The organism is Haloprofundus salinisoli (assembly GCF_020097815.1).
GTDB classification, from domain to species: Archaea; Halobacteriota; Halobacteria; order Halobacteriales; family Haloferacaceae; genus Haloprofundus; species Haloprofundus salinisoli.
This window is the reverse complement of the sequence record NZ_CP083663.1, coordinates 215,975-269,127: the sequence shown is the minus strand read 5'-3', so window position 1 is coordinate 269,127 and position 53,153 is coordinate 215,975. Positions and strand designations below refer to the sequence as shown.

Annotated in this window: 62 protein-coding genes, 1 tRNA gene and 1 pseudogene (2 of these 64 running past the window's edge); 33 read left to right on the top strand and 31 right to left on the bottom strand. The window is 65.4% G+C overall.

Features of this window, described 5'->3' with window-relative positions:
• The 3 genes from LAQ73_RS01465 to LAQ73_RS01455 all read left to right on the top strand — a co-directional run.
• Positions 1 to 442, top strand: the end of a protein-coding gene (locus tag LAQ73_RS01465) for a heme o synthase (protein WP_425601114.1). Its footprint begins 959 nt before the window's first position; 442 of the gene's 1,401 nt are visible here — the last part of the coding sequence; its start codon lies beyond the left edge, outside the window; the stop codon is at positions 440 to 442.
• Positions 443 to 454: 12 nt separating this feature from the next.
• The gene (locus LAQ73_RS01460) at positions 455 to 1,111 is read left to right on the top strand and encodes a DUF7546 family protein (RefSeq protein WP_224269490.1); all 657 of its coding nucleotides are present in this window, start codon (positions 455 to 457) and stop codon (positions 1,109 to 1,111) included.
• 70 nt (positions 1,112 to 1,181) lie between these two features.
• On the top strand, positions 1,182 to 1,424 hold the full coding sequence (locus LAQ73_RS01455; protein WP_224269489.1) for a SelT/SelW/SelH family protein: 243 nt from the start codon (positions 1,182 to 1,184) through the stop codon (positions 1,422 to 1,424).
• Between the two features lie 4 nt (positions 1,425 to 1,428).
• On the opposite strand, the gene LAQ73_RS01450 is transcribed toward LAQ73_RS01455, so the two are convergent.
• The 3 genes from LAQ73_RS01450 to LAQ73_RS01440 all read right to left on the bottom strand — a co-directional run bounded on the left by LAQ73_RS01450 (position 1,429) and on the right by LAQ73_RS01440 (position 3,812).
• Positions 1,429 to 1,650, bottom strand: a complete 222-nt coding sequence (locus tag LAQ73_RS01450) for a hypothetical protein (RefSeq protein ID WP_224269488.1) — start codon at positions 1,648 to 1,650, stop codon at positions 1,429 to 1,431.
• A 98-nt stretch (positions 1,651 to 1,748) separates the two neighbouring features.
• Positions 1,749 to 2,765, bottom strand: coding sequence for an aldo/keto reductase (locus LAQ73_RS01445; RefSeq protein WP_224269487.1), 1,017 nt, complete (start codon positions 2,763 to 2,765; stop codon positions 1,749 to 1,751).
• A 57-nt stretch (positions 2,766 to 2,822) separates the two neighbouring features.
• Positions 2,823 to 3,812 (bottom strand): aldo/keto reductase, encoded by a 990-nt coding sequence (locus tag LAQ73_RS01440; protein WP_224269486.1) that lies wholly within the window; start codon positions 3,810 to 3,812, stop codon positions 2,823 to 2,825.
• A gap of 116 nt (positions 3,813 to 3,928) precedes the next feature.
• Between LAQ73_RS01440 and LAQ73_RS01435 the strand changes: the two genes are divergently transcribed.
• The 4 genes from LAQ73_RS01435 (at position 3,929) to LAQ73_RS01420 (ending at position 7,352) form a co-directional block, all read left to right on the top strand.
• On the top strand, positions 3,929 to 4,993 hold the full coding sequence (locus tag LAQ73_RS01435; protein WP_224269485.1) for a Gfo/Idh/MocA family protein: 1,065 nt from the start codon (positions 3,929 to 3,931) through the stop codon (positions 4,991 to 4,993).
• Positions 4,994 to 5,085: 92 nt separating this feature from the next.
• Positions 5,086 to 6,096 carry an ABC transporter ATP-binding protein gene (locus tag LAQ73_RS01430; RefSeq protein ID WP_224269484.1) on the top strand — a complete coding sequence of 337 codons (1,011 nt, stop codon included), beginning with the start codon at positions 5,086 to 5,088 and terminating at the stop codon, positions 6,094 to 6,096.
• On the top strand, positions 6,093 to 6,863 hold the full coding sequence (locus LAQ73_RS01425; RefSeq protein ID WP_224269483.1) for an ABC transporter permease: 771 nt from the start codon (positions 6,093 to 6,095) through the stop codon (positions 6,861 to 6,863). Before LAQ73_RS01430 ends, LAQ73_RS01425 begins: the two co-directional genes overlap by 4 nt.
• A gap of 84 nt (positions 6,864 to 6,947) precedes the next feature.
• Positions 6,948 to 7,352, top strand: coding sequence for a hypothetical protein (locus LAQ73_RS01420; RefSeq protein WP_224269482.1), 405 nt, complete (start codon positions 6,948 to 6,950; stop codon positions 7,350 to 7,352).
• 234 nt (positions 7,353 to 7,586) lie between these two features.
• On the opposite strand, the gene LAQ73_RS01415 is transcribed toward LAQ73_RS01420, so the two are convergent.
• From LAQ73_RS01415 to LAQ73_RS01400, 4 genes are all read right to left on the bottom strand, one after another.
• Complete coding sequence (locus LAQ73_RS01415) at positions 7,587 to 8,621, bottom strand: S1C family serine protease (RefSeq protein ID WP_224269481.1); 1,035 nt, start codon at positions 8,619 to 8,621, stop codon at positions 7,587 to 7,589.
• Between the two features lie 144 nt (positions 8,622 to 8,765).
• Positions 8,766 to 10,250, bottom strand: a complete 1,485-nt coding sequence (cysS, locus tag LAQ73_RS01410; RefSeq protein ID WP_224269480.1) for a cysteine--tRNA ligase — start codon at positions 10,248 to 10,250, stop codon at positions 8,766 to 8,768.
• A 164-nt stretch (positions 10,251 to 10,414) separates the two neighbouring features.
• Entirely contained in the window at positions 10,415 to 10,732 is a 318-nt protein-coding gene (gvpO, locus tag LAQ73_RS01405; protein ID WP_224269479.1) for a gas vesicle protein GvpO, read from the bottom strand.
• A gap of 229 nt (positions 10,733 to 10,961) precedes the next feature.
• Entirely contained in the window at positions 10,962 to 11,477 is a 516-nt protein-coding gene (locus LAQ73_RS01400; protein ID WP_224269478.1) for a DUF7523 family protein, read from the bottom strand.
• Between the two features lie 139 nt (positions 11,478 to 11,616).
• Here LAQ73_RS01400 and LAQ73_RS01395 point away from each other — a divergent pair, with 139 nt between their 5' ends.
• The 3 genes from LAQ73_RS01395 to LAQ73_RS01385 all read left to right on the top strand — a co-directional run bounded on the left by LAQ73_RS01395 (position 11,617) and on the right by LAQ73_RS01385 (position 13,996).
• A complete protein-coding gene (locus LAQ73_RS01395) occupies positions 11,617 to 11,856 on the top strand; it encodes a hypothetical protein (protein ID WP_224269477.1) in 240 nt (79 codons plus the stop codon).
• A gap of 140 nt (positions 11,857 to 11,996) precedes the next feature.
• Positions 11,997 to 12,872, top strand: a complete 876-nt coding sequence (locus LAQ73_RS01390) for a CbiX/SirB N-terminal domain-containing protein (protein ID WP_224269476.1) — start codon at positions 11,997 to 11,999, stop codon at positions 12,870 to 12,872.
• Entirely contained in the window at positions 12,872 to 13,996 is a 1,125-nt protein-coding gene (locus tag LAQ73_RS01385; RefSeq protein ID WP_224269475.1) for a DR2241 family protein, read from the top strand. The genes LAQ73_RS01390 and LAQ73_RS01385 overlap by 1 nt, the downstream gene beginning before the upstream one ends.
• 118 nt (positions 13,997 to 14,114) lie before the next feature.
• Here the strand turns inward: LAQ73_RS01385 and LAQ73_RS01380 are convergent, their stop codons facing one another.
• The 4 genes from LAQ73_RS01380 to LAQ73_RS01365 form a co-directional block, all read right to left on the bottom strand.
• Positions 14,115 to 14,693, bottom strand: coding sequence for a DUF7524 family protein (locus LAQ73_RS01380; RefSeq protein ID WP_224269474.1), 579 nt, complete (start codon positions 14,691 to 14,693; stop codon positions 14,115 to 14,117).
• A gap of 83 nt (positions 14,694 to 14,776) precedes the next feature.
• A complete protein-coding gene (locus LAQ73_RS01375) occupies positions 14,777 to 14,962 on the bottom strand; it encodes a methytransferase partner Trm112 (protein WP_224269473.1) in 186 nt (61 codons plus the stop codon).
• 83 nt (positions 14,963 to 15,045) lie between these two features.
• On the bottom strand, positions 15,046 to 15,885 hold the full coding sequence (locus LAQ73_RS01370; RefSeq protein WP_224269472.1) for a phosphatase PAP2 family protein: 840 nt from the start codon (positions 15,883 to 15,885) through the stop codon (positions 15,046 to 15,048).
• A gap of 184 nt (positions 15,886 to 16,069) precedes the next feature.
• Positions 16,070 to 17,404: an adenylosuccinate synthase gene (locus LAQ73_RS01365; protein WP_224269471.1), complete on the bottom strand. Its 1,335-nt coding sequence runs from the start codon at positions 17,402 to 17,404 to the stop codon at positions 16,070 to 16,072.
• A 237-nt stretch (positions 17,405 to 17,641) separates the two neighbouring features.
• Between LAQ73_RS01365 and LAQ73_RS01360 the strand changes: the two genes are divergently transcribed.
• Positions 17,642 to 17,947 carry a hypothetical protein gene (locus LAQ73_RS01360; protein ID WP_117591543.1) on the top strand — a complete coding sequence of 102 codons (306 nt, stop codon included), beginning with the start codon at positions 17,642 to 17,644 and terminating at the stop codon, positions 17,945 to 17,947.
• Between the two features lie 7 nt (positions 17,948 to 17,954).
• Here LAQ73_RS01360 and LAQ73_RS01355 read toward each other — a convergent pair whose 3' ends face one another.
• On the bottom strand, positions 17,955 to 20,165 hold the full coding sequence (locus LAQ73_RS01355) for a DUF7527 domain-containing protein (protein ID WP_224269470.1): 2,211 nt from the start codon (positions 20,163 to 20,165) through the stop codon (positions 17,955 to 17,957).
• 160 nt (positions 20,166 to 20,325) lie between these two features.
• Here LAQ73_RS01355 and LAQ73_RS01350 point away from each other — a divergent pair, with 160 nt between their 5' ends.
• Positions 20,326 to 21,243, top strand: a complete 918-nt coding sequence (locus tag LAQ73_RS01350) for a class I SAM-dependent methyltransferase (RefSeq protein ID WP_224269469.1) — start codon at positions 20,326 to 20,328, stop codon at positions 21,241 to 21,243.
• Positions 21,244 to 21,261: 18 nt separating this feature from the next.
• Here LAQ73_RS01350 and LAQ73_RS01345 read toward each other — a convergent pair whose 3' ends face one another.
• The 3 genes from LAQ73_RS01345 to LAQ73_RS01335 form a co-directional block, all read right to left on the bottom strand.
• Positions 21,262 to 22,080, bottom strand: a complete 819-nt coding sequence (locus tag LAQ73_RS01345) for a CDP-alcohol phosphatidyltransferase family protein (RefSeq protein ID WP_224269468.1) — start codon at positions 22,078 to 22,080, stop codon at positions 21,262 to 21,264.
• Between the two features lie 69 nt (positions 22,081 to 22,149).
• Positions 22,150 to 22,494, bottom strand: a complete 345-nt coding sequence (locus tag LAQ73_RS01340) for a hypothetical protein (protein WP_224269467.1) — start codon at positions 22,492 to 22,494, stop codon at positions 22,150 to 22,152.
• A gap of 137 nt (positions 22,495 to 22,631) precedes the next feature.
• The gene (locus LAQ73_RS01335; protein ID WP_224269466.1) at positions 22,632 to 23,084 is read right to left on the bottom strand and encodes a DUF488 family protein, N3 subclade; all 453 of its coding nucleotides are present in this window, start codon (positions 23,082 to 23,084) and stop codon (positions 22,632 to 22,634) included.
• A gap of 107 nt (positions 23,085 to 23,191) precedes the next feature.
• Here LAQ73_RS01335 and LAQ73_RS01330 point away from each other — a divergent pair, with 107 nt between their 5' ends.
• Positions 23,192 to 23,791, top strand: a complete 600-nt coding sequence (locus LAQ73_RS01330) for a DUF998 domain-containing protein (RefSeq protein WP_224269465.1) — start codon at positions 23,192 to 23,194, stop codon at positions 23,789 to 23,791.
• Positions 23,792 to 23,804: 13 nt separating this feature from the next.
• On the opposite strand, the gene LAQ73_RS01325 is transcribed toward LAQ73_RS01330, so the two are convergent.
• The gene (locus LAQ73_RS01325) at positions 23,805 to 25,433 is read right to left on the bottom strand and encodes a potassium channel family protein (RefSeq protein ID WP_224269464.1); all 1,629 of its coding nucleotides are present in this window, start codon (positions 25,431 to 25,433) and stop codon (positions 23,805 to 23,807) included.
• A 143-nt stretch (positions 25,434 to 25,576) separates the two neighbouring features.
• Entirely contained in the window at positions 25,577 to 26,434 is an 858-nt protein-coding gene (locus LAQ73_RS01320; RefSeq protein WP_224269463.1) for a cytochrome c oxidase subunit 3, read from the bottom strand.
• A 136-nt stretch (positions 26,435 to 26,570) separates the two neighbouring features.
• Between LAQ73_RS01320 and LAQ73_RS01315 the strand changes: the two genes are divergently transcribed.
• The 4 genes from LAQ73_RS01315 (at position 26,571) to LAQ73_RS01300 (ending at position 29,576) form a co-directional block, all read left to right on the top strand.
• Positions 26,571 to 28,025 (top strand): hypothetical protein, encoded by a 1,455-nt coding sequence (locus tag LAQ73_RS01315; RefSeq protein ID WP_224269462.1) that lies wholly within the window; start codon positions 26,571 to 26,573, stop codon positions 28,023 to 28,025.
• Entirely contained in the window at positions 28,022 to 28,456 is a 435-nt protein-coding gene (locus LAQ73_RS01310; protein WP_224269461.1) for a hypothetical protein, read from the top strand. The genes LAQ73_RS01315 and LAQ73_RS01310 overlap by 4 nt, the downstream gene beginning before the upstream one ends.
• A 456-nt stretch (positions 28,457 to 28,912) precedes the next feature.
• Positions 28,913 to 29,113, top strand: a complete 201-nt coding sequence (locus tag LAQ73_RS01305) for a DUF1918 domain-containing protein (protein ID WP_224269460.1) — start codon at positions 28,913 to 28,915, stop codon at positions 29,111 to 29,113.
• A gap of 31 nt (positions 29,114 to 29,144) precedes the next feature.
• Positions 29,145 to 29,576, top strand: a complete 432-nt coding sequence (locus LAQ73_RS01300) for an RNA-binding protein (protein WP_224269459.1) — start codon at positions 29,145 to 29,147, stop codon at positions 29,574 to 29,576.
• Between the two features lie 191 nt (positions 29,577 to 29,767).
• Here LAQ73_RS01300 and LAQ73_RS01295 read toward each other — a convergent pair whose 3' ends face one another.
• The gene (locus tag LAQ73_RS01295) at positions 29,768 to 30,193 is read right to left on the bottom strand and encodes an EamA family transporter (RefSeq protein ID WP_224269458.1); all 426 of its coding nucleotides are present in this window, start codon (positions 30,191 to 30,193) and stop codon (positions 29,768 to 29,770) included.
• An 85-nt stretch (positions 30,194 to 30,278) separates the two neighbouring features.
• Between LAQ73_RS01295 and LAQ73_RS01290 the strand changes: the two genes are divergently transcribed.
• Entirely contained in the window at positions 30,279 to 30,473 is a 195-nt protein-coding gene (locus LAQ73_RS01290; RefSeq protein ID WP_224269457.1) for a DUF7501 family protein, read from the top strand.
• Between the two features lie 55 nt (positions 30,474 to 30,528).
• Here LAQ73_RS01290 and LAQ73_RS01285 read toward each other — a convergent pair whose 3' ends face one another.
• Complete coding sequence (locus tag LAQ73_RS01285) at positions 30,529 to 31,356, bottom strand: phosphosulfolactate synthase (protein ID WP_224269456.1); 828 nt, start codon at positions 31,354 to 31,356, stop codon at positions 30,529 to 30,531.
• A 149-nt stretch (positions 31,357 to 31,505) separates the two neighbouring features.
• Positions 31,506 to 32,852 carry an MmgE/PrpD family protein gene (locus LAQ73_RS01280; protein WP_224269455.1) on the bottom strand — a complete coding sequence of 449 codons (1,347 nt, stop codon included), beginning with the start codon at positions 32,850 to 32,852 and terminating at the stop codon, positions 31,506 to 31,508.
• Positions 32,853 to 33,040: 188 nt separating this feature from the next.
• On the opposite strand from LAQ73_RS01280, the gene LAQ73_RS01275 reads away from it, so the two are divergent.
• Complete coding sequence (locus LAQ73_RS01275; RefSeq protein WP_224269454.1) at positions 33,041 to 33,433, top strand: DUF2267 domain-containing protein; 393 nt, start codon at positions 33,041 to 33,043, stop codon at positions 33,431 to 33,433.
• Between the two features lie 12 nt (positions 33,434 to 33,445).
• Here LAQ73_RS01275 and LAQ73_RS01270 read toward each other — a convergent pair whose 3' ends face one another.
• On the bottom strand, positions 33,446 to 35,779 hold the full coding sequence (locus LAQ73_RS01270; protein ID WP_224269453.1) for a cation:proton antiporter domain-containing protein: 2,334 nt from the start codon (positions 35,777 to 35,779) through the stop codon (positions 33,446 to 33,448).
• A gap of 226 nt (positions 35,780 to 36,005) precedes the next feature.
• Here LAQ73_RS01270 and LAQ73_RS01265 point away from each other — a divergent pair, with 226 nt between their 5' ends.
• Entirely contained in the window at positions 36,006 to 36,500 is a 495-nt protein-coding gene (locus LAQ73_RS01265) for an Lrp/AsnC family transcriptional regulator (RefSeq protein ID WP_224269452.1), read from the top strand.
• Positions 36,497 to 37,636: a pyridoxal phosphate-dependent aminotransferase gene (locus LAQ73_RS01260; RefSeq protein WP_224269451.1), complete on the top strand. Its 1,140-nt coding sequence runs from the start codon at positions 36,497 to 36,499 to the stop codon at positions 37,634 to 37,636. Before LAQ73_RS01265 ends, LAQ73_RS01260 begins: the two co-directional genes overlap by 4 nt.
• Positions 37,637 to 37,717: 81 nt before the next feature.
• Here the strand turns inward: LAQ73_RS01260 and LAQ73_RS01255 are convergent, their stop codons facing one another.
• Complete coding sequence (locus LAQ73_RS01255; RefSeq protein WP_224269450.1) at positions 37,718 to 37,912, bottom strand: hypothetical protein; 195 nt, start codon at positions 37,910 to 37,912, stop codon at positions 37,718 to 37,720.
• A 684-nt stretch (positions 37,913 to 38,596) separates the two neighbouring features.
• Between LAQ73_RS01255 and LAQ73_RS01250 the strand changes: the two genes are divergently transcribed.
• Together LAQ73_RS01250 and LAQ73_RS01245 are read left to right on the top strand one after the other, a co-directional pair.
• Complete coding sequence (locus tag LAQ73_RS01250; RefSeq protein WP_224269449.1) at positions 38,597 to 39,442, top strand: ParA family protein; 846 nt, start codon at positions 38,597 to 38,599, stop codon at positions 39,440 to 39,442.
• Entirely contained in the window at positions 39,439 to 39,837 is a 399-nt protein-coding gene (locus tag LAQ73_RS01245; protein ID WP_224269448.1) for a DUF7970 domain-containing protein, read from the top strand. Before LAQ73_RS01250 ends, LAQ73_RS01245 begins: the two co-directional genes overlap by 4 nt.
• A 50-nt stretch (positions 39,838 to 39,887) precedes the next feature.
• On the opposite strand, the gene LAQ73_RS01240 is transcribed toward LAQ73_RS01245, so the two are convergent.
• From LAQ73_RS01240 to guaB, 3 genes are all read right to left on the bottom strand, one after another.
• Positions 39,888 to 40,487: a response regulator transcription factor gene (locus LAQ73_RS01240; protein ID WP_224269447.1), complete on the bottom strand. Its 600-nt coding sequence runs from the start codon at positions 40,485 to 40,487 to the stop codon at positions 39,888 to 39,890.
• A gap of 121 nt (positions 40,488 to 40,608) precedes the next feature.
• Positions 40,609 to 41,682, bottom strand: a complete 1,074-nt coding sequence (locus tag LAQ73_RS01235) for a TrmB family transcriptional regulator (RefSeq protein WP_224269446.1) — start codon at positions 41,680 to 41,682, stop codon at positions 40,609 to 40,611.
• 114 nt (positions 41,683 to 41,796) lie between these two features.
• Positions 41,797 to 43,290: an IMP dehydrogenase gene (gene guaB, locus LAQ73_RS01230; protein WP_224269445.1), complete on the bottom strand. Its 1,494-nt coding sequence runs from the start codon at positions 43,288 to 43,290 to the stop codon at positions 41,797 to 41,799.
• A gap of 309 nt (positions 43,291 to 43,599) precedes the next feature.
• Between guaB and LAQ73_RS17840 the strand changes: the two genes are divergently transcribed.
• Complete coding sequence (locus LAQ73_RS17840) at positions 43,600 to 43,782, top strand: DUF8099 family protein (RefSeq protein ID WP_486606352.1); 183 nt, start codon at positions 43,600 to 43,602, stop codon at positions 43,780 to 43,782.
• Between the two features lie 6 nt (positions 43,783 to 43,788).
• Complete coding sequence (locus LAQ73_RS01225; RefSeq protein ID WP_224269444.1) at positions 43,789 to 44,781, top strand: DUF5794 domain-containing protein; 993 nt, start codon at positions 43,789 to 43,791, stop codon at positions 44,779 to 44,781.
• On the opposite strand, the gene LAQ73_RS01220 is transcribed toward LAQ73_RS01225, so the two are convergent.
• Positions 44,761 to 45,051, bottom strand: coding sequence for a hypothetical protein (locus LAQ73_RS01220; RefSeq protein WP_224269443.1), 291 nt, complete (start codon positions 45,049 to 45,051; stop codon positions 44,761 to 44,763). The two genes, LAQ73_RS01225 and LAQ73_RS01220, sit on opposite strands and share 21 nt — an antisense overlap.
• Positions 45,052 to 45,165: 114 nt before the next feature.
• Between LAQ73_RS01220 and LAQ73_RS01215 the strand changes: the two genes are divergently transcribed.
• The 6 genes from LAQ73_RS01215 to LAQ73_RS01190 all read left to right on the top strand — a co-directional run bounded on the left by LAQ73_RS01215 (position 45,166) and on the right by LAQ73_RS01190 (position 48,957).
• A complete protein-coding gene (locus LAQ73_RS01215; protein WP_224269442.1) occupies positions 45,166 to 45,387 on the top strand; it encodes a DUF5795 family protein in 222 nt (73 codons plus the stop codon).
• A gap of 45 nt (positions 45,388 to 45,432) precedes the next feature.
• Positions 45,433 to 45,607, top strand: a tRNA-Trp gene (locus LAQ73_RS01210).
• 88 nt (positions 45,608 to 45,695) lie between these two features.
• A complete protein-coding gene (locus LAQ73_RS17720) occupies positions 45,696 to 45,920 on the top strand; it encodes a DUF7563 family protein (protein WP_345778390.1) in 225 nt (74 codons plus the stop codon).
• Positions 45,921 to 46,057: 137 nt separating this feature from the next.
• Positions 46,058 to 47,308: an inorganic phosphate transporter gene (locus tag LAQ73_RS01200; RefSeq protein WP_224269440.1), complete on the top strand. Its 1,251-nt coding sequence runs from the start codon at positions 46,058 to 46,060 to the stop codon at positions 47,306 to 47,308.
• A 457-nt stretch (positions 47,309 to 47,765) separates the two neighbouring features.
• Positions 47,766 to 48,260 (top strand): hypothetical protein, encoded by a 495-nt coding sequence (locus LAQ73_RS01195; protein WP_224269439.1) that lies wholly within the window; start codon positions 47,766 to 47,768, stop codon positions 48,258 to 48,260.
• A 316-nt stretch (positions 48,261 to 48,576) separates the two neighbouring features.
• Entirely contained in the window at positions 48,577 to 48,957 is a 381-nt protein-coding gene (locus LAQ73_RS01190) for a hypothetical protein (RefSeq protein ID WP_224269438.1), read from the top strand.
• Positions 48,958 to 49,096: 139 nt separating this feature from the next.
• On the opposite strand, the pseudogene LAQ73_RS01185 reads toward LAQ73_RS01190, so the two are convergent.
• Positions 49,097 to 49,309 (bottom strand): annotated as a pseudogene (locus LAQ73_RS01185) (ATP-binding cassette domain-containing protein); the annotation flags it as partial.
• Positions 49,310 to 49,415: 106 nt separating this feature from the next.
• On the opposite strand from LAQ73_RS01185, the gene LAQ73_RS01180 reads away from it, so the two are divergent.
• Positions 49,416 to 49,670 (top strand): hypothetical protein, encoded by a 255-nt coding sequence (locus tag LAQ73_RS01180; protein WP_224269437.1) that lies wholly within the window; start codon positions 49,416 to 49,418, stop codon positions 49,668 to 49,670.
• Positions 49,671 to 49,701: 31 nt separating this feature from the next.
• On the opposite strand, the gene LAQ73_RS01175 is transcribed toward LAQ73_RS01180, so the two are convergent.
• The gene (locus LAQ73_RS01175; protein ID WP_224269436.1) at positions 49,702 to 50,097 is read right to left on the bottom strand and encodes a hypothetical protein; all 396 of its coding nucleotides are present in this window, start codon (positions 50,095 to 50,097) and stop codon (positions 49,702 to 49,704) included.
• Positions 50,098 to 51,007: 910 nt separating this feature from the next.
• On the opposite strand from LAQ73_RS01175, the gene LAQ73_RS01170 reads away from it, so the two are divergent.
• On the top strand, positions 51,008 to 51,217 hold the full coding sequence (locus LAQ73_RS01170) for a hypothetical protein (RefSeq protein WP_224269435.1): 210 nt from the start codon (positions 51,008 to 51,010) through the stop codon (positions 51,215 to 51,217).
• A 163-nt stretch (positions 51,218 to 51,380) separates the two neighbouring features.
• On the opposite strand, the gene LAQ73_RS01165 is transcribed toward LAQ73_RS01170, so the two are convergent.
• The 3 genes in view from LAQ73_RS01165 to LAQ73_RS01155 are tightly spaced (at most 7 nt apart) and all read right to left on the bottom strand, a layout consistent with a single transcriptional unit that may run on beyond the window.
• Complete coding sequence (locus tag LAQ73_RS01165; protein ID WP_224269434.1) at positions 51,381 to 52,478, bottom strand: glycosyltransferase family 4 protein; 1,098 nt, start codon at positions 52,476 to 52,478, stop codon at positions 51,381 to 51,383.
• Entirely contained in the window at positions 52,479 to 52,856 is a 378-nt protein-coding gene (locus tag LAQ73_RS01160; protein WP_224269433.1) for a 6-pyruvoyl trahydropterin synthase family protein, read from the bottom strand. It lies immediately after the preceding gene.
• Positions 52,857 to 52,863: 7 nt separating this feature from the next.
• Positions 52,864 to 53,153, bottom strand: partial view of a zinc-dependent alcohol dehydrogenase gene (locus tag LAQ73_RS01155; protein ID WP_224269432.1) — the end only. 757 nt of this gene lie beyond the right edge of the window; only the last 290 of its 1,047 coding nucleotides appear in the window; its start codon lies off the right edge, out of view; it ends in the stop codon at positions 52,864 to 52,866.

Genomic DNA, 53,153 nt, shown 5'->3' with positions numbered 1-53,153 from the left:
CGGCGCGGCGGGAGCGCTCCCGGCGCTCATCGGGTGGGTCGCCGTCACCGGCGAGATCGGCCTCGGCGGACTCGTCCTCGCCGGCGTCATCTTCCTGTGGACACCAGCACACTTCTACAACCTCGCGCTGGCATACAAGGACGACTACGAGCGCGGCGGCTTCCCGATGATGCCCGTCGTTCGCGGCGAGACCGTCACTCGAAAACACATCCTCTGGTACCTCGGCGCGACGCTCGTCGCCGCCGCGGCGCTCGCGGCGGCGGACACGCTCGGGTGGCTCTACGTCCTCACCGGCGTCGTCTTCGGCGGCGCGTTCCTCTGGATGGTCGTCCGCCTCCACTACGAACAGTCGGAGTCGGCGGCGTTCCGAGCGTTCCACGCCTCGAACGCCTACCTCGGCGCGCTGCTCCTGGCCGTCGTCGTCGACGCGATGGCTGTCTGACCCGACTGACTCATGAGTACTCTCGCTCGTTCACTCCCCCGACCCTCGCACGACACGCTCCTCTACGCCGGCATCCTGTTCAACGTCGAACTCGCCGCGCTCCTCGCGTACGGGCTGTTGACGCCCGGCACGTTGACCCCCGCTCGGTACACGATATACGGGTTGCTCTGGATAAACGCGGGCGTCCTCGCGGTGACGAAGACGTCCGTCGCGCCCGCACCGACTCGGACGAAGCGCCGTGCGGCCGTCGTCGCCGTCGCCTACTTCGCGGCGCTGGTCGTCGCCGGCGGTCTCGTGACGCTCGCAGCGCCGCACGGCGGCGCGGGCTTCCGAATCGGCTGGCTCCCGCCGGGGTGGGGACCGGCGCTCATCTACGGCGGCGAGACGCTCAACGTAGTTCTGATGCCCGGCCGCGTCGTCGGCTACGTCGCGCTGGCGTACCTCGTCTACGCGACGGTCGTCGACGCCGCGGGCGCGGCCGTCTCGGGCATCTTGGGCCTGCTCTCCTGCGTCTCCTGCTCGTGGCCGATTCTCGCTTCGCTGGCGACGGCGGTTTTGGGTAGCGGGTCGGCGCTGGCCGCGTCGGCGACGGCGCTGTCGTACGACCTCTCGACGGTCGTGTTTCTCGCCACCGTCGCGTTGCTGTACTGGCGACCGTTCGGCCGCTGAGCGGACCGAATCAGCGACCGACGCCCGCGCTCGAGTGAGATTTAACCCGCCGGCTCCCTAACGGTCGTTCATGACCGATGTCGAAATCGAGTACTGCGTCCCGTGCGGCTACCTCGACCGAGCAGAACAGATACAGCACCAGTTACTGGAGGCGTTCGGACAGGAACTCGACTCGGTGGCGCTCGTCACCGGCGACCACGGCGTGCTCCGCGTCACCGCCGACGAGGAGGTCGTCTTCGACAAGGACGAGGGCGACGAGTACGACGTCGACGCCATCGCCGAAGGCGTTCGAGCGCACCTCGGCGAGGCCTGAGCCGCTATCTGGGGCGCTGGCTCCCTTCGTCTGCTCGAACTACGCTCGCAGTCGCGCCGGAACGAACGGGAAGTCGCCGTCTCCGTCCTCGTCGTCGGCCAACTCGTCGTCTACTCGGCGGACACGCCGCCTCCGGCAGGTCGTCGGAGCAGGCGGCCGCGTAGCCGTCGGCGATGGCGTCGTAGGCGCGACGAATCGCACCGCGTTCGGTCGTCGGGTCGCTCACGTCTACCGTCGTCGACGACGGGGACGGAAAGTCACTCGGCGTCGCAGCGGACGCTGCTCGTCCGCACTGTCGCCTCCGTGTCCGCGGGCGCCGTCGGCTCAGTGCCCCCAGATACCGCCGCTCTCGTCGTAGCGCGCGTTCAGAATTCGGTCGTGTTGCTCGTCGGTGAGGCTCACCTCGACAGCCCCCATGTTCTCTTCTAACTGCTCTTCGGTCCGAGCGCCGACGATTGGGACGCAGGTGAACTGCTCTATCTGCATTAGCCACCGGAGCGCGACCTGCGCGGGCGAGGCGTCGACTTCGCCGGCGACCGACTCGATGGCGTCGAGCACCTTCCACCCGCGCTCGGAGACGTAGTAGTTGCCGAAGCGCTCGTCGATGTTCGCGCGCGACCCGTCGGGCCCTTTCACGGCCTGCGGGTCGTCCTCGTCGGCGCGTTCGTACTTCCCGGTGAGAAAGCCGCCCGCCAGCGGCGAGTACGGACAGACCGCGAGGCCTTGGTCGGCGCACACGTCGAGGTACTCTTTCACGTCCTCGTAGTAGCCCGCGTGAAACAGCGGCTGGGTGACGTCGAAACGCGCGTAGTCGTGGGCGTCGGACTTCCACAGCGCCTTGGTCAGCTGCCACGCCGCCATCGTCGACGCGCCGAGGTAGTTCACTTTCCCCTCTTCGACGAGCCCGTTGAGGGCTTGCATCGTCTCTTCGATGGGGGTGTTCTCGTCCCAGCGGTGGATGTAGTAGAGGTCGAGATAGTCGGTTCCCAACCGGTCCAACGTGCCTTCTATCTGGTTGCGGATGTGCGTCCGCGACAGGCCTCTCCCATTCGGGTTGTCCTCGTCGAAGGGGAAGTACACCTTCGAGGCGAGCACGTAGTCCTCGCGGTCGCGCTCGGCGAGCCAGTCGCCGATCCACTCCTCGCTCGTCCCGTTGGGGTCGCCGTAGACGTTCGCCGTATCGATGAAGTTCCCGCCGCGCTCGGCGAACGCGTCGAGAAGGTCGTGGGCCTCGTCGCGCTCCGTTTCGTTCGTCCCGTCGGTCTTGCGTCCGAAGCGCCACGTGCCGTAACAGAGCGCGGAGACGCGCGTCCCCGTCGACCCGAGTTGTCGGTACTCCATACGGGGTGTTCGGCGGCGAAAACGAAAAATGTGGAGTCGCCGGCGATGCGGGGGAAGTTACGACTCGCCGCCGGTCCGGGCGTCGGCGATGCGGTCGTACTGGTCGTCGGAGAGGTCCACCTCGACGGCACCGAGGTTCTCTTCCATCTGGTCGACGGTGCGCGCGCCGACGATGGGGATGCAGGTGAACTCGCGCTGGTCGACGAGCCACCGGAGCGCGACCTGCGCGGGCGTCGCGTCCACCTCGTCGGCGACCGACTCGATGGCGTCGAGCACCTCCCACCCGCGCCCGGAGACGTAGGCGTCCTGGAAGTAGTCGACGAGGTTCGCGCGCGACCCGTCGGGGCCGACGGCGTTTCCGTCGTCGTCGCGCTCGTACTTGCCGGTGAGAAAGCCGCCCGCCAGCGGCGAGTACGGACAGACCGCGATGTCCTGGTCGGCGCAGACGTCGAGGTAGTCGTCGACTTCGGTCTGCGCCGCGTGGAACATCGGTTGCGTCACGTCGAAGCGCGCGTAACCGTTGACATCGGATTTCCACAGCGCTTTCGTCAACTGCCACGCCGCCATCGTCGACGCGCCGAGGTAGTTCACCTTGCCCTCCTCGACGAGACCGTTGAGCGTCTGCATCGTCTCCTCGATGGGGGTGTTCTCGTCCCAGCGGTGGATGTAGTAGAGGTCGAGATAGTCGGTTCCCAACCGGTCCAACGTGCCTTCTATCTGGTTGCGGATGTGCGTCCGCGACAAGCCCCGGCCGTTGGGATTCTCGCTGTCGAAGGGGAAGTACACCTTCGAGGCGAGCACGTAGTCCTCGCGGTCGCGTTCGGCGAGCCAGTCGCCGATCCACTCCTCGCTCGTCCCGTTGGGGTCGCCGTAGACGTTCGCCGTATCGATGAAGTTCCCGCCGCCGGCCTCGTAGGCGTCGAGAAGGTCGTGGGCCTCGTCGCGGTCGGTCTCGTACTCGCCGCTGCTCTTCATGCCGAATCGCCACGTGCCGTAACAGAGAGACGAGACGCGCGTTCCCGTCGACCCGAGCTGTCGGTACTCCATACCGACCGCTCGGACGCATCGGGCAAAAGGCTGTGAGTACCGGAAACGTATCGACTGAGGTGACACACCCGTGCCGACTCCGACGGATTGATACTTGTTCCCACGATTCGACGCTCGTGAACGTCGTAGGAATCGGCCTCGGTGACCTCGGCCGCCTCGAACTTCGAACGCTCGCCGCCCTCGACGGGGTCAACCTCGTCGCCGGGGCGGACGTCTCCCCGGACGCCCGCGAGGCGTTCGCCGAGGAACACGACGTCCCGACGTACGAGTCGTACGAGGAGCTGCTCGACGCCGAGGACGCCGACGCCGCCTGTATCGTCACCCCGCACACGCTGCACTACGAACAGGCCCGCGCCTGTCTCGACCGAGGCGTCCACGTCCACCTCGAAAAGCCGATGGTGACTGACCTCGGCCACGCCCGCGACCTCCGGAAGCGAGCCGACGAGGCCGACCTCACGCTCGCGGTCGGCTACCAGCGCCACGTCGACTGGCGGTTCCGGAAGATTCGCCGCCTCATCGACGAGGGCGCGATCGGCGAGCTGCACATGGCCGTCTGCTTCCTCGAACAGGTGTGGATTTCGGTCGCCGAGGGGCAGTGGCGCGGCAACCCGGCGCTGTCGGGCGGCGGTCAACTGTACGACTCCGGGTCGCACCTGCTCGACGCGCTGCTATGGACGACCCGAACCGACCCCGTCTCCGTCGCCGCCGCCGTCGACGACCGCGGCCACGACGTGGACGTCAACAGCGCGCTGGCGGTGACGCTCGACCGCGACGGCGACCGCGTCTCCGCGAGCGTCGGCGTCTCCGGCGCGGGTCGCAGCGCCCCCGCTCCCGGCGAGGGCCTGCACCTCTGGGGCACCGAGGGCCGAATCAGCCTCGCCGACGACACGCTCACCGTCGAGTCCGGCGGCGAGGTCGAAGCCGAGGACGCCCGCGAACCGGGGTTCGAGGAGCTCACCGAGACGAAACTCCAGAACTTCGTCGACGCCGTCCGCGGCGACGCCGAACTCGCCATTCCGGCGACGGACGCCATCCGCGTGACGGCGCTCACCGAAGCGGCGTACGAGGCCGCCGAAACCGAGCGAACCGTCGCCATCGACGCGTTCGGCGAGGGGGAGGCCGCATCCCTCGACGCCGCGACCGAGGCGGCAGATGCCGTCGAACCCGAAGGTGACGACTGACTGACCGCGTGCTCGTCAAACTCTGTTCGACAGTCGAACCAGCGGCGTGACCGAAGGGGAATCCTTACGGCCGGAACGCGCCGAGTTCGAGTATGGACGAGGTACTGGTCGCCGACGACGTGCGAAAACAGTACGGTGAGACCGTCGCGCTCGCCGGCGTCTCGCTGTCTGTCGGCGCTGGAGAGGTGTTCGGGCTCATCGGCCCGAACGGCGCGGGAAAGACGACGCTCGTCCGCGCGCTCACCGGGACGACCCGCGCGGACGGGACGGTTCACGTCTTCGGCGGCGACCCCGCCGGCGCGGACAAACAGCGCGTGAGCCTGCTCCCGCAGTCCTTTTCGCCGCCGGCGCGACTCACCGCCCGCGAACTCGTCGCCTACTACGGCGGACTGTACGACGACTCGCGGGACCCTGACGCCGTGCTGGCGGACGTCGGCCTGACCGACGCCGCCGACACGTGGTACGAGAACCTCTCGGGCGGACAGCAGCGCCGCGTCTGCGTCGGCGTCTCGCTCGTCAACGACCCCGACCTGCTCTTTCTGGACGAGCCAACGACCGGCATCGACCCCGCGGGTCGCCGGTCGCTCTGGGCGCTTCTGGACGACCTCGCGGCGGGGGGGACGACCGTCTTTCTGACGAGTCACTCGATGGCAGAGGTCGAACGGCTCTCCGACCGCGTCGGCCTGCTCGCCGACGGAACGCTCGTCGCCGTCGGCTCGCCCGACTCGCTCGTCGACGAGTACGGCGGCGAGAACCGACTCGTCGTCCGACCCGAGACGTCGCCGTCCGTGGCGGCAGAGGCGCTCTCGAAGGCGAACTCGAAGTTCGACCTCGCCGCCGACGGCGACGAACTCGTCTTCCGGGACGTCGACCCCGCGGCCATCGGCCCGGCCGTCGACGCGCTCGAATCCGCCGGCGTCCGCTACGACGCGCTGACGTGGAAACAGCCGAACCTCGAAGACGTGTACCTGCGGCTCACCGGCGACGAGTTCGGCGCGCTCGACCGACCGACCGTCACGGGGGACTCCGCCGACACCGGAGAGACCGAAGACGCCGAGACCGTCGACGCCGGCGCTCCCGCCGGCTCGGGGGGCGACCGATGACGGCGACCGGACGGGTCCGCGCGGAGTTCGGCGCGGCGTGGAACTCCTTTCTCCGCCGGCGGACGGCGGTGTTCTTCACGTTCTTCTTCCCGATTATCCTCGTGCTCATCTTCGGCGCGCTGGTGCAGACCCAACCGACCGGCGGCGGCCTGTTCGCTGAACCGCAGGCGTACTACGTGCCGGGCTATCTGGCGACCGTCGTGCTGTTCACGCCGCTGTCGCGCGTCGGCAGCGAAATCGCCCGCCACCGCGAGGGGAGCCGCTTCGAGAAGTTGGCGACGACGCCGCTTTCGCGCACCGAGTGGCTGTTCGCGCAGACGCTCGTCAACGTCGTCATCATCGGCCTCGCGGCGCTGCTCATCCTCGCGCTGATGGTCGTCGTGACCGGCGCGGAGATTCCGCTCTCAGCTGATCTCCTGCTCCTGATTCCGTTCGTCGTCCTCGGCGTCGTCGTGTTCTGCGGCCTCGGTGCCGTACTCGGCAGCGTCGCCGACTCGCAGGACGGCGTCATCGCCGCGAGTAACACCATCGCACTTCCGCTGTTGTTCCTCTCGGAGACGTTCGTCACGCCCGAGTTGCTGCCGGACTGGTTCGGGCCGATAGTGAATCTCTCGCCGTTGACGTACTTCTCGCGCGGCGTGCGGGCGCTGACGTACGAGAGTGCCGGGTTGAGTGACTCCGTCGTCGCCGTCAACCTCGCTATCGTCGCCGCACTCGCCGTCGCCTTCTTCGCTGCCGGGGCGTACGCCATCCCGCGGACGGAGTAGCGGCGTTCGGGCGGGTAATCTCGCCTTGTATCACACCGACTACGCAGCCGGAACGTACTTGTTCCGTTCACCGAGCAGACATCCATGAACGGTTCTACTCACCGGCTCAAAAACCTCCATTGGTCCTCTACAGTAGCTCTCGTTCTCGCTGCTGTGCTTCTCGCGTATTCGCTCTACGTGGCTCTCACTGCGTATCCGTTCACACCCGAACCAAGGTACGAAGGTGGGATGGGATTACGCCTACTCCTCATCTTTCCGCCGGCTCTCGTAGCAGGACTCGTCGTCGCCGTGACCATCCGCCGCGAGTTTCTTCCTTCGACACTCAGATGGCGACTGCTCTACCCGCTCGGTGCGATTGTCGGACTCGTTCCAGTCGTCGCGTATCTCGGTATCTCGCCGAACTGGAGCGGTTCCGTCGGAAACTGGATTCAGATGGCGGGGCTCCTCGGTGGTTTCGTAGCGTTCGTCGGGGAAGTCGCCAGCTGGTGAGCTACACCCCGACTTGACTGACTCCGAGAATCGCGCCGCACGAGGAACACTCCCAGACCGTTCCGTCGGCGAACCGTAGGTCAGTGTCGCTTTCGACGAGCTCTCGCTGGTCGGTCTCGCAGTGGGGACAGTGGCCCATGACCCTCGGATTCGACGTCGAACTGTAGTCTTTTCGACCGTCGTAGACCGCCGTAGACCGCCGTAGACCGTCGTAAACCGCCGTATGTCGCCCGCTCAGTCGATGGGGATGCGCTCGCCGCGGCCGTTGCGCCGCCGCGGGCGTCTATCGCTCGGCGTCGGCCGCTCGCCGAGAATCACCTCTAACGTCTCCTCCTCGCCGTCGCGTAGGACATCGATTTCGACCGGTTCGCTCGGGCGCGTCTCCGTGATGAGGTAGTGCATCAACTGCTCGTGCGAGTTGACCGTGCGGCCGTTGATGCCGACGATGACGTCGCCGCCGACCGGTACGTCCCGTCCGCGGACGGTCCGCGAGTAACGCGACCCGCGGAGCGCGTCGCCCCCGGTTGGCCCCGCGGCCACGTCGACGACGAGGACGCCGCGCGGTTCGTCGAGTCGGTTCGCCCGCGCGACCGTGGGCGTCACGTCGAGCGTCCGCGCTCTGAGGTAGGAGTGGCGGTACTCGCCGTCCGCCACGAGTCCCGGCACGACGCGCGAGACGATGGCCGGCGAGACGGCGAAGCCGATGTTGTCGCCCTGCTTCGCGCGGTTGACGCCGACGACCTCGTAGGAGAGCGCCGACGAGTCGCCGTTCTCGCGGCCGTTCAGCGCGACGAGCGGTCCGCCGCTGTTTCCGGGGTTGATGGGCGCGTCGGTCTGGACGACGTCCGGGATGGCGAAGCCGCCGGAGGTGGGCATCGACCGACTCGACCCGGAGACGATGCCGACGCTGATAGAGCCGTCGAGCCCCATCGGGTTGCCGAGCGCCGCGACGGGGCGACCGGGCTTCGGATTCTCGGTGGCGACAGAGAGCGGTACCGCGCTCTCCGGCAGGCCGCCGACGCGGACGACGGCGAGGTCGGTGTAGGCGTCGACGCCGACCACCTCGCCCTCTCGCCACTGACCGCCGCTGAACCGGAGTTCGACGCCGTCGCCGCCGCGGACGACGTGTTCGTTCGTCACGACGTGGGTTCGGTCGTAGACGAATCCGGACCCCGCGCCGCCCATCGGGCCGCGTTCGGCGGCGTAGATGGAGACGACGGAGGGGATGACCTCCTCGTACAACCGTTCGTAATCGATATCTGACTTCATGGAGTGGTGCGCCGACGTCGACCAGCGACGCCCGCGCTTACCGAAGGTTAGGCGTTCCAGCGGATATGAACACGTCGGATGTTACCACGACGCAAGGAAGAAGAGGCTGTCGGTTCGCAAGACGGCGAATCGGGTCGCGGCGACTCAGTACCGGAACGTCGGCCCGTCGTCGCCGTCCTGCACCTCGACGCCGATGGCCTTCAGTCGGTCGCGGAGGTCGTCGGCGCGCTCGTAGTTGCCCGCCTCGCGCTCGGACTCCCGGAGGTCGAGAACGAGTTCGATTAGGTCGTCGGCGAGGCTCACGTCGCCGCCCGCTTCGTCGCCGAAGGTGAGGCCGAACACGTCGCCGCCGAGCTCTTCGAACGTTTCGACGGCCTCGCGGAGACCCCGGTAATCGTACTCGTCGTAGTTCTCGACGTGGCGATTGACGCCCGCTGCGAGTTCCAAGAGGGCGGCCATCGCCTCGCGGACGTTGAAGTCATCGTTCATTGCCCGTGCGAACTCCTCGCGCGTCTCGGCAACCGTCGTTCGCAGACTGTCGTCATCGACTTTCGTCCGCGCGTCGGTCGAGTCGAGGCGGTCGCTGGCTGTCTCGTAGGCGCGTTCGAGGCGTTCCCACCGTTCGCCGGCTTCGGCCATCGCGTCCTCGCTGAACGTCTGCTTCGAGCCGTAGCCCGTCGAGAGGTAGAACGTCCGGACGACGTCGACGCCGAACTCGTCGAGCGCTCCGGAGACGGTGAAGAAGTTGCCGAGGCTCGAACTCATCTTCTCGCCCTTGGTCTCCAGCAAGCCCGTGTGGAGCCAGTAGCGGACGAACTTCTCCCCTGTCGCGGCCTCGCTCTGGGCGATCTCGTTCTCGTGGTGCGGGAACACGAGGTCGTGGCCGCCGACGTGGATGTCCAAGGTCTCGCCGAGGTGCGTCATCGACATCGCCGAGCACTCGATGTGCCAGCCGGGTCGCCCTTCGCCCCACGGCGAGTCCCACGTCTCGCCGTGGTCGGTCGACTCGTCGACGGGCCGGTCGTCCTTGCGGTGTTCGGCGATGGCGGCGTCGCTGACGCCGTCGGCCTTCCAGAGCGCGAAGTCGGCGGAGTGGCGCTTCTCGCTTCGCTCCTCGGCCTCGCCCTGCGCCTCCATCTCCTCGATATCCTGGTTCGAGAGCTTCCCGTAGTCGGGGAACTCGGTCACGTCGAAGTACACCGAGCCGTTGGACTCGTAGGCGTAGCCCCTCTCGACGAGCGTCCCGATGAGGTCGACGATTTCGGGGACGTGCTCCGATACTCGGGGATAGACCTCCGCGCGCAGGAGGTTCAGCCCGCGCATGTCCTCGATGACCGAGGCCATGAACTGCTCGGCGACTTCCTCCTCCGTGTCGCCGAGGCCTTCCTCGCCGGCACGGGCGGCTATCTTCTCGTTCACGTCGGTGAAGTTCTCGACGTGACGGACGCCGTAGCCCTCGTGGGCCAGCCAGCGGTGCATCACGTCCGAGTGGGTCCACACCCGGGCGTGGCCGAGGTGGGCGTCGTCCGAAACCGTCAGCCCGCAGACGTACAGCAGCACGTCGTCGGGATCGCCCGGCTCGAACTCCTCGCGTTCGCCCGTCAGGGTGTTGGTCACGGACAGCGTCATGGTGCGGGGATTGTCCGGGATGGGATTTAGGCCTTTCAGAACTGTGCGAGGGGGTGGCGGGGGTGTCGTTCGGCTCCTTCTCCGCGTCACCGACAGTGACCCCTCTCAGCGGAGTACCAGACACACATCGTCTGTGGGGACGACTGCGCCCGGCGAAGCTCGGTTCAGTGGGTGAACGAAATTCGGTCTCCACGCCGATACCGCCGTAGTCGCTCGAACGACATCGCGTTCCCTCGGTCGTCGAAGTCGATTCTGTACACGCCCAAGATGTCTTGGGTATCCGGAATCGACCTCCGTTCGACCACGTCGACGAGCGTGCGCCACTGTCTCGCTTCGTCGTCGTATTCGACCGCGTGAACGCTGTCGAGCGGACGTTCGATGAGATCTTCGGTCTGACTGGCCGCTCGCTGCCGAATATCGTTGAGGTCGACCTGTCCGCCCTGTTCCGTCGTGTTGTCCGTCTCTGCTTTCGTCGTGCTCATGCTCTCACATCGCGCGCCAGCTAGAATCGCACTGTATCTCAATAACCTTTGGGTCGGTTGACAGTTCTGCGCACATTGAAGACCGAGAACTCGCCGTCCGGTTCCCTCGCTGCGCTCCCTATGAGGAGTACTGCTAACGGACCCGACAACCCCGAGAGAGCACGTCCGCGACGAACCGCCGCGTGTTTCGACGGGTACGCGCGAGCTAATCGACTGGGAGAACCGCCGCTTACTCGCCGCCCGCGATCGAAACCGCCTCCAGCGCCGCCTCGACGATCCGAACCGCGTTCACTCCGTCCCGACGCTCGACCACCACGAGCAACGATTCGCCCACTGTCGCCGCCGCGTCGACCGGAATTTCGGCCGTCTGCAACCGACCGAGCACCGTCGTCAGCGCGTCAGCGTCGACCTCGCCGGTCGCCAGAATCGCCGTCTGCGACCCGGCGTCGGCGACGACCGACTGCCCGCCGAGCCTCGCCAGCGCGTCCTCGTCCGTCGTCTCCGCGTCCGCCGCGTCGACGACGCCGACGCCGCTTTTCATCGTCACCCGAGCGTTTCGCTCTCCGAGTTCTAGCGGCGGCAACTCCTCGGCGTAGCGTCGGAGCGCGGTGGCAATCGCTTCTGTGTCGCCGTCGAGGTCCAGCGACGACGCGGCGGCGGCGTAGTTGACGACGCCCGCCCGGAGCGCGGTCAGTAGAAACGGTCGCTCGCGGGCGGCCTCGCGCGTCTCTGCGGCCAGTGACATGACCGCGACTCACAGGGAGTTACCAAAAATCCTGAGGGTCGCTGTCGCGCCGTCGACTGAAGCGAATTTCAGTAACATCGGCTACAGAAACATCATTCAGATTACCCTTATGCCGGTAGGAGGCCACTCTCTACCTGTGATGAGAACACAACCGGAACCGCTCCCGACGACAGCCGAATCGGTGGTGCAGACGTTCGTCTTCCTCCTCGTCGCGTTCGCCGCGATGGTCGTCGCTTCCTACCCGATGGCGACGCTCCTCCTGCTGGCGGGCGTCGGCGTGGCGACGCTGGCGACGATTGGCGTGCTCGCCGCGCGCCGGTCGCTGGGTCGGCGCAGCCACATCTGCATCCCCCGAACCGGCGTCTGCATCGACGCCTGAACCGCGCTGGAAACAACTCCGACTCCCCGCTGACGACGGTCCTCCGAACCCCGGAGAAATAGCGAGTAAACCCCCGAACGGAATCAGCTTCGGCCACCGAACCCGAAGTCCCTAAGAGCGTCGCGCCCTCAGCGTCGGACATGCAAGCGCTGGTCATCGTGGCCCACGGGTCCCACCTGAACCCGGATTCGAGCGCCCCGACCTACGACCACGCGGACACCATCCGCGACGTCGGCGCGTTCGACGAGGTGAAGACCGGGTTCTGGAAGGAGGAACCGTCGCTCAGAGAGGTCCTTCGCACCGTCGAGTCCGACGAGGTGTTCGTCGTTCCGATGTTCATCAGCGAGGGGTACTTCACCGAGCAGGTCATTCCTCGTGAACTCCGTCTCGACGGCTGGGACGTCTCCGAGTGGGACTCCGACGGCCTGAGCGCCAGTCACGCGACGCTCGCCGCGACGGACACGGACCAGCGGGTCCGCTACTGCGGCCCCGTCGGCACCCACGAGTCGATGACCGACGTGCTCGTCCGCCGCGCGGAGTCGGTGACCGGCGACCCGACTGTCGGGAAGGGGTTCGGTCTCGCCGTCGTCGGCCACGGCACCGAGCGCAACGAAAACAGCGCGAAAGCCATCGAGTACCACGCCGACCGCATCCGCGAGATGGACCGTTTCGACGAGGTGCAGGCGCTGTACATGGACGAAGCGCCGGAGGTCGACGACGTGACCGACCACTTCGAGAGCGAGGACGTGGTCGTCGTCCCGCTGTTCATCGCCGACGGCTTCCACACCCAGGAGGACATCCCCGAAGACGTGGGACTGACCGACGACTACCGCGAGGGTTACCCGGTCCCCGCCGACGTCGACGGCCACCGCATCTGGTACGCCGGCGCGGTCGGCACCGAGGCGCTGATGGCCGACGTGGTGCTCGAACGCGCCTCCGAGGCGGGCGCGGACGTGGGCGACGCCGTCGAAATAGTGCGGGAGCGAACGCGGGGGACGCCCGCGGCGGGTGACTGATGCACGCCGGGCAGCTCGACGCGCTCGTCGAGGCCGCAGGTGTCGACGGAGGCGTCGAGTTCGACGGGCTGCACGCGACCGGTCAGGACGACGGCTACGAGTTCCGCACCCCGCACACCGAGCGCACCGGCCTCTCCGAAGCCGAGTTCCGCGAGGTGGCCGAGTCGAACCCGTGGTACGTCTCGAACTGGTTCTACTGGACTCGCGAGGCCGGCCTCGGTAACCGAGAGGAGGTGGAGACCGACTCCGCTCACCGCGACGGGGGCAGCGCCCGCCGCGCGTTCCTCCGATGGGCCGAGCGCGCCGACGACCACGGCGTCCCCGAGCGTTACGAGGCGCTCGCCGACGGCATCAGCCGCGAGTGGGGCCAACTCTGCGTCACCGCGACCGTCGCCGACCACGGCGAGCGCCGCTACCACCTCCGTCACGTCGCCGACGCCGTCGCTGACCTCTCGTCGCTCGACGTGTACGCAGACCCGCTGGAGGCCCGAAGCATCGTCACCTACGACGAGAAGGGCCGCTACCGCCCGCTGAAGACCGCGCCGACGCTCCGCGACGGGTGGGCGTTCACCGACCTCGATGGCCGGGCGCTCGTCGAGACGGTCGACGTCGTCTACCCGGCGACGATTCCGAACTGGTACCGCGAGCGAGAGGGTCGCCTCGACGTGACCCACTGGGACGAGACGGCAGAGCGCCAGACGGGCATCTACGACGTCGTCGACGAGCTCGACGAGGAGGCCGTCGAGTGGATCGCGGAGTCCTGCTGCGTCGACTCGCAGTGTCTCAAGCGCCGGATGTGGGACGCCGACGAGGAGACCCCGCTGGACGCCCAGCGGGGTGACGGCGTCTTCCCCTGCCGCGAACCGTGCTCGCTCGTCGTCGCCGCCGCCCGCAAGTGGACGACGCTCGAACGCGAGGAGTCGAAAACGTACGAGTTCGAACTCACTCCGAGCGAGAAAGCGCAGGTCGAAGAGATTATCGACGCCGTCGCCGACGGCCGAACCGACGAGATCCGGGAGGCCGACGTGAACGAGGGTGCGAACCGCTACCGAGCGCGGTTCCTGCGGGCGAAGCGCTTCGACGAGCACGGCAATCTGTCGGGGACGTCGACGAAGGGTGAGTAACTCGGCGGCTTTTGGTCCAGATTTTTGAGGGAGGGAGCGTAGCGACCGACTGAAGAAAAGGTGGGAGTGTGACCTGTCGGGGACGCCGACGGAGACTGACGGCGAGTGAAAAACGGATTCAGCGGAGGTGACTCGCCGCGAAACTGAGCGACACGCCGAGAGCGACGCCGACGGCGACGAAGACGGCCGGACTGTCGAGAACCATCCCGACGCCGAGCGCGATGGTCAGTGCGACGACGCCGACGCCGACCAACGGGACGACGCCCACGTCGCCGACGCTGTCGCGGACGTCGTCGAGCGGTCCGGGCTTCGAGGCCTGCTCTGCGCCCGACGGGCGACTGAGTCGCTCGTCGACGGCGACTTCCGGCTCGTCCTGCGGCGGTTCGACCGTCACGCTGACCGTCGTCTTCTCCGCACCGTAGCCCGCCGAGATCTCGACGGTGTCGGTCACGCTTCGGTCGAGCGACTCGTCGACGGCGATGCGAATCGGGAGGTTCGATCCGCGTTCGACGTAGTGGTTACCGCTGTCGAGGCGGGCGACGCGCGAGAGCGCCTCGCCGAGGCGCAGGTGGACGTGGACCGACTCGCCGCGGTTGGCGAGGTCGACGACGAACGACCCCGCGGTCGTGAACTCGCTGGGCGCGTCCACGGCGTGGAGTCGCTCGCCGTTCACTTCGACGGGGAGCGTCTGTGGCATGTCTGCTCACTCAGTACGTGACGGGAAAAAGATACAGGGCGTTACAGGTCGGTCCCAGACAATTTTAACCCGGAACGGGGGCGCTACTCGTCGCGCATGTCCGGCGGCAGGAGGTTCGGAATGCCGTCCTCGATGGGGTACACCTCGCCCGTCTCCGACCCGATAAGGCGGCCTTCGACGATTTCGTCGCCGTCTCTCTCGTCGACTTCCAGTTCGAGGTCGCTCTTGTCGAGCGGATCGCAGAGAACGTCCATGAGGGATTCCTTCATCGTCCGAACGGTGGGAAGCGCCGAATAAAAAGCGTGCGGGTTACCCGACGTTCCCGGACAATGCGTTCACCAGGGCCACGCGCTCACCGAGACGCGACGCCCGCCTGCCCGCCGAGCTCCGACACGACCACCGGGAACGCGACGATGAACCCGACCAGCAGCACGCTGAGCGCGAACACCAGCGGGAAGAGCGCCCCGACCGCCTCGGTGGCGACGCGGATGCCGACGACCGCCGGGAGGCCGACCAGCGCGAGCGTCGCCGCCTCCAATCGGGACGCCGGACGCGCGGCCGGTTCGAGAACGTACCACGCCAGCGCGCCGCCGACGCTCGCGCCGAAGACCGTCACGGCGTTGACCGTCGGTCCGGCGAGCGCGTACCCGACCGCGCCGAGGCCGGCCGCGAGGGCGAACGCCCGCAAGGGCTCTCGGCGAGTGACTCGGAGCGCGACCCAGAGAAACGCCGCCGCCAGCGCCGCGCCCGCGAGCACGTCGCCGACGTAGTGGACGCCGATGACGACCCGCGACAGCGAGACGACGACCACGAGCACGGTGGCGGCCGCGTAGCGAACCGCGCGGCGACCGACGTCGACGAGCGCCGCCAGTCCACCGTACAACACCGTTGCGATGACGGCGTGCCCGCTCGGGAAACCGTAGCCGGTTTCGACGACGAGCGCCGTCTCCACCGGCGGTCGCGGGAGCGCGAACGCACCCTTCAGTCCGACGACGAGGGCGGCCCCGCCGAACACGAGCGCCGTCAGCGTCGCCGCCCGCTCGCGGTCGGTGAGCCAGTACAGCAGACAGAGTAACGCGAGCGAGAAGGCGACGCCGCCGAGCTCCGTCAGCGGGACGAACCACTCGGCGAGTTCCGGGGGAATCGCCCCTCGAAGCGCCTCGGAGAGCGGGACGAGACGGAACGCGTTCATCGGTTCCTCCCGAGCGGTCCGGACTCTCCGGGCCGTCCGGGTGACGCGGCCCGGTTGCTCGCTGTCGGTGAGACGAACATAGCGGCCGCACTCGTGGAACCGGCAAGAGCGTGTCGGTCCGGCGAACTGTCGGGTGGTTCTACGGAAAAATGACGGCGACGTTCGATTCGACGCTCTCGGCCGTCTACTGCGACTCGAACGGGTTCGCCAGTTCGACCGACTGCTCGCGGTCCGGTCCGACGCCGACGGCGTAGACGGGCGCGTCGACCTGTTCGCTCAGGTAGTCGAGGTAGTCGCGGGCGGTCTCGGGGACGGCCTCGTAGCCCTCCTCGGCGACTTCGGTCCAGTCGACTTCCGGCCAGGGCTCGAACTCCTTCAACACGGGTTCACAGCGAGCCCACTCGTCGGTGGTCGACGGAATCGTCCGAATCTCCTCGCCGTCGAGTTCGTAGGCGTGGCCGACCTTCAGTTCGTCCAGGCCGGCGAGCACGTCGACGTGGTTGACGGCGATGCCGGTGAAGCCGCTCGTGCGCGAGGCGTGGCGGAGCATCGGGATGTCGAGCCAGCCGATACGGCGCGGACGACCGGTGACGGTGCCGAACTCGCCGCCCTTCTCACGGATGAAGTCGGCGAGCTCCTCTTCGTGTTCGTCGCCGTCGAGTTCAGTCGGCAGCGGCCCTTCGCCGACGCGCGAGAGGTACGCTTTGACGATGCCGACGACTTCGCCGCGGCCGATGACGGTCGGACCGACGCCCGAGCCGGTGGCCGCGCCGCCCGCGGTCGGGTTCGAGGAGGTGACGTACGGGTAGTTGCCGTGGTCGATGTCGATGAGCGTGCCCTGCGCACCCTCGAACATCACGTTGTTGCCCTCGTCGCGGCGGCGGTAGAGGAAGTCGCCGCAGTCGACGAGCATCCCCTCCTCGGCGAGACGACGGCCGTACTCGGTGTACTGCTTGTGGAGCGCTTCGACGTCGAGTTCGTCGCCGGCCTCCAGCCCGTAGACGTCCTCGACGATGGCGCGCTTCTGCGGGACGACGTACTCCAGTCGGGCGCGCAGGATCTCGGGGTCGAGCAGGTCGCCGACGCGGATGCCGCGTCGGCCCGCCTTGTCCTCGTACGTCGGACCGATGCCGCGGCCGGTGGTGCCGACCTTCACGCCCGAGTCGGCCTTCGCCTCCTCTTCGATGCCGTCGAGTCGGCGGTGGTACGGGAGGATGACGTGCGCTCGCTTGGCGACGCGGACGTCGGGGTCGAGGCCGCGTTCGCGCAGCGTGTCGATCTCGTCGAACAGCGTCTGGGGGTTGACGACGCAGCCGTTACCGAGCACGCCGATTTTGCCGCGCACCGCGCCGCTTGGGACCAACGAGAGTTTGTACTCGGTGCCATCCTCGACGACGGTGTGTCCGGCGTTGTCGCCGCCCTGATAGCGGACGACAACGTCGGCATCGCCGCCCCAGAGGTCGACGAGTGCGCCTTTGCCTTCGTCGCCCAACTGTGAGCCGACGATTGTGACAGTCATAGTCGCCGATTCTGCGGCGCTCGCTAAACCGGTTACGGTCCGTCGCCGAAAAATGAACATAGGTGCGCACAGTCAACCGCTGACTCACCGGTGGCTGAACACGAATGTGTATTTATTGACGCCTCGTAGCGAATCCAAACGGTTAACAACAGACGTGTTGTACATTGACAACCCTCACCGTTCTCGTTGGCTCGGACAGCAACTTTTAAAGGGGACAAAGACAAGTTAACAAATGGCATGATAGACAGACTCGAAAAAGAGGTGGACATGCTCGAACGGCACCTCCAAGTCCTGAAGATGGTCATCGAGAACGAACCCATCGGCATCGTGAAGATGTCGAACGAGACCGGCTACCCCCACCACAAGGTCCGCTACTCGCTGCGCGTCCTCGAAGAGGAGAACCTCATCGAGCCGTCGAGCCAGGGTGCGATTACGACCGAGCGGACCGCCGAGTTCGTCGACGAACTCGACGGCAAACTCGACGAGATCGTCGACAAACTCGACACGATGAAGATCGAAGACGCGGTCGAAGTCGAAGGATAACCTTTCCTCAGAGTTCCGGGACGTTCAGATGGAAATCGCCGTTACGGGTCTCGACGAGACAGAGGTGGAATCCCCGCTTTCGGGTCAGTCGGACCAGACTCTTTCGCTTGCCACGACTGAGTAGTCCACCGCCCGTCGCGTCGGTCGCCGTCTCTAACGCTTCCGGTTCGAAGTAGCTCGTCGTCACGAGGAACGACGCGCCCAGCGAGTCGCTCGTCTCGGCGACCTGCCCGGCGTTCTGGATGAGCGAGGACATCATCGCCTCCGACGCCGCCGCCCGCGAATCGTTGACGTCGGCGACCAGAAGCGGATTCCCCATCCGGTCGCGCAGCACCACGTCGAACGTCCGCTGTTCGCGGTGTTCCTCGCCGTCCTCGACGAACTGCACCGAGACGTCGCCGCCGAGTTCGGCGCGGTCTATCTTCGGAATCGCGTCGAACAGCTCCTGCATCGCGGCCACGTTGCCCGTGTCGCGGATCTCGTACAGCAGGTCGTCGACGACCCACTTCACGAAGCCGTACTCGACGGTTCCTTCGAGGAACGTCTCGTACGGTTCGCCCTCGACGTGGAGGCCGTCGGTCTCGAAGCGCGTGTGGTGTTCGAGACGGAGGTTCTCGACGACGTCGCTCCGGTCGGCCTGGCCCCCGTGGGCTTTCTCCAGCGTCCCGCCGCTCTTGGTGCCGTAGCGGACGAACAGGTTCGTTCCGTCGAGTGCCTCGCTTCGGCCCATGGTCCGCTCGGGCGCGGACCCCTCGTCGCCGCTCCCGGCTTCGGCGGCCGCGAGCTTCGCTTCGAGTTCGTCGACTTCGGCTTCCAGTCGCTCGACCGACTCCGCGAGACGGTCGGCCCGTTCGCGCTGTTCGTCGCGTTCGGCCTCGACCGTCGAGAGCCGTTCGAGGGTCTGCTGGCGCTCGGTCTCGGCGGTCTTCTTTGCCGCGACGGCGCGTTCGAGACGCTGTTCGAGTTCGCCGCTCGCGGCGGTCGACTGTTGCTTCTGTGCGGCGGCCTGTCGGGACTGGCCGCCCTGTCGACCCCGCGCGGCGGCGCTCTCGTCACGAGTGCGGTCGGTCCGCGCGGCCTGTCGGCGGCGCTGTATCCGTCGTCGCTGTCGTTCGTCGTCGCCCGACGGCTCGTTCACCTCGGTCTCTTCGGGGTCCAGCGCCGGTATCGACTTCGCGTTACGCCACTCGGCCTCCTCGGAGAACACGTCGGGGTCCACGGCACCGCTGGCGGCCTTCGCGCTCGCGTCTGCGGACGTGGCTCCGGACTCGTCCGAGGGCTCGCGCGACTCGGGGGGCGTCTGGGCGGCCGTATCGGCCCGCTGGGGGTCGTCGACGGTGGCGGCGGTCTCGCCGTCCTCCTCCTCGTCGATTTCGGGCGCCTCCGCCGAAACGTGTTCGGCGTCTGCGGTCGCCGGTTCGTCGCTCGCCTGCTCGCTCGCGGCGTGGGCGGCCTCGGCTTCCGGCGGTGTCGGGTCCGTCGCCGCCTCGGCGGCGGCGACCTCTTCCGTCTCGGCGATGGGATCCGAGAGCGGGTCGGACGACTCCGAAGCGGCCGTCGTTTCCTCCGCCGTCTCGTCCGTCGCCGCCTCGGAGTCGGCGGCCCCGACAGCGCCGAACGTCACGTCCTCCTGGTCGTCGTCTTCCGCGTCGAAGCTCTCGGCCGTCTGCTCCGGTTCGGGTTCCGGAATCTCGACGATGTCGACGTCGACGGCTTTCACCTCGAAGATGCCCACCTCGTCGTCGGCGCGCTCGAACGCCTCCTCGCCCGTCAGGAGCGTCCGGTTGTTGCCGACGAACGCGGCGCTCATCGACTTGCCGCCGTGGTAGACGACGTAGTAGTCGCCCGAGAGCACGTTCTCGGAGAGTTCGATGTATCCCGTGAACTTCCCCGACTTCAGCGTGGCGTCGGCCTCCGAGATCGACGTCTCGTTCGTGTAGTAGCTCGCCCGCGTCTCGCCGCCCTGCTCTCGCATGGTGAAGAGCAGCGGCAGCGAGGGGTCCGGTGCGGTGTAGGCGGTTCCCTCGGCGCTCTCGAAGGACTCGATGGTCCCCTCGAAGACGCCGACGACGCGGCCGTTGACGAAGAACGCCCACGCCATGTCGGCGCTGACGGCCCCGGTGAATCCCGCGGCCGCGAGGTCGGAGAGACCGGCGAACCCGCCGCCGAACGGTCGCTCCTCCCACCCGGTGACTATCTCGATTACGTCGCTGTCCATTTGATGCTACTTCACCGCACCCGAAGCAAATACTTTCCGGACGCGCAGACAGCTGTCAGTCGCCCGTCAGCCGCCCGTCGGCCTTCGACTGCCGCCGCGTCTGGGGTCGAACCGTCTCCGCCGTCAGTAGCTCTTTGCCTCCCGCCGCCGACCTACGGCCGTGTCACGTCCCCAGTCGTACTCGTTTCAGCGCTATCTCGCGGCGAAAGAGCGCATCGACGACCGGGCGCTCCACCGCCCGACGCTCGACGCGGTGGCCGCGGGCCTCGCCGACGTCGCTGCCGCCCGCGGCGAGGTTCGCGTGCTCGACGTCGGCGGCGGTCTCGGGTCGATGCTCCGCCGGCTGCTCGACTGGAATCGCCTCCCCGACCGGGTCTCCTACACGCTCGTCGACAGAGACGAAGCGAGTCTCGAACGCGGGTACGACCGGTGCGTCGAGTGGGCGGCAGAGTCGGGGTACGCCGTCGAGGAGAACGACGGAGACGAGACGACTGCCGACCTCGTCCTCGAAACGCAGACCGAGCGCATCGCCGTCTCGTTCGTCGCCGCCGACGCCTTCGACTTTCTCGCCGAAGTCGAGGAACCCTGGGACCTCGTCGTCGCCGCCGCGTTTCTCGATATCGTCGACCTCGATTCGGCGCTCCCCGCCCTCTTATCGGCGCTCGCCGACGACGGTCGCTGGTACTTCCCGGTCACCTTCGACGGCGAGACGGGCTTTTCGCCGACCGCCGACCCCGCACTCCAAGCCCGAATCGTCGCCGCCTACCACGCGACGATGGACGCGCAGGAGCGTCCCGGCGGGAGTCGGACGGGCAGAGAACTGCTCGCGGCCGCCCCCGAGTTCGGCGGCGAGGTGCTCGCGGCGGGCGGCTCCGACTGGGTGGTCACCCCGCCGTACGCGGGCGACGAGGCGTACTTTCTGCACCACCTGCTCTCCTTCTTCGAGCAGTCTGTCGGCGAAGCGGGCGACGTCGACGGCTTCGACGCGTGGGTCGACGAGCGACACGCAGCGGTCGAACGCGAAGCGCTCTCGTTTGTCGCCCATCACCTCGACGTCTACGGCCGGCTGCGAGAGTAAGTCGGTTTCGCCGCGCGCTCAGTCGACGACGTGTTCGGTCGGACTCTTCGTGTCGCCGCCGACGCGACCGGAGACGTAGAGCCAGTCGCGGCCGAACCCGAGCAGCAGCGCCCCGCCGAACACCGTCGCTCCGGCGGTTCTCACCGACGGGTCGGGAACCGGCGACAGAGCGGCGGCGAGAAACGCCATCTGGAGTCCTGCGAGCGGGCGGCGACTGACGCGCGGCGGCAGGTCGTACACGGGGACACCGCGGCGGCGACGCAGGTAGCGGGCGAGGCCGAACGCGTAGCGCGCGAGACCGATCGAGAGATACCAGAGGGGCAGCAGACCCGCGACGACTCCGACCGAACAGGCGACCAGCACTCCGAGCGCGTCGTATTCGAGGTCCAGCGACGTGCCGAAGCCGGTCACGCGGTCGTTTCCACGCGCGAGCGCGCCGTCGGCGGCGTCGAGCGCCGCGGCGGTGCCGTAGAGCGCGGTCGGAACCCACAGGAGCGCGGCAGTGTCGGTCCAGTCCACGACGACGAACGCGGCGACCCACGCGAGCAACACCCCCCGACCGAGCGTGACGAAATTTCCGGTCCCGAGGCGGGCGAGCAGCGTCTCACCCGCCCGCCGGTTTCGGTCGAGCTGCCCGGTGGCCCACCCGAGTTCGACGGCGAGAACCGCGGCTGCGACGAAGAGCCACGCTCCGACCGTCGCCGCCGCGAGACGGGACGCCAACAGCGCGCCGCCGGCGAGACACGTCGCGAGCGCGGCGACGACCGCGAACGCCGCGAGACGGCGGCGGAGGCTGGCGAGTGCGCTCTCGTGACGGGCGCGAGTACTCCCGGACACACGTTCTTATAGGGTGCTTGAACTATAATTTCTATGGCCAGAGCGCCGTTCGAGACGCCAGGGACCGCTTCAGCTCAGCGCCCGAACCGCGACGGCAGCCGCTAACGGGAGTACGAACGCCGCGACGACGCCCAGCGCCCAGATATCTCCGAGTTCCACCGCGGCCGAGGGCAACCCCTCGACGAGTATCCACGCCGCGAAGGCGAACAGGACGACCAAGCCGAAGGTGAGGCCGTTGACGACGGCGCGCGAGACCGAGGTGGCGACGAGACCGACGAGCGCGCCGCCGACGAGCAGACCCGCCCAGTGAACCATCGTCGCCGCGACGCCGACGACGGTCGCGAGAATCAGTGCGAGTTCGGCGTAGCGACCGGTTCGTATCGGCGCGAGCGCCGAGTCGGTGCGGGTGCTCACGTCGAACCCTCCGCGACGAAGCCGAAGTCGGGGACGGGGTCGCCCCCGGGCGTGTCGAGTGTCATCCGTCCGTACGTTCTGTCGGGGCACATATCAAATTGGCCGTGGTGATTCGGCGACTCGGGGCCGTGCGCCGGTCACGCGCGCTCGGCGAGCGCGTCTCGGAGGACTGTCCGGTGACAGCGCTTCTTCTCGGTGTTCTCGAAGCAGACCAGCGCCACCTCGTCGCCCGCGCGGAGGTCCGCCGTCAGCGACTCCAGCGCCGGCTGTGGTTCCTCAGTTTCGAGGTACTCCCGATAGCGCCCCTCGAAGTCGATGTTCTCCCACGCGGCGTTGTGCGCGCCCTCATCGCAGAGACCGGCCATCTTCAGGTCGTCTCGCTCCCGCGCGAACTCGTCGAGGAGCGCCTCCGGCGGCCCGAGCGTCGGGCGGTTCTCGTCGACGGCGGCGTGGAACCACCGCGTCGGGCGGCGAACGACGCCGACCAGTCGCGCCTCTTCTGGAAGTTCGACCAAGCCGTGCTGGAGCGCGGCGACGTAGGTCTCGTGCAGTTCCCCTGACCCCGTGGCGGTCGTCTCCTCTGTCCCCATACCAACAACTCCTCGCTCGCGGAACAGAACTGTTTCGGCGGTTCGACGACTGGACCGAACAAGTCAAATACGCAACCACTATGGTCGCTTCGTCTCGATACCCGACGATGCAACGCGTCGAACTCGCGCGCCGGACCGGTCGAGTCGCTCCCGTCGTCACGCTCGGGTCGATTCTGACGGCGGCGGCGGTCGCCGCGTGGTTCTCGTGGCCGCGCGACGCGCTCTCGGAACTCGGCGTCGACCCGGCGACGGCGCTTCTGTTCAACGGCGGCTTGATTCTCGGCGCGCTGTTGGCACTCCCGTACGCGGTTCCGCTGTGGGCCGCGGCGACGACGCACGCCGCCCGTCTCGTCGCCGCCCTCTTCGCGCTCACCGCTGTCGCGATGGGTCTCGTCGGCGTCTTCCCGATGGAGACGCCGCCGCACTTTCCGGTCGCGGTGGCGTTCTACCTGCTTCTGACGGCGACGCTCGGCGCGGACGGCGTCGTCCGCCGACGCGCGAGGACCGGTCGACTCTCGCTGGCGCTCGCCGTCGCCCACCTGCTCTCGTGGGCAGCGTGGGCCGCCGGGCGGTTTCCGGGGCCGGGCCTCGCGCTGCCCGAGACTGTCGGTGCGGTGATGCTCGCCGCGTGGGTGCTGGCGCTGAGTCCGGTCGCCACGGAGTCGGTCGGGTCGCATCGGCGGGGGACGCGCGCCGAGCGTCGCTGACAGTCCCCCTCGACTAGCCGAGCAGTTCGCTGAACCGGTTGACATCCTCGTCGAGGCCCGCGATGACGAGTCCGTCGCCCTCGCGGACGTGGAACTGCGCGCCGAGATCCGTCAGCAACTCGCCGTCTCGTTCGACGGCGACGACGGTACAGTTCGTCCGCGCTCGAACGTCCGCCTCCGCCAGCGTCTGCCCGGCCAGCCGCGGCGCGCGCGTCCGGACCACGTCTATCTGCGTGTCCGGCGCGATGACTTCCTCGTCGAGGAGATTCGAGGCGAGCATCCGTCCGCTCACCGTCGAGAGCGAGAGGACGTACTCGGCACCGGCGCGGTAGAGCTTGCCGACGCTCCCCGTCTCGTTCGCCCGGGCGATAACCTCTACGTCCGGGGCGATCTGCTTCACCGCGAGCGTCGCGAAGATGGTCGTCGTGTCGCTGTTCAGCGCGAGCACGATGCTCCTCGCCTCGTGAACGTTAGCCGCTTCGAGCGTTTCGCGGTCGGTGATGTCGCCGACCACGTCGACGCCGGGTTTCTCCTCCTTGTCGACGACGACGTACGGCACGTCGGCTTTCGCCAGCGCGGACGACACCGTCGCGCCGACCGCGCCGCGTCCGACGACGAGTACCTGGCCGCGTCGGTGTCGGCGCGACTCCGACAGCGTGAGCTCCTTCAGCGCCGACAGCTGACGTTCGATACCGGCGACGAGCAACACGGTGTGTTCGTCGATGACGGCGTCCGGCGACGGCGGACTGACGAACTCGCCGCGGAACCACGCGCCGATGACGTTGACGCCGGTCCGGACGCCGATTTCGCTCTCGGCGACCGTCTGGCCGACCAGCTCCGAGTCGCGCTGGACGATGAGTTCCGCCACCCCGAACTCCTCGCCGACGACGATGGCGTCGGCCATCTCCGTCGTGACGGCCGTCGTCACTTTCCCGGCGAGGCTCTCGCCGAGGACGTGCCGCGGCGAGAGGACGGCGTCTGCGCCCGCGTAGCGGTGGTAGTCGGCTACCTCGTCGTTCTCGACGACGCTCACCACGCGCACGTCGTCTCGGAGCTCCTTCGCCGAGAGGACGATGCTCGCGTTCGTCTCGTCGTCGGCGTCGGCGACGAGCGCCAGCGCGTCGTCTACGGAGGCCGCCTCGAGCGTGTCGAGTTCCTCGGGGTCGCCGTGGACGATCGTGTGCCCCTCTTCGTACAGTTGCTCGGCTCGCTCTCTGTCGCCGACGACGACGACGGACGGAACGCCTCGCGACTCGAGTTCGTCGATGAGCGTCTCGCCGCGCGGCGTGAACTCGCAGATGACGACGTGGCCCGATAGGTCGACTTCGGTCGGCGGGGCCGTCGCCAGCGCCTCTTCGACCAACGGTACGACGAACAGCGGCAGCGTCGTGAACAGGAGGCCGACGCCCGTCGCCTGCATCGCCATCACCAGCAACAACACGGGAGTCGACGACCACATGGTGGCGTCCTCGCCGTAGCCGGTCGTGGTGAACGTCTCGACGACGATGGCCAGCGCCCGGACGTACCCCATCTGTACGCCCTCGTACGTCGCCATCGCGTACTGGTAGGCGAACGCGTACGCGAACATCACGGCTATCGCGGCGACGGTGAAAATCACCACCCGACGTCTCGAATCAGGCATCTACCCGTCGTTTGCGCGACGGGCGCTTAAAAACGAAGGCACTCGGAACGGCGAAGGCCGACGGAGGCGTACCGTGACCGTCACGTGACGCCGTCGCTCGGGAGCGAGACGGGCGAAAAACGCGGGTCGGCGTTCGTCAGTGATTACGCGCCGCCGACGACGGCACCGGCGTACAGCACGACGACGAGGAAGATCCAGACGATGTCGACGAAGTGCCAGTACATCGAGGCGGTGCTGACCGAGACGTGGCGGTCGGCGGAGTACTGCCCGGCGAGCGCCCGGACGAACACGATGCCGAGAAGCACCGCGCCGAGGCTCACGTGCAGGCCGTGGAGGCCGGTGAGACCGAAGAACGCGCTGGCGAAGATACCGCTCGTGAGCGTGAAGCCCTCGTTCTGGATGAACTCGTAGTACTCCAGCACCTGTCCGCCGATGAACACCACGCCGAGGATGAGCGTCACGACGAGGCCGAGGATGAACTGACGGCGGTTCTCGCGGCGGATGGCGACGTGCGCCCAGTGGAGCGTGAAACTCGACGCGACGAGCAGCGCCGTGTTCGCCAGCACGAGTGAACTGAGCAGGTGTGGGAGCTCCTGGGGCGGCCACGTCCCCGCGCGGATGAAGAAGTAGTACGTGAACACCGCGCCGAACGTCGCCAGTTCGGAGCCGAGGAACGCGACCATCCCCCACTTCAGCGCGAGCGACCCGTTCGCGCTCGTGTCGCGCGACCAGAAGTGGCTCACGAAGGCGTGGTACACCCAACCGTAGATGCCGACGAGGAACAGGCCGACGCTGCCGACGAAGACGGCCGGACCGGCGATCGCCGGCAGCAGGTCGGGGTTGCCCGACGCGATGATGTACAGCGCCGCGCCGACGTACAGCCCTGCGCCCCCGATAGCGGTGACGAACGGCCACCACGACGCCTCGCCGAACCCTCGCGGCCAGTCCTCGACGGCCGGGAGGTGGTGCCCGTGGTCCTCGTGTGATTCTTGCGTACTCATGCCCGTGAGTTGCTGTCGGTCCACTAAAAAACCTCCCTACTTGCGCCGCACGCGGCGGCCGCCTACGGTTGGTTCGACCATCGACAAGTGGCGCGAAGTCGCAACTTACTCGTGGTGACTCGCCCTATCTTCGGCGATGGCTCCACGTCCCCGCTCGGTCGGTCGCCGCGACGGCCCACCGACCGCGTATCGACTCGCGGCGTCCGCCGCCGTCATCGCCCTCTGGCTCTGCGCGATCGTCGCCGCCGCCGGCGTCGCCGCCGCTCACGCGGGGGCGGTCCGCAGCGCCGCGCCGGGGACGCTGGAGATTCCGACGTGGCTCTTTCTGCTCACCGGCGGCGGGGCCGTGGGCGCGTCGTTTCTGCTCGCCAGTTTCGTCACCGACCGCCGCTTCATCCGCTCGATTCACGACTGGGGCGGGACGCTCCCGTCGCCGGGGCGTCTCCTCCGCTTGGCGGGGCGACTCGTCGGCGTCGGCGTGCTCGTCCTCACGGTGTACGTCGGCTTCGTCGGCCCGGACACGCAACTCCGGAACCTCGCGATTCTCGTCGTCTGGGTCGGCTGGTGGGGCGGCTACGTCGCCTCCGTCTACCTCGTCGGCAACACCTGGCCGACGCTGAACCCGTTTCGCGCGCTCGCCGAACTGCTCCCCTCGTTCGACCGCGAACTACCCGAGCGGTACGGCGCGTGGCCCGCCGTCGCCGGCCTGTTGACGCTCATCTTCGTAGAAGTCGTCGCGCCCATCGGCGACGAGCCGCGGGCGCTCGCGGCGGTCATCGTCGCCTACACCGGCGTGACGCTCCTCGGAAGCGTCGTCTTCGGACCCGACCGGTGGTTCGGCGCGGTCGATCCCATCTCGCGGACGTTCGAGTTCTACGGCCACGCCGCACCGCTCGACCGAACCGAGGAGGGACTCCGGTTTCGCCTGCCGGGAGCGGGCCTCTCGGAGGCGGGGCTGGTCGTCGGCCGCGACCAGGTGGCGTTCGTCGTCGCCGTCGTCTACGTCACTACGTACGACGGCTTCGTCGGGACGAACCTCTGGGCGTGGTTCGTCATCGAACTCGTCGGTCTCGGGACGCCGCCGCTTCTCGGTTATCTGCTCGTCTACCTGCTCGGATTTCTCCTCTTTCTCCGCGTCTACTGGTGGTCGGCGCGACTCGCCCGGCGCTACGCCGAGACGTACTACACCACCGAGTACCTCGCCGAGCGGTTCGCGCCGTCGCTGCTCGCCATCGCGGCGGGCTACCACCTCGCGCACAATCTCGGCGTGATGCTGTCGCTGTCGCCCACACTTCTCGACGTCGGCGGCTCGACGCTCGTCGACCTTGTGACGCTGTCGACGCTCTCGCCGCCGCAGAACCCGCTCACGCTGGCGGCGTTGCCGTCGTGGTTCGGCGGCCTCGAACTGTTCTTCGTCCTGCTGGGACACCTCATCGCTGTCTGGGTCGCTCACGCGGCGGCGTACGAACTGTTTCCCGACCGCCTCCAAGCCATCCACAGCCAATACGGCGTCACCGTCGTGATGGTGCTGTACACGATGGTCAGCCTCTGGATCGTCAGCGAACCGCCCGCGACGCCCCCCTACATATGACCGACTCGAACTCGACACCGCGAACCGACCGTACCGACGACAGCGACGGCACTGATGGCACCGACGGCACCGACGCGCCGAAGACTGAGTCACCGGTTAGCGACGACGGCGCGAACGGAACACGAACCCAACACCAAAATCACCGACAGTCCGCCGGTGTCTCCGCCCACGCGGCGAATCAGCGACGCGCCGGCGACGACGAGGCGGCCTTCCGCTGTCGCCACTGCGGCGACCCGTTCGTCGAGGAGCGACATCTCGCGCTCCACCGCGGACTGAACCACGTCGACGCGCTCTCGGAGGCCGAACGCGAGGCGTACCGCGACGCCCACGCGGACGAGGAAGCCGACCTCAAGCGGTTCCGCCTCGTCTCGCTCGGCGCACTCGTCGTCCTCTACTTCGGGTTTCTGTTCATCTACGCTGTCGTCACCTGAGCTTCAAATACGAAGAGGGAGCCACCGATAACCGTGGGGTGAGACCCGACCGCGGTCGAACGAGGCGGGAGTGCGGCCGACCGACCGCAGAGCGCGCCCGGCGGCCGCCTGTTCGCTATCACTCCTTCGAGTGACGGCCTTACTTCACTCTTGAACGGTCGCCGTGAACCACTGGAAACGACCCGTCGCACGCCGAACACGTCGCCGTCGTCGTCTCAAGGTCCGACCGCGCTTCGTCGTCTCCGACGTCTTCTCCGGGTTCGGCCGTCACGAATCGACGACCGGCGGGGAGCGAGACGTACACCGACGCGCCGCAGGTGGGGCAACTGACGCTGACGAGAGACACGTCTCAGGAGGTGTCGCAGTCGGGGAAACACCTGCCGATTCCGCACGCCGATATCCGACCGGGGGGCGTCGAACCACCGTTCTTTTTAGCCACCGACGGGAACGGAGTGTATGAGCTTCGAAAAAGACGACCGCGTCGTATTCCACGACAAGCACAGCGAGTTCGACGGCGACATCGGCACCGTCACGCAGGTGATGGAGACGATGTTCGGCGAGGCGACGTACACGGTGAGCTTCGAGGACGGACAGGAGACGGGCGTCTCCGCCGACTCGCTGGAAGCGGCGGACGAAGACGACACCGACGAGGAGTAGGGCTTTTTTCGGTCCCCCGAGTATCCCGTTCATGGCCAGCGTTCCGTTTCACTACATCGACGTTCGGAGCTTCTGCTACGCGACCGAGGACGAAAAACGGGTCGAGGAGGCGCTCCGGACGTTCCTCCCCGAGGGGTTCGAGGTCGACCGCGTCGAGAACAAAGGGTATCACGGCGACCGAATCGTCGTCCTCTCGGCGCGCGTCGAGAACGCCGACGACCTCAGACACGTCCTCTCGCGGATGAGCGAACTGGACGAACTCGACCGCCTCCTCGCGGAGTTGGACGACCGAGTCGACGACAACTGCTCGTTTTTCGTCCGTCTCGACAAGCAGGCGGCGTTCAGAGACGAAGTCCGCCTCGGCGAGGGAATCACGCTCCGCGCGAAAGTCGAAGCGTACCCCGCAAAGCGCGAGGCAGCCATCGAGAACGCGCGGAACGCACTCGAAACCGCGAGAGCGTAACCGATACAGCACGGCGGCCGCTCATCGGTCACACGGGACTTTTCGACGGTGGTCGGCGGCTCGGACCGAGAGTCCCCTCGGTCTGGGTTTCGCTAAGCCAATCTGTATAGATATCTAGATAGCTATCCATATTCCCCCGAGACGGCGGTCGCTAGGTCGGTTTCGACGAGGCCAGAGAACGGACGTCCGACTCAGTCGACGGAGACGAGATAGACGGCGACGACGGCGAGAACGATACCGGCGGCCTTCCGGGCGGTGAACGACTCGTCGAGGAAGACGATTCCGAGCATCGAACTCGTCACTAGAAACATGCCGAAGACGGGGGTGACGACGCTCACCTGTCCCAGAGAGAGCGCGCGGTAGTACGAGAGGATGCCGATGGAGAGACAGAGGCCGGCGGCGTAGATGTATGGCGACTTCGGATGGGTGAGATAGTTAACCGCGTTCTCGTTCGTGAACGCGACGAGACCGAGCGTGACGAAGACGAGAATCGTGTTCGACATCAGCGTCGCAACGTTGCTCGGAACCGCGGAGTCGCCAGTCGTCGCGAAGTTCATCAGGGGTGCGACGAGCGTGTACGTCACCAGCGCCAGAAGCGCCCACGGGAGATAGTTCATGCTGTAGGAGGGTCGCCACGGGCGGTATAACGTTTCGATGCGAACCGTCGGAGTATAACTACCCCGGGGGTATCATGTCGATATCGTGTACTCTCCGCACATCTCGTATCTCACGCACGCGTGGGCAGACCCGTCTCGCTGTCCGTTCTGTCTGTCGACGCTCGACGACGGCGTCGAGGCGTTCCCGACGCATCTCTCGCAGAGTCCGCACTGTTCGGTCGAGTTCGACGACTGGGAGGTACTGGTCGGCGGGCTCGTCGGCGACGGGTGGGTCGCCTGACGAGCGAGCGGGTAGTTCGCGCCTGTCGGCGGGGACTCGCTTCTTCGGCGGCGACTCACTCCTCGCCGGCGTAAGAGGCGACGCGACCCCACGTGCCCTTCTTTCCCCACAGCCCCGACCGCATGCACTCCAGTTCGACGATCTGAGAGTTGTCGACGAACAGGTTGACGTTCGGGCCGAAGTTCTTGATGTACCACTCGAACACCGGCGGGTCGGCAGCCTCGAAGACGCAGTTTTCGACGCCGACGCCCTCGGCGATGGCGAACGCCACGTCAGTCCGCCAGTCGCGGACGCGTTCGGTGATGCCCTCGGACTCGACCATCACCTTGTACGCGCCGGCGTCGAGGTGGCGGTTGGCCTCGTCGACGGCCTGCTGCGGGTCGATTGCGCCCTCTTCTTCGAGCGCTTCGACGCTCGACGCGCCGCCCGCGCCGAACTGGACGTTCACCTCGGGTTTCGCCTTCAGGCCGTACTCCTGGACGCGCTCGGTCAGTGCGACCAGGTCGTCGGCGTCGATGGCGAGAAATCCCGAGGAGATTTCGACGATGTCGAAACCGTACTCCTCGGCGGCGGCGAGGTAGTCGCCGACGTGTCCCTGGTCGCGGACGAGCACCCGCTCGATGAACCCGCCGGTCGACACCTCCACGTCGAACTCGTGGCAGGTGTCGATGAGCGCCCGGAGCGGTTCCTCGTCCATCAGCGCGAACGACCCGCCGGAGAACTTGTAGATGTCGACGTACCGACCGACGGTTTCGAGGATGTCGCGCAACTCTCGTTTTCCCATCGGGTCGTAGTACGGGCCGCGGATCTCGGTGATGCCGCGCTCGCGCGGCTTCTCGGGTCTGTCGTTCCGTGTCAGGAAGTCGAATGCTCTATCGCTCATACGTCGTGAATCTAGTCCACGAACGGTGACTTAGCGGTTCAGTCGTGTTCAGAAAAGAGACCTTACCGAACGAGCGGGCGTTTTCGCCCCCTCGGCCGCCTTCGACTCGGTCGTCCAACGGGTCGTCAAAGCTGTGGTCTCGTCGCCGCTCAGTCGAGAAGCGCCACGAGTCCGGCGACGTCGGCGTCGCCGAGGTTCCGTACCGTCTCGACGATGCGTTCGCGGTGCTCCTCGTCGTATCGCTCTCGCGTCATCGACTCGAACTTCACTTCGAGCTGCTCCCACGTCATCGGGTCGTCGGGGTGACCGGGGAACCCGTCTCTCTCGACTCGGTACGTCTCGCCCCCGACGTCGAGTTCGACAACCGCGGGCATCTCGCCGGCCTCGAAACGTCGGGTGAGCTCGGGGTCTTCCTCGACCTCGACTCTCTGCAAGAGGCGCTGCACGTCGTCTTCTTGGATTCGCTCGGTTGCGTACTGCGCGGTCGTCACCTCGCCGTCGAGCGCGGCGACGGCGAGCATGTACGGTAAGGAGTGGTCGGCCTGCGCTTTGGTCTCGACTTCGTAGCGACTGCCCTCGCCGCCGCCGATGATGAGTTTCGCGCCGGCGAAGGTGTCGAGACGGATGGCGTCGATGTCCGTCGGATCGATGTCCTCCTCGGCGGTGAGTTCGATGACGGCCTCGATAGCCGACTGGGCGTACGTCTCTGCGACGTACTTCTTGGCCATCACGTCGTGGACGCGCTCTGCGGGCGTGAACTCGACCTCGAACTCCCCCGAGATGACGCGTTTCCAGCCCTTCTGCCCCTCGAACACGTCGACGGGGCCGTCGAGACCCTCGCGCGCGAGAAGCGCCGAGTAGACGGCGTTGCGCGCGGCGTTCGCGGAGGCGACGCCTTTCCACTCGTTGATGCCGCCGGTTCTGGTCACCCGGAGCGCGTTGTGCGCCGTCGCGGCGATACCCACGGCGTTTCGGAACTGCTCGCGGTCGAGGTCCAGAACCTTCGCCGCGCCCGCCGCCGCCGAGACGACGGTGTGGGTGACGTGGTCCCACCCCTTGTCGCGGACGGGGGCGGCGTAGCCGAGTTGACCCTGTACCTCGTAGGCGACGCCGATGGCGGTGAGGAGTTCCTCGCCGGAGGCGTCGGCGAGTTCGCCGCAGGCGACGACGGCGGCGACGTTGTCGCTCGGGTGCGGGGTCTCGTCGGGGGCGAGATACGAGTCCATGTAGTCGAGATACCGAACCAACGCCGTGTTCAGCATCGTCGCGTCCGGCGCCGACGCGCGCCGGTCGCTCCCCCAGAGCCGACACCTCCCGTCCTCGTTCATCCCCTCGACGGCCGCTCGGACCGTTTCGGTCGTCGTCCAACCCATCGCGCCGACCGCGATGCCGAGTGAGTCGAGAATCCGTCGTTTCAGCGCGTCTCGCGTCTCTTCGGAGAGATCGTCGTACGAGAGTTCGAGTGCGAAGTCAGCTATCTCACCGGTCGTTGTCATGTCACGGAATACCACGTGACGCGAGAAAAGCGGTTTTCCCTGACGCGGTGAGTTCCTGCGGTCGTGATAGGTCAGACGGCTCGAATCACCGTCGAAAACGGTCTTATCGGGCAGACAGTGAGCCGAGCCGACGCGGCCGCAAAATTTCTGCCCCAACAGTAACGGGCGTGTTCGTGATACGGGTGTGTATGGACCACGACCAGTTCATCGGTCAGGTTCAGAACCGAACAGAGCTCGCCTCCCGCGGAGAGGCGACGAGCGCCACGCGGGCAGTGCTGGAGACGCTCGGCGAGCGCATCGGCGAGCAGGAGGCCGAAGACCTGTCCTCCCAGTTACCGCTCGAAGTCGGCCGGCATCTGAGCGACGTAGACCACGCCCAGCAGTTCGACTTCGAGGCGTTCGCCGCCCGCGTCGCGGACAAAGCCGAATCTTCGGACGTCGAAGAGCGCCCGGGACGGTCGTCGCAGGCGGTGATGAGCGTCGTCACCGACGCCGTCGAAGCCGGTCTCGTCGGCGACGTCGTCTCGCAGTTCCCCCAGCAGGAGGGCTACGGCGAACTGCTCGGGTCCGCCGACGAGTAGCGCGCCTCGGCGTCAGACCGAACTGAGAACGACGACCGGACAGGGCGCGTTCCGGACGACGTAGTCGACCCTGTGTCCGAAGTACGCCCGTCTGGTCAGCGGCCGGAGGTTGCTCCCGAGGACGACGAGGTCGTGTCCCCCTTCGGTCGCCCGATTCACGAGTTCTTCTTCGAGGTCAGCTTCGCCGGCGAAGACGTTCGTGCGAACCGTCGCGCCCATCCGCCGGCCGAGGTCCGCTTCGCGGTCGACGATCTCCTCACCGAGTCGGAGCGTCGACTCCATATCGGGTCGATTGGCGAACTGTTCGTCGACGGGTGGGGAACTGACGACGTGGACGATCTCGACGACGGCGTTGTGGTCGCGCGCGATGGTGAACGCGACCTCCGCGGCGTGGCGGTTGTACTCGGTACCGACCGTCGGCAGGAGAATCCGTCGAATCGAGGTGTCCTCGGGGTACTCTCCCTCCCTTTCGGCGCGCCTCGCGCTCGTGACCATCACCGGGCAGGGGGCGTCCCGGATGATCTCGTCTACCGTCTCGCCGAACAGCGGTGCGTCGATTCGGCCGCCTCGCTCGGAAGCGCCGACGGCGAGTAAGTCGTACCCTTCGGCGGCCTCCGCCAGAACCGTCGCCGTCGCGCTCGTCCGCTCCGTTCGCGCGATGGTCCGAAGCTGCGAACCGGGGAGGTTCAACCGCTCTCTCATCGTTCGCTGACAGTCGGTGCGCTCTGCGGCCCCCCTCCCGTTCTCGGGTGCGGCCGACGAGTCGCCTTGAGGGGTGCGATCGGTCGCGGTATCGGAGTCAGCCGACCGTGTACCGCCGCCGTTCGTCCGTCGGCGGCGCTCGGTTCGCCGCCCGAGCAGCGAGTAGAGCGCCGCTCTCGCACCTGCCTTCGACTCGCCGCTGCCGGGGCGTTCGAGATACATGCTCGTGATTTCGACGTCCTGACCGCGACTCAACGACCCGACGATTCGGGCAGCGAACTGCGACTCGGGACTGCACCGGGTCGGAAGCAGGACGGTGGCGATACCGTCGACGAAACTGCGCCGCTCCTGGGCCTCCCGTTCGAGTCGGGTTCGTTCCTCGTCGCTCATCTCGATTCTCGGGAGCGACCACCGCATAATCGCCGGAGCCATGAGCGAGGTGACGATGGCGACCATGACGATGATGCTGTACATCTCCGTCGTCAGGATACCCAGTCCGAGTCCGATGGTCGCCACGATTATCTCCATCGCTCCGCGGGCGTTCATCCCGCCGCCGATGGTGATGCCCTCCCACCGCGAGAGGCCGGCGACCCACGAGGCCCCGATGATTCCCGCGAACTTGCCGAAGCACGCCACCGCGAGAACGAGGAGGCCGACGGCGAACACCGTCGGGTCGAACAGCGCCGCGACGTTCATCCGCAGTCCGGCGATGGCGAAGAAGATGGGCGCGAAGATGCCGAGCGTCACGATCTCGAAGGTGTGACGCAGGCTGTAGTCGAAGCGCTTGACCTGCCCGACGAGGATACCGACGACGAACGCGCCGAGAATCGCCTCCAGACCCAGAAACTGCGTGATTGCACCCGCGGCGAGCGCGAGCGCCATCAGCGTGGTCAAAAGCGCCATCTCCCCGCCGACGGCGTTGTCGATCCAACGAACGAGTTCGCGGACGAAGCGCTGGCCGACGGTGAACGCGATACCGAGGAAGGCGACGACCGACACGACGGTCGTCACGGCGGTACTCACGTCGACGACACCGCTCCGTGCGAGGCCGGCGATGGTCGCGAGCAGAATCCATCCAAGTGTGTCGTCAACCATCCCCGCCGCAAGGATGAGTTGGCCGACGTCGCGTCTGATGACGTCGAGTTCGATGAGCACCTTGGCGATGACCGGGATGGCCGAGATGCTCATCGCCGTGGCGATAAAGAGGCTGAACACGAGTCGCTGCTCGGGCGCGGCGATGAACGAAAGCGGGAGATACCACCCCAGCGCGAATCCGGTAACGAACGGGACGAGGATGCCGCCGAGCGAGAGAACGACCGCCATCCGCCCCTTGCTGAGGATGAGGTCGACGTCCGTCTCCAGACCGGTGACGACGAGTAACATGATGAGACCGAGCCAGGCGACGATTTCGAGGAGATGGAACTGGCTCTCCGAGACGACGAACAGCGACTCGTAAACTCCCGGCAGTACCAGGCCCAGAACCGAGGGTCCGAGGAGCACCCCGGCGAGGAGTTCGCCGACGACCGTCGGCTGTCCGAGGCGACCGAACGCCTCTCCCAGCACCCGAGCGGTGACCAACAACGCCACAAGCTGGGTGATGACCAGAAGTAGTTCGTGGTGACCGAGTGGTTCGATTACTGCCATCAGAACTCCGTTTCTCGCTGCTGAACGCCGGAGTTCGGTATCTCACCGACGCGGAAGCGTTCGTATCGGAATACGTGTACGCGATTCGACTTGAACGTTGTATTCGCCGTACATTTGTGACTGTCTCGCTCGTCTACGTGTGGGCCGGCAACCATAATTGATATCGCAGTATGCGATTTATTGCGTAGGGCGTAAACACTTACATCGATGGCGATAACGAGGGCGTATGGACCAGCGACGGAAGATTCTCGATCTTCTGCTGTCGAACGCTCGGGAGAGCACGGCCGATATCGCGAGACAGACCGGTTTCGACGAGGCGACCGTCGAGGAGAGTATCGCCGAACTGGAGGACGAGGGAGTCGTCCGAGGGTATCAGGCGGTGGTCGACTGGCAGCAGCGGGCGGGCGACGGCGAACACGTCCAGGCGGAGGTCGAACTCAACGTGGAACTCGACCGCGAGACCGGCTACGAGGACATCGCTCGTCGTATCGTGAAATTCCCGCAAGTGACGTCGTTGCGGCTGTTCTCGGGTGATTACGACTTCGCAATCCTCGTCGAGGGCGAGTCGATGCACGACGTCTCGCAGTTCATCTCCGAGCAGATCGCGCCCATCCCCGAGGTGACGCAGACGGTGACGCACTTCGTGATGGAGACGTACAAGGACCGTGGCATCGTCTTCGGCGACCGGGACGACGACGACCGCCTCTCGATCTCGCCATGAGAATCGCCGACCGCGTCGAACGCGTCCCGCCGTCGGGGATTCGGCGCTTCTTCGAACTCGCCGAGGAGAAAGAGGAGATCATCTCGCTGGGCGTCGGCGAACCGGACTTCAGCGCGCCGTGGGCAGCCAGAACGGCCGCTATCGGCTCGCTCGAACGCGGTCGAACCTCGTACACGGCGAACCGGGGGATGCGCGAGCTACGGACCCAGATCGCCGACCACGTCCGGCGCTACGACCTCGACTACGACCCCGACGAGGAAATTCTCGTGACGACCGGCGCGAGCGAGGCCCTCGACGTGGCGATGCGGGCGTTCGTCGATCCCGGCGACTGTGTCGCCGTCCACCAACCGTCGTACATCTCGTACGTTCCGGGCGTCGTCTTCGCCGGCGGCGAACCGCTCGCCGTACCGACGCGCCCCGAGAACGACTTCGCGCTTACCTACGAGGACCTGACGAACGCGGGGGCGGAGGACGCCGAGGTGTTGGTGCTCTGCTATCCGAACAACCCGACCGGGGCGACGATGAGTCGCTCCGAACTCGCCGAGGTGGCGGAGTTCGCCGTCAAACACGACCTGACGGTGCTCTCGGACGAGATTTACGCCGCGCTCACCTACGTGGGCGAACACACCTCCATCGCCACGTTCCCCGGAATGCGCGAGCGAACAGTGGTGTTCAACGGCTTCTCGAAGGCCTACGCGATGACCGGCCTGCGCCTCGGCTACGCGCTGGGGCCGCCGGAGGCGATTCGGGCGATGAACCGTATCCACCAGTACTCGATGCTCTCCGCGCCGACGACAGCACAGTACGCCGCGCTCGAAGCACTCAGGTCGTGCGGCGACGAGGTCGTCGAGATGCGCGACCAGTACGACCGCCGTCGCCGGTTCGTCCTCTCGCGGTTCGAGGAGATGGGGCTGGACTGCTTCGAGGCCCGCGGCGCGTTCTACGCGTTCCCCCACTGCGGCGGCGACGACGAGCGCTTCGCCGAGGAACTCCTCCGGCAAGAAGACGTCGCCGTCGTCCCGGGTAGCGTGTTCGGCGTCGGCGGCGAAGGCCACCTCCGCATCTCCTACGCGACGGGACTCGACGAGTTGCGGACGGCGATGAACCGTATCGAACGGTTCGTCGACGCTCGGTGAGCTCCTCATACACTCCATTCTGCGATATCAACTATCGTCGGTCAGTGGTTCGCTGCCGGCCCCGCGTCCGCCGAGAACCGGTCACTGCCACAGGCGCATCCCGACGACGACGGTGAGTGCGAGCGACGCCATCGACAGCACGGCAGCGAACGTTCCATCAACCCCGAACCGGAGCGTCCCCACGGCGACGAGAAATGCGACGAAGAAACCCAGCGAGATGAGTCTCCGGAGTTTGTACTCGCGGATCGCTTTCTGTACGCGTTCGGAGTCCTGCATGGGTCGAATCGAGACGCCGCCGGGATAACCGTTTTCGGAACGCTGGGCAGAGACGACAGCTAGCGGACACACATCGATGAAGCGGAAGTCGACACAGAGGAGATGAACATCGAAGAAGGCGGACCGAAACCGGTCGAAGCAAAGGCCGAAACCTACCGATTTCTTGTCTGGTACGCTGTGTCGTCTCGTCGCGCTCTCGCTTCATTCGCCCTCGAAGTGAACTGCGTTACCGTCGCTTCCCGACGCGGTCACTGCGGCCGACCCTCTCGGATTCGTTGCCTCTCTCTCTCTCGGACTCGGAGCAACCGTGGTCTCGGAATCTCCTCGGCAGCGCCGCGGCGGTTTGCCTACTTGCCTCGGAACTCTCTGTTCTGGTCGTCGCATTCGTGACCTTACTCTGATTCAACCCTCGGCCGTTTCCCGTGTCGCGTGCACTCTCGTCCGGTGGGTCTCAGGACTTCGACCGCGGCGGTTCACGCCCAAGGGTGTATGCCAGTTCCGAAAGCGACTTGTGTTCCGGCTACGGCAACGCAGGCTATCGTATATCTATCCACATTTCTGAATAGCTGTCTGGATGGATCACCACATAGACTCTTGGGAAGATATACACAGAGGCGGCCAGCGAGTCCCGACAGCGCGATTGTCTGACGGAGATTTATGTATGGCTCTGCGAAAGCGCAGGCTATGAAACGGGCAGTGACGATGTGGAGCGAATCCGGCGGCGTCGGGAAGACGACGATGGCGACGAACACGGCCGCCGCGCTCGGGCGACGCGGGGCAGACGTGCTCGTCGTCGACTTGGACCCCCAACTCGGCAGTTTGACCGATCACGTCGGCTTCGGCGAGCTGAAGTCGACGGACGGCGACCACCTCGGCGACGTTCTCCTCGACCAGGAGCGCGACGCGTCCGACTTAGTCGTCGACGCGGGCGATTTCGACCTGATACCGTCCCACGAGGGGCTGGCGAACATCGAGAGCGAGATGGCCGCGCGCAACACCTCGCTGCGCGAGTTCCAGTTGCGCTCGTCGCTCGCGCCGCTGGCGGGCGAGTACGACTACTTCCTCATCGACCCGCCGGCGACGCTGAACGTCCTCGTCGACAACGCGCTCGTCGCCGCGCGCGACGTGGTCATCCCCATCGAGCTCACGCGGAAGGGGAGCGTCTCCATCGACGGCCTGGAGGATACTCTCGACAGCATGGAACGCGGGTTCCGCACGTTCGACGACTCGTTCGCGCTCGGCATCCTCGCCGTCGTCCCCAACGAGGTCGGCGACTCCAACATCTACCGGGAGGTCCGCGAGGAACTGGAGACCGACGGCAAACCGGTGACGCCGTTCGGCGTCCGCAAGCGCGACGTGTTGAAGGAGGCGTGGCGCACCCACATGACCGTCTTCGAGTTCGCCGACAGTGCGGAGACCAGAGACCTCCGTCCGTACGAGGAGGACCTGCTCGACCAGTTCGACACCGTCGCTCGCATCGTCGAACGCGGGAGCGTCGAGGCGGCGCTCGACGTGGAGGTGGCCCAATGACCAAAGACGACCGGTACGGCGCTGCGGGCGACACGTACGGCGACGTCTCGACGCCGGAGACGGCCAAAAACGGGTCCGACTCCGACGACGGCGACCGCGACGCGGCGTCCGAGACGGACGCCACCGACGAGGGTGCGACGCAGACCGGCGGAACCTCCGCGCTCCCGTTCATCTTCGCCCGACGGACGGTGAAAGCCGACCGCGACGCGCTTCCCGTCTACGTCAGACCGACGACCGACGACCGTCTCGACGCGCTCGAACGGGAACTCGACGACCGGTTCGACGGCGACGACGTGATGTCGCTGGACGTGCGCGAAGCGGTCGTCACGGCCGGACTCAGGAACGTCGACGACGTGGTCGACGTGATGGAAGAGTGGGGATACGGACGGCGATAGCCGGCGGTGGATGAGACGGGAAGGCGAGAGAACGGAACCGAGGTGTCAGATTACTCGTCGAACTCGTCGAATCCGAACGAGTTCTCGCGGTCGATATCTCTGTACATGCCGACGAAACTGTCGTGGTCGCCGGCTCGCAGTTGTTCGTCGAGCTCTGCCTGTTTCTCACTGAGTTGCGCGTCGAGTTGCTGGTACTCCGGGGTCTCGGTGAGCGTCGAGTCGTCCTTTTCGGCCTCCAGTACCGCTTTCTTCGAGGCGAGCGCGAACAGTTCGCGGACGCCGTCGTCGTACTCGCTGCGGCGGAGGAGACTCGAGACGGTTCCCAACAGCGACTCGCGGGTGACCGGCTTGATGAGGTAGTCGTCGAACCCCATCTCAACGATGTCGAAGTCGGGTTCGACGGCGGTCACCATCGCGACGCGGCAGTCGATGCCCCGTTCTCTGACGGCGTCGAGAACCTCGTCGCCCGAGAGGCCCGGCATCCGTCTGTCCAGCAGTACGACATCGACCTCGTCGTCCAGCTCCGAGAGGGCCTCGCGGCCGCCGTACGCGGTGCGGACTCGGTACTCATCGTCCAACCACGCTGCGTAGAGGTTCGCGAGGTCGACTTCGTCTTCGACGACCAGGACCAGCGGCCGTTGGTCAGTCATCGGCCTCCCCTCGTTGCCCGGCAAACGCCCATATCACCTCTTTGTCGGACGACGCTATATCAAGATACCTCTTGTGAGCGAAATAGCAGCTACGTAAATGTGAGAAATTTGTCCTCTCGGGCTACGAAACTGACTCGACGGTCAGTCTGTTGGCCTCGATATCTTCGAGGACCGCTCCCCATCCGCCGACGGTTCGCGTCTGGCCGTCGACGGCCACCGTGACTGCGGTTTCGCCCGCCAGCTGCGACAGCGGCGGTTCGCCGTTCGTCGACGTTCCGGCGTAGGCGACGTCGAGGAGCGTCCCCGCGAACGACACCGCATCCCCGACCTGCGTGTCGAACCCCTCGACGCGGACCCGAACCGTCGCCCCGTCGTCGAGCAGCGGTTCCATCTCGCGGACGAACCGTCGGATGTCGGCGTAGACGAGCGGGGGGTCGGTCGGGTGCGCGTCGTACACCGTCTCCCACACCTCCCAGAGACACGTCTGGAAGTACCAGTGAAAGACGTACGTGAGCGTGTAGTCGTCGACGAGCACGCCGTACCGATTGACCGACCGTGCGTGGGGGGTAAAGCAGGTCTGACTCCGGTCGACGAGGACGAGGAACGGGGCCGGCAGTCGCCGGTGGCGAACCTCGGTGGCGACCCCTTCGTACGCCTTCGCTTGGGGCAGGGCGTCGGGAGTCGTCTCCGAGTCGGTGTGAAGCGAGACGCTGACGACCGCCCCCTCGTCGTACGCCGCCGAGAGCGCGGGCCGAAGCCGTCGGAACTGTTCGACGGTCGCCGACACCTGAACCTCCGTCTCCGCCGCGCGGACGATGTCGCGGGCGCGGTCGAACACCGTCTCGAAACGCTTGACGATGCTCACCATGTGGTCGTCGACGGCGGGTTGCTCCCAGCGTTCCTCGATTTCGGCGGCGGCAGCGGTGAACCGCTCGGCTTTGCCGCGAAGGGAGGTGAGTACGGCCTGCGGTTCGTTCGCGCGTGCGTGGAGGCTGTCCTGCTCGTACGTCTCGATGTACCCTTTCGTCTCCAAGTCGCGGAGAACGTCGTAGATGCGGGCGGTCGGCACCGAACACGCGTCGGCGAGTTCGGTCGCGCTGGCCGACCCCAGTCGGAGCAGTGCCGTGTACGCGTCGGCCTGGTACTGCGACAGCTCGGCGTCTTCGAGCGCTCGACGTAACTCCGCGGTGTCCATCAGAGTCGAATCGACAACATAACGATTAATAACTGTTCCCTCCGTCTCGTCTGGACCTGGTAAAACAGATTCCGTCGCCCAGCGTCGAACGAAACGCCGGCGTCTACTCGGTCGTTACTCCTGCGGGCTGTAGTTCGGCGCTTCGTCGGTGATCATCACGTCGTGGGGGTGACCTTCGGTCTGGCCCGCGGCGGAGACGCGGACGAAGCGGGCGCGCTCTTTGAACCCGGGCAGCGTCTCGGCACCGACGTAGCCCATCCCGGACTTCATGCCGCCGACGAGCTGGTGGAGTTCGGAGGCGAGCGTCCCCTTGTAAGGGGTGGCGGCCTCGACGCCCTCGGGGACGAACTCCTCGTCCTCGTCGGCGTCCTTGAGGTAGCGGTCGCCGCCACCCGAGCGCATCGCGCCGACGCTGCCCATGCCGCGGTACTGCTTGTACTTCTTGCCGTTCATCGTGATGACGCGGCCGGGCGCTTCCTCGGTCCCCGCGAAGTAGGAGCCGAGCATCACGGCGTCGGCACCGGCGGCGACGGCCTTGATGGCGTCGCCGGAGTACCGGATGCCACCGTCGGCGATGACCGGGACGTTCTCGCTGCTCGCAACGTCGGCGACTTCGGCGACGGCCGTGATCTGCGGCATCCCCGACCCGGTGACGACGCGCGTCGTACAGATGGAGCCCGGGCCGATGCCGACTTTCACGCCGTCGGCGAAGTCGACGACGGCCTCGGCGGCCTCGCGCGTGCCGATGTTGCCGACGACGACGTCGGCGTCGACCTCGGAGCTGATGTCGCGGGCGCTGTCGATGACGTTGAGGTTGTGCGCGTGCGCGCAGTCGATGAACAGCACGTCCGCGCCCGCCTCGTCGGCGGCGACGGCGCGGTCGGTCTCGAACGGGCCGACGGCGACGCCGCAGACGAGTCGTCCCTCGTCGTCACGGGCGGCGTTCTCGTGCTCGCGGCGCTGGAGGATGCCCTGCATCGTGACCAGTCCGACCAGTCGGTCGTTCTCGTCGACGATGGGGACGCGCTCTATCTTGTAGTCGTACATCAGTTCGAGCGCGTCGCGCGCCGTGACGTCCTCGCCGGCGGTGATGACCTCGTCGGTCATCGCTTCACGTACCTCGTCGCTCTCGCCGACTTCGAGGTACGGGCGGATGTCGGTGCCGGAGATGATGCCGAGAACGATGTCGTTGTCGTCGACGACGGGCGCGCCGCTGACGCCCTCGGACTCCATCATCTCGTCGACCTCGCGGACGGTCTGACTCGGGTGCGCCGTGACGACGTTCTCGCGGCGAATGACGAGTTCGTCCGCGCGTTTGATGCGCTCGATCTCGGCGACCATCGCCTCGACGGGCATGTTGCGGTGGAGGACGCCGAGACCGCCTTCGCGGGCCATCCCGATGGCCATTCCGCTCTCGGTGACCGTGTCCATCGCCGCCGAGAGCACCGGGATGTTGAGTTCGACGTTTTTCGAGACGCGCGTCGCCACGTCCGCGTCGTCGGGTTCGACGCGGCTCTCCATCGGTCGGAGGAGGACGTCGTCGAACGTCAGCGCTTCCGGTACTCGTAGTTTCTCCGAGAACGTGTCGTCGGGAACGTCGTTCGCCATGTAAGTGGTCCCGGCCGTCCGGACAAAAACGTTGCGAGATAGCATCCTCTTGTGGATGTTTCTCATTGCGACTCCGTGTACTATACACGGTCGTGGATACTACCGGGCGTCGCGGCGGTCGGTCCGCCGTTCTCCGACGCACAGTGCAATATTCGCCCCATACAAAACGAATCGGTGTGGATACTACAGGAAAACGAGTAACTCTTCGTCAAACCGTAGGCCCTACTTATAAATTAGGGCGCGAGTACGCTGGCGTATGCCCTCGCTTCCCACACAACACTTAATAGTTCTGTCCGAATTAGTTCAGCCATGAACTCCGAGAGTTCAGCCGCACAGCGCACTGCCGGTCGACCAGACTGCAACTCCGGCACCCTCTTTACAGCGATGTGGCTCACAATTAAATCGGGGTTTGTAGGCGGAGGACGGCCGTGGGGGTCCGCGTCCTCGGGTTTGCACTCGTATCGCCGTCTGGCCGAAGGTGACGGCCGTTAGTCTCAGATGAGTGTCTCACAGCATCCGATTGCGTTACGCCTAGAGCAGCAGGTTGGCGGCGCGACCCGCCTCCTGGCGACGGTGATGGCGCTGCCGCTCGTCGATGGCATCTTCCCCGCGCTCGTGTTGGCGGGGGCGCTGACGACGACGACCGCCAGCGGCGCGACGGCGTTCTCGCCGGTCGGTATCGTCGAAACCGGTCTGCTCATCTTCGGTGGCTCCGCGACGATGGCGGTTATCCTCGCCGAGATGGACGGTACGCCGCGCGAACAGGTCAAGTCGGTGCTCCTCTTGGGCGCGGTTCTCGTCCCGCTGGCGGCCATCGAAGCGGCCCTCGCCGGAACCATCGAGAGCCTCCTCGAGATCGCCATCTTCGAGCGCTTCGCCGGCATCGTCATCATCGCCATCGCGGCCAAGACCGCCAGCGCCGAGATCGGCAAGTATCTGCCGGGACCGGCGGTCATCATCGGCCTCGGTCTCGTCGCAAGTTTCGACCCCGCCGGCGCGCAGTTGGTCGTCGACCTCGACCCCGTGACCGTGCTGGCGGGGGCGGCCGCCGCGGGCGTCGGTGTCGCTTTCGCACTCGGCGTCGCGCTCTTCGGTGACCGCCTGCGCGGGAAGGTCGACATCGACCGGTTCCGCTTCGGCAGCTCGGTGGCGCTTGCGATGCTGGCGCTGTCGGTGCTGGGCATCATGAACACCCACTACCCCGTCGCGCTCGGCGTGCTCTGCGTGACGGCGGTGTTCTCGTACGACCCCGGCGCGTCCGACGTTGCCGACGTCGCCGAGACGGGCGATCCGAGCGACTACGACGAGCAGCCATCCACCGGTCGGGTCCCCGACGACCGGAGTGCGGACGGCCGCGTCGTCGACAGTCCCGTCGCCGATGGCGGCGACGCGCCGAAATCTGCGGTTCGTGGGGCCGACGAGGGCCACGACGAGCCGGGGACGGCGTACGGTTATCCCGGCGAGGACGACTCACGCGCGCCGTGGCTGTAAGCGCCGACGCCACTGCCAGAGGCCGACCTTGAACAGGACGCCTGCGGCGAACAGGCCGAAGTTCACCGGGTTCGAATCGTAGTAGACGATCTCGATAGCCGGACTTCCCGAAGCGAACGGCCACAGCGGTTCTATCGGTCGTGCGATGTCCGGTGCCGAGAGGATATCACCGAACAGGTGGGCCGCACCGCCGACGAACGTCAGCGCCGACCCCGGTCGAGCGGAACCTACGCCGAGACGGCGCCACCAGTGCGAGTCCGAGATGTCCACTCACGCCGACCATGGCGGAGCGTTCGCGCCGAAGACCGGTGAGCCGCGGGGCTAGAGACGCGGCAGCGTCTCCGGAGACGGAGAACTTAGGTGGATTCGTCGTCTGGTGGGCGTATGGCAAACCGCGTCGTAGAAGGCCGCATGGTGACGGCCGAGCGACTCGCCGAACTCATCGAGGGTGAACGCCCGATGGAGGCCGACAGCATCGACGACGCCGACTTCGACTGCCCAGAGTGCGGCGGCAACGTCCTCAGCGTCGGCTACATGCCGAGCGTCACCGAGTTCGTTACCGGCTACAAGTGTCAAGATTGCGAGTGGGCCGACGACGACCGGTAGTCGAATCGAAACCCCTTTAGTGGTTTTGCGTCAATGAGGAGACGAGGGGTCGTGGCCAAGCCCGGCATGGCGACTGACTCCAGAGGCAACGCCCGGGACGAAACTCCAGACTGATATACCGAGCGGCCGACTGATCATCGGTTCGCGACGACGACCCTCTGGAGTTCCGAGGCGGACCGGAGATATCAGTCGATCGGGGGTTCAAATCCCTCCGACCCCACTCCGTATAAAACAACTGCGGAAGGTCTTGCTCCTACTAACCACAGGTTAGTCCACTCTCAGGTCACCTCGATTCGGAGGTGCGCCTGATGGCGGCTTACCTCGAACCAGCCGCCGAACAGCGGCAGTGTCTCTACTGCAACAACCACGTCACTGAGCGCTTCGGCCGCGTTTTCGGCGAACACGGCGACCGAGTACACCGCTGTCCGAACTGTGACACCCACGCCAGAATCAATCGCGGTAGCGCTGCAGGTCGCGAAGTCCGTATCCCCGACCCAGAGACATCGCCAGGTCGCCACGGGGGGCGGAACTGATGGCCGCTACCAACGACAACGAGAGGAGAGACCTCTCGACGCTCGCCCATTCATGATTCGGAAATGCAGCGAAGAACCGGACTATTGCTATACACACTGTTTTGTGCGGCTAGTTTCTACGATTGGCCAGTGCTAAGATGGTGACCCTCCTCGCTGTGATAGGCGTCCTCGTTGCGGTGTTCGTCGGGTTCAATATCGGTGGCTCCTCGACCGGTGTCGCGTTCGGCCCGTCCGTCGGGAGTCGCCTCGTACGAAAGGCAACCGCTGCGACACTGTTCACTTCGTTCGCACTCGTTGGCGCGTGGACCGTCGGACGGAACGTCATTGATACGATGAGCAGCAGCATCGTCCCCGCCACGCAGTTCTCGCCAGTCGCCAGCATCGGTGTCCTCTTCTTCACCGGTACGTCGTTACTTATCTCGAATCTCTACGGTGTTCCAGCCTCGACGTCGATGACTGCTGTCGGTGCTATAGTGGGATTGGGACTCGCGACAGGGACGCTCAACGAGGCACTGATGTTCACTATCGTCTCGGCCTGGATCGTTGCACCGCTGGTTGGGTTCACGTGTGGGGCGTTCATCGGTCGCTACATCTACCCGTATCTCGACCGTCGAATCGCGTTCACCCGGTTCGAATCTCACCTGATTTGGTTGGACCGCTCTGGGACTGTCCCGCGGCCACGGTTCAACGAAAACGCATCGTTACGCGACATCGTTGGCTCAGCCACGGTTGTGATCATCGCCTGTTATATGGCGTTCTCCGCCGGGGCATCTAACGCGGCCAACGCCGTTGCGCCATTGGTGGGCGCAGGGGGACCGCTGACCGTCGACCAAGGTGTTCTTCTGGCCGTCTTCGCGTTCGGGCTGGGCGCGTTTACTATCGCCAGGCGAACGCTCGATACCGTTGGGGACGACATCACCGAGCTCCCGATTCTGGCGGCACTCATCGTTTCCGTTGTCGGAGGGACCATCATCACGGTGTTGTCGGTACTGGGCATCCCAGCAAGTTTAGCCGTGAGTACCACTTGCTGTATCATCGGCCTCGGCTGGGGTCGTGCGAGTCGGGCGGTGAGAGTAGTTGAACTGGCGACTCCCGTCCCCGAGCGCGAGCTCGACCTCGATGTCTCGACGGGTGCACTCGTTACCTCCAGGGCCGAGAACGTCCCCACGAGTCCGACCGTCGGCGACCTGGCACGGGGCGAATCACCTCCGGAGGAGCCGAGCGAAGAACTGCCTGATATCCCAGACATCGGCAAAGCAGGCGCGGCAGATCTGGATCGGGAGAGCCTCTTCGACCCTAGAGCAGTAAAGCGCATTGCAGCACTGTGGGTTCTCACTCCGACGCTTGCTGTGGTCGGGTCGTACCTGTTGTTCCTGATCGTGTTGTGACTGAGGAAGACGCTCGATTGCGCAAGAGTGGCCGTCTCTGACGATTCGACCCCGGACTACGAGAACGCCAAGGCACGTCCGAATCTGGCAGCCTGTCGCACGGCACTCATTCCCCGTGATTAGAACCGGTCTGTGGCGGAAACGAGATAAGGTATCGACGTACGAGAGAGAAATCCTGTATTCAGCACATCCATATTTCGGATCTTACCTGGTTCAGCAATGTAAAAGATTGTTCCGAGAATAGGCTACTCGCAGCAGTCTCTCTCAATAGCTCTGTTGAGTTTCTTCGTATGTGGCAGCTTCCGGTGGACGTGCTGAATACAAGGCGCGTATCGGTGATTCCAATGAACTGTACGCATAAACCGATTTTATCCGCAAACGATTCATACTTTGACCTACTGGAACTGAAGAATGCCACAGTAAACTTATACGCAGAGGTTGTAATATTGTGCGTAGTATGATAAGTAAGGTTCACAGGATTATTTCAAATATAAATATTATCTCGGTAGTGATGATAGTACTTCTTCTGTCTCTGTTCGCACAATATGAAGTAGAGTTCATTGCCTCGATCCCGCTTGTCGGTTTGTTTATCATGGCTTTGGTGACGATTCGGAACAGCAGATCTGTTTATCGAAACCACGAATATGTCTTCCTCCTGTTTCTCGCTGTCTCGCTGTATTTGCTCGTGGTCCAACCTGATTACGTGACCACCGTAGTTGGGGTTGTCATAGCGGGATTCAGCATCGGTGTAGCTGCGTACCTTTTATTTGAAAAAGTCAACTACAAGTACTTCGGATTTTATACCTGTGTTCTGGTATTTGCTGTCGGGGTGTACTACTTGACCATTAGTACGTTCATGGGTACACTACTCTGCGGGTTCGCCGTGGCTCTGATGTATCAAGTGTATCGCACGCCCACGGATCGTCATTCAAGATTAAGAAAGTCTTCATAGGCGGTGTTGAATGTTGACTCGTGAGATCGAGGTTCGTTCTTTGATAGATATGCACACCTACCTAACGGCTGTTTCGCCATCAAGGACGTGAAAAGCAATGATGCACGATTACTGAATACATCCTCTGTATCTTGCACTCCGTTACTGACAGTGGTTGAGGAGTTCGCTCACCGACTGCTGAATACAGGGCGCGTATCGGTCATAACGGAGTTCATCCATAGCGGAGGAAGGTACCGGTGCTTTCTGCTGGGCGCTGAACTCCAACCATCCTATTCGATACTTAATTAGTCCTATAGATATACGTGATAATACGAGAATGCCAATTTCCAACGATGAATTCGAAGCAGGGACTGTCGAAGTGACCGGCGACGACCCGATTACCAACGACGAGGAAGGACCTATCGAGACCGAGAAGGATCTCATCACGTCGTTTCTGAGCGAGCGACCTGACAAGGCCTTCACCGAACGGGAAATTGTCCTCGGTGTCGATTTCACCCCTGTGTTCATGAATCGGACTCGACACCCCCTCGGTTCACTCTCTGATGGCCTAATCGACTTCGCTGGTGATGTCACTGCTACGACGATCGTCGTTGACGATATTGATGAGGCACTTGACGAACTCGTTGAAGAGGGAATTGTGACGAGCAAGGAGGTCGAAACTGAGGACGGTACTTCACTCTACTATCGATTAGCATAGTTCGATACCAGTGCCGCACGAGGTAACCAGCCTTACCAGTCCTCAGAGAATCTACTCTTCTAGCTGCTGAATACATCCTCTGTATTCAGTAGGCAGATTATATCGATTGTAGAGAATTTGGCCAAGACCAAAATTGAGCTTCCGAGAATGGATCATATCCGAGAACGGTGATTTCGCCCGACGTTGGCCGGACGAAATCGAGTAACATGATGATCGTCGTGGACTTCCCGGCACCATTCGGCCCGAGAAAGCCGAACACTTCCCCTGGCTCAACCGTGAGATCAAGATTGTCGACGGCGACGACATCGTCACCGAAGCGTTTCGTCAGGCCGTGCGTCTCGATGGAGGACATCGTATCTCTGAATTGATATTCATGACAGCAATAAACTAACTATATCTAGACGGCGCTGGGATACCTGCTCTTGACGTTCTTTCTGGAACTAACCGTGACGATGGCGATGCCACCGGTTCGGATTCTCTTCGGTGTCTTGAGCGCGCTCGCGCTCGTTGCGGTTCTGGTCGGGACGAAGCAGGGGTGGATAGTACCGCTCGACGAGCTGGTGCCGTGGGTGAATGCGAATCAGCTGCGGGCAGTTCTGATTTTGGTGGGAACGTTCGTCGGGATACTGAGTATCGTCGCGGAGTTTCCGGGGTCGGTGGTTCGAGAAGGGAGTACGGTGAACTTCGTCGCTCACGGGATTGGAACCGGGTGAATCAGGTACGAAGTCACACCGCAGTAGCGAGTTAGTCTCTAAACTGAGGCACTACACGGTCGCGATGAAGTTGAACAACTCGCGAACAGTGGTCTGAGATTTCTGTTGCATACTTGTGGCCGTTGACGCAGAAGGTGTTTGGAGCCTCGCCTGTAAGCTCACAACAGCCATAGAAGGTGACGTACTCCTCTATCGGAGCTGCCTCAAACCGGTCCATCATGATAACGTCCTCTCCGTTGAGGAGATAATCTCCCTCTACGTCAAGGTAGATATCGTCGTCAGAGCCGACGATGTAGAACCCCTCAGGGAGGTAGTCCTTCTGATTCTTCATCGACCATCCGTCTTCGCACAGCCGTGACCTGTCGTAGAGAACGGACACCTCGTTTGAGACGCGTGTACCACATACCTCGCACTCAAAGTAGACCATCTGATGAAACGTAGTAGATGGACCACATATACGTGCCGCAGGGTTGCTATCGAATGTCTGGCCCCTACGGAACAACTGAGATGCGCGGGTCGGCTCGGGAAGCAACTGTGACTGAGGAGTGTCCGCTCTGTGGTGAGGAGGTGAAGAAAGGGGCGTTGTCGAATCATTTGGCGGAGTGCGAAGAGAGGTAAACAGATTCTCTATGCTGATGGTTTGAGTCGGACCCACTCCATTGTGTTGTGATTCCCTTGGCCTTTAATCAGCACCAATTCGCCATCTGGCGAGATGCTGCCCTTTTTTCCAGATATAGTACTTCTGTGTAAGTCTCCAACTTCTCTGGGACAACTCCATACAAAATCTGTCGCTCCTCGTCTAGATGGGATGCGTTCGACCCAGTAGAAGAGGCACACCACAGGAGTTCTCCGTGGCACGAAGTAACTGCTCTACCAATCGGGTCTCTATGGTTCGCGCGGCTTCGGTCTCCTGTCTCTCCTCCGCGCGTCGACCAGTCGCTGCAGCCACGCGACCTGTTCGTCGCTGATTCCGTCTTCGACGTTCGTGGTCGGCGGGCCGCCCAGTTTCAGTTCGCAGCTCGGTTGCTTCAAGTATCCGTGTCGGCGGCTCGGTTCTCGGTGAGGGTCGGTTGTAGACACCAAGATACTCGATGTGTTTTTCTAATAATAAGGTTTCCGTAGATTACTATCAAGAAGTAGAGTGCTCCACGTTATCGGCCGGCGTTCGCTTCGCCCGAAACCGCACCGACGTACTACTACTTCTGACAGTTATATTTCCAATACTGACGCCTCGGAATCGAGTTCGAGCCACCTTCTACCGCCGCGTCCGCAATCACAGAAAAGAAGGTTTACATACTGAGACACGTAGGCGTCCCCATGAACGGGAGCAAGCGGCGATGAGCGACCGACCCAGAGGCGAACCGTACCAGTACACCGGACCGTGCCCAGTCGACGACTGCGAGGAGCAGTTCGTCGCCGTGGCCGTCCCGAACCTTCGACTACACGTCCGCGAGATACACGGCCCGCTCGCCGTCCACGAGCAGGTCCCGGAACTGGAACTCGTCCCGGGTACCGACGCGCAACACCGACACCGCGAGCGAAAGTAACACGCCGACCCGAGGTTCCCCGTCGCCGCTCTCCCCGTGGAGTTTTCCGGCCTGGAGCTCGCTCTCTCGGCGCGCTTCCCCGTTCCTCTCAGCAGAGTGGCCTCTCACCGGTGCGGCCTCTCGGCACGAACGCGACGCGTTCACCGCCACCTCGACGGACCAGTCACGCCGAATCCGACCCGGCAGCGAGCGAATCGAGAAAGGACCCGACGCGCGCGCCGGTCTCCGCCCACGTCGGGTGGGCTTCGTACGTCGCCAACGCCGCTACCCCCATCCGCGCGAGGCGCTTGCGGTTCCGGCACAGCGGGGCGACGGCGTCCGTCACCTCCGTCGGGTCGGCGGGGTCGACCAGATAGCCGTTCGTCCTGTCGGCGACGAGTTCGCTCGCGCCGCCGGCGGCGGACGCGACGACCGGGAGTCCGAACCCCATCGCTTCGACGTAGGCGATGCCGAACCCCTCGTGGGTCGAGGGCATCGCGAACAGGTGGCTTCGCTCGTACAGCGCCGCGAGCGCCGCGTCGTCGAGTCGACCGGCGAAACGAACCCGGCCGTCGAGGCGCAACCGGTCGACGGCAGAACGGAGTTCCGCGACGTACTCGGCGTCGACGGCGAGGCTCCCGACGACGACGAGTTCCCAGGGCCGGCGAATCCGCGCCAACCCCGCCAGGAGCGTCTCCAGATTCTTGCGTCTCGTGACGTTGCCGACGCAGACGACGCGGAGCGGACCGTCGCGCGCGCGTTCGCGGACGCGAGCGGCGGAGACCGTCGTCCCGAAGCGGTCGCCCGCCGGGTAGGCGACGACCGACGGAGCGGTGGTCCCGGCCGCATCGCCGCCGACGAGCGTCGAGACGGCCCGCCGCGTCGTCTCGCTGTTGCAGACGAACGCGTCGACCGACCGGAGATACGCCCGTTCGAGACGCCGTACGAGCGCGTTTCGCCACACCGAACGTGCCTCGGCGGCGCGGATGTGATGGACGACGGCGACGACCGGCGCGTCGACGCCGAGTCGACGGTTGAGCCACGCCAGCGACGGGTGGCAGAGCTCATCCTGCAGCAGGACGTCGAGGTCGGCCGCACGGATGCGGCGGGGCAGCGAGCCGTCGAGGTTGTCCGCCGTCGAGCGGAGATAGCCGCGCTCGGGCAGCGAAAACACGACGACGTCGTCGCCGCGTTCGCGCAGATGTTCGACGACCCGGCGGTCGTAGAGAAAGCCGCCGGAACGTTCGTCGAGATCGCCGTAGACGAGAATGCCGACGCGCATTCAGAGCGCCGTCTCGTACGCCGCCGCCGCCTCCTCGTCTTCCCACACCGTCACGCGGACCCGTTCGGGACTCTCGAGCGTCGCCTCGTCGACGACCGCTTCGCAGAGAACCCGCGCGAGTCGCTCGACGCTCGGGTTCTGCCCTTCGAACTCCGGGAGGTCGTTCAGCGTCGCGTCGCGGTATCGGTCGACGGTCGGCGACAGCGCCGCCTTCACGTCGTCGATGTCGACGAGATAGCCGTACTCGTTCAGCGTCGACCCCTCGAACCGGAGTTCGACGCCGAAGCGATGCGAGTGCAACTCGCCCTCCGGTCCGGCGTCGGGGACCGTCAGGAAGTGCTGGGCGATGAACGACCGACGGACGGTAACCGAGTACATACTGTCGCTACGGACCGCCGTAGGTAAAGAGGATACCCACGGAGGCTTCGGATTTCGAGTCGAGCAACTCGTAGGCGCGTTCAGCTTCGTCGACGGGAACGCGGTGGGTGAGCAGGCCCTCGGCGTCGAAGTCGGCGAGGCGGTCCCACGACACGTCGAGGCGGCGGTCGCTGTCCCACCGCCCGCGAAGCGACGGGTCGAGCGTGCTCACCTGGCTGTTCTGGAGTCGGATCCGACTGCGGTGAAACCGGCCGCCGAGGTCGAGCGTCACCGGTTTCGTGCCGTACCACGACCCGA

Coding starts and splice junctions, on each gene's coding strand:
- gvpO (WP_224269479.1), bottom strand. CDS start 10,732: ATGAGCACGACGAAAGCAGAGACGGACAACACGACGGAACAGGGCGGA.
- LAQ73_RS01300 (WP_224269459.1), top strand. CDS start 29,145: ATGGCCAGCGTTCCGTTTCACTACATCGACGTTCGGAGCTTCTGCTAC.
- LAQ73_RS01245 (WP_224269448.1), top strand. CDS start 39,439: ATGACCAAAGACGACCGGTACGGCGCTGCGGGCGACACGTACGGCGAC.
- LAQ73_RS01175 (WP_224269436.1), bottom strand. CDS start 50,097: ATGGTCTACTTTGAGTGCGAGGTATGTGGTACACGCGTCTCAAACGAG.
- LAQ73_RS01295 (WP_224269458.1), bottom strand. CDS start 30,193: ATGAACTATCTCCCGTGGGCGCTTCTGGCGCTGGTGACGTACACGCTC.
- LAQ73_RS01190 (WP_224269438.1), top strand. CDS start 48,577: ATGCCAATTTCCAACGATGAATTCGAAGCAGGGACTGTCGAAGTGACC.
- LAQ73_RS01440 (WP_224269486.1), bottom strand. CDS start 3,812: ATGGAGTACCGACAGCTCGGGTCGACGGGAACGCGCGTCTCGTCTCTC.
- LAQ73_RS01325 (WP_224269464.1), bottom strand. CDS start 25,433: ATGCCTGATTCGAGACGTCGGGTGGTGATTTTCACCGTCGCCGCGATA.
- LAQ73_RS01315 (WP_224269462.1), top strand. CDS start 26,571: ATGGCTCCACGTCCCCGCTCGGTCGGTCGCCGCGACGGCCCACCGACC.
- LAQ73_RS01360 (WP_117591543.1), top strand. CDS start 17,642: ATGATAGACAGACTCGAAAAAGAGGTGGACATGCTCGAACGGCACCTC.
- LAQ73_RS01260 (WP_224269451.1), top strand. CDS start 36,497: ATGAGAATCGCCGACCGCGTCGAACGCGTCCCGCCGTCGGGGATTCGG.
- LAQ73_RS01165 (WP_224269434.1), bottom strand. CDS start 52,478: ATGCGCGTCGGCATTCTCGTCTACGGCGATCTCGACGAACGTTCCGGC.
- LAQ73_RS01445 (WP_224269487.1), bottom strand. CDS start 2,765: ATGGAGTACCGACAACTCGGGTCGACGGGGACGCGCGTCTCCGCGCTC.
- LAQ73_RS01225 (WP_224269444.1), top strand. CDS start 43,789: ATGAGTGTCTCACAGCATCCGATTGCGTTACGCCTAGAGCAGCAGGTT.
- LAQ73_RS01250 (WP_224269449.1), top strand. CDS start 38,597: ATGAAACGGGCAGTGACGATGTGGAGCGAATCCGGCGGCGTCGGGAAG.
- LAQ73_RS17840 (WP_486606352.1), top strand. CDS start 43,600: ATGAACTCCGAGAGTTCAGCCGCACAGCGCACTGCCGGTCGACCAGAC.
- LAQ73_RS01420 (WP_224269482.1), top strand. CDS start 6,948: ATGAACGGTTCTACTCACCGGCTCAAAAACCTCCATTGGTCCTCTACA.
- LAQ73_RS01270 (WP_224269453.1), bottom strand. CDS start 35,779: ATGGCAGTAATCGAACCACTCGGTCACCACGAACTACTTCTGGTCATC.
- LAQ73_RS01395 (WP_224269477.1), top strand. CDS start 11,617: ATGAGAACACAACCGGAACCGCTCCCGACGACAGCCGAATCGGTGGTG.
- LAQ73_RS01355 (WP_224269470.1), bottom strand. CDS start 20,165: ATGGACAGCGACGTAATCGAGATAGTCACCGGGTGGGAGGAGCGACCG.
- LAQ73_RS01285 (WP_224269456.1), bottom strand. CDS start 31,356: ATGAGCGATAGAGCATTCGACTTCCTGACACGGAACGACAGACCCGAG.
- LAQ73_RS01200 (WP_224269440.1), top strand. CDS start 46,058: ATGGTGACCCTCCTCGCTGTGATAGGCGTCCTCGTTGCGGTGTTCGTC.
- LAQ73_RS01455 (WP_224269489.1), top strand. CDS start 1,182: ATGACCGATGTCGAAATCGAGTACTGCGTCCCGTGCGGCTACCTCGAC.
- LAQ73_RS01330 (WP_224269465.1), top strand. CDS start 23,192: ATGCAACGCGTCGAACTCGCGCGCCGGACCGGTCGAGTCGCTCCCGTC.
- LAQ73_RS01415 (WP_224269481.1), bottom strand. CDS start 8,621: ATGAAGTCAGATATCGATTACGAACGGTTGTACGAGGAGGTCATCCCC.
- LAQ73_RS01390 (WP_224269476.1), top strand. CDS start 11,997: ATGCAAGCGCTGGTCATCGTGGCCCACGGGTCCCACCTGAACCCGGAT.
- LAQ73_RS01385 (WP_224269475.1), top strand. CDS start 12,872: ATGCACGCCGGGCAGCTCGACGCGCTCGTCGAGGCCGCAGGTGTCGAC.
- LAQ73_RS17720 (WP_345778390.1), top strand. CDS start 45,696: ATGGCGGCTTACCTCGAACCAGCCGCCGAACAGCGGCAGTGTCTCTAC.
- LAQ73_RS01275 (WP_224269454.1), top strand. CDS start 33,041: ATGGACCACGACCAGTTCATCGGTCAGGTTCAGAACCGAACAGAGCTC.
- LAQ73_RS01320 (WP_224269463.1), bottom strand. CDS start 26,434: ATGAGTACGCAAGAATCACACGAGGACCACGGGCACCACCTCCCGGCC.
- LAQ73_RS01380 (WP_224269474.1), bottom strand. CDS start 14,693: ATGCCACAGACGCTCCCCGTCGAAGTGAACGGCGAGCGACTCCACGCC.
- LAQ73_RS01310 (WP_224269461.1), top strand. CDS start 28,022: ATGACCGACTCGAACTCGACACCGCGAACCGACCGTACCGACGACAGC.
- LAQ73_RS01305 (WP_224269460.1), top strand. CDS start 28,913: ATGAGCTTCGAAAAAGACGACCGCGTCGTATTCCACGACAAGCACAGC.
- LAQ73_RS01215 (WP_224269442.1), top strand. CDS start 45,166: ATGGCAAACCGCGTCGTAGAAGGCCGCATGGTGACGGCCGAGCGACTC.
- LAQ73_RS01240 (WP_224269447.1), bottom strand. CDS start 40,487: ATGACTGACCAACGGCCGCTGGTCCTGGTCGTCGAAGACGAAGTCGAC.
- LAQ73_RS01430 (WP_224269484.1), top strand. CDS start 5,086: ATGGACGAGGTACTGGTCGCCGACGACGTGCGAAAACAGTACGGTGAG.
- LAQ73_RS01180 (WP_224269437.1), top strand. CDS start 49,416: ATGCCACCGGTTCGGATTCTCTTCGGTGTCTTGAGCGCGCTCGCGCTC.
- LAQ73_RS01280 (WP_224269455.1), bottom strand. CDS start 32,852: ATGACAACGACCGGTGAGATAGCTGACTTCGCACTCGAACTCTCGTAC.
- LAQ73_RS01235 (WP_224269446.1), bottom strand. CDS start 41,682: ATGGACACCGCGGAGTTACGTCGAGCGCTCGAAGACGCCGAGCTGTCG.
- LAQ73_RS01460 (WP_224269490.1), top strand. CDS start 455: ATGAGTACTCTCGCTCGTTCACTCCCCCGACCCTCGCACGACACGCTC.
- LAQ73_RS01195 (WP_224269439.1), top strand. CDS start 47,766: ATGATAAGTAAGGTTCACAGGATTATTTCAAATATAAATATTATCTCG.
- LAQ73_RS01265 (WP_224269452.1), top strand. CDS start 36,006: ATGGACCAGCGACGGAAGATTCTCGATCTTCTGCTGTCGAACGCTCGG.
- LAQ73_RS01335 (WP_224269466.1), bottom strand. CDS start 23,084: ATGGGGACAGAGGAGACGACCGCCACGGGGTCAGGGGAACTGCACGAG.
- LAQ73_RS01170 (WP_224269435.1), top strand. CDS start 51,008: ATGAGCGACCGACCCAGAGGCGAACCGTACCAGTACACCGGACCGTGC.
- LAQ73_RS01400 (WP_224269478.1), bottom strand. CDS start 11,477: ATGTCACTGGCCGCAGAGACGCGCGAGGCCGCCCGCGAGCGACCGTTT.
- LAQ73_RS01375 (WP_224269473.1), bottom strand. CDS start 14,962: ATGAAGGAATCCCTCATGGACGTTCTCTGCGATCCGCTCGACAAGAGC.
- LAQ73_RS01425 (WP_224269483.1), top strand. CDS start 6,093: ATGACGGCGACCGGACGGGTCCGCGCGGAGTTCGGCGCGGCGTGGAAC.
- LAQ73_RS01365 (WP_224269471.1), bottom strand. CDS start 17,404: ATGACTGTCACAATCGTCGGCTCACAGTTGGGCGACGAAGGCAAAGGC.
- LAQ73_RS01160 (WP_224269433.1), bottom strand. CDS start 52,856: ATGTACTCGGTTACCGTCCGTCGGTCGTTCATCGCCCAGCACTTCCTG.
- cysS (WP_224269480.1), bottom strand. CDS start 10,250: ATGACGCTGTCCGTGACCAACACCCTGACGGGCGAACGCGAGGAGTTC.
- guaB (WP_224269445.1), bottom strand. CDS start 43,290: ATGGCGAACGACGTTCCCGACGACACGTTCTCGGAGAAACTACGAGTA.
- LAQ73_RS01255 (WP_224269450.1), bottom strand. CDS start 37,912: ATGCAGGACTCCGAACGCGTACAGAAAGCGATCCGCGAGTACAAACTC.
- LAQ73_RS01370 (WP_224269472.1), bottom strand. CDS start 15,885: ATGAACGCGTTCCGTCTCGTCCCGCTCTCCGAGGCGCTTCGAGGGGCG.